We start from the raw sequence: 56,545 nt of genomic DNA, 5'->3' as shown, positions 1-56,545 counted from the left end.
GCTACGACTTCGGTGACTGGACCAGCCCGCGCCCCGGCGCCATCGCCGAGGTACGGGCGCGGATCGACCGCGACGGGAGGATGTCGCCCGGCGCGGTCGCGGCGAAGCTCGGCCGGCCCAGGCGCGGGTTCGGCGCCTACCAGACCTTCGGCGACCTCTGGCTGGACCTGACGCCGGACCTCGGCGCCCAGCCCGAGACCACCGGGTACCGCAGGGAACTGCGCCTGCGGGACGCCGTCGCCCGGGTCGGCTACACCGCCGGCGGCGTCACCTACACGCGCGAGTACTTCGCCAGCCACCCGGGCGGCGTCATCGTCGGACGCATCTCCGCCGACCGGCCGGGAAAGGTGTCGTTCACCCTGCGCACCTCCTCACCCAGGGACGACCGGCAGGTGAGCGTCAGGGACGGCAGGCTGACGATCAGGGGAGCGCTGGCCGACAACGGCATGGTGTTCGAGGGCCAGATCCAGGTGGTCGCGCACGGCGGCAGCCGTACCGACTGGAGCGACCGGATCACGGTCACCGGCGCCGACAGCGCCGTGTTCGTGCTCTCGGCGGGCACCGACTACGCCGACAGCTATCCGGCCTACCGGGGAGCGGACCCGCACGCCAAGGTGACCGAGGCCGTGGACAAGGCCGCGGGGCAGGACTTCGACACGCTGAAGCGGGCCCACCTCGCCGACCACCGCGCGCTGTTCGACCGGGTGCGGCTCGACATCGGGCAGGAGACGCCCACCGTCCCCACCGATCGGCTGCTCAAGGCGTACACGGGCGGGGCCTCGGCCGCCGACCGGGCGCTGGAGGCGCTGTTCTTCGCCTACGGCCGCTATCTGCTGATCGCGTCATCGCGCGAAGGGTCGCTCCCGGCCAACCTGCAGGGCGTCTGGAACACCTCGACCAACCCGCCCTGGTCGGCCGACTACCACGTCAACATCAACCTGCAGATGAACTACTGGCTCGCCGAGCAGACCAACCTCGCCGAGACGACCAGGCCGTACGACGACTACGTCACGGCCATGGTCGCGCCCGGCACGAAGACCGCCAGGGAGATGTTCGGCTCGCGCGGCTGGGTCGTGCACAACGAGACCAACCCGTTCGGGTTCACCGGCGTCCACGACTGGGCCACCGCGTTCTGGTTCCCCGAGGCCGCCGCCTGGGTCACCCAGCAGATGTACGACCGCTACCGCTTCAGCCGCGACCTGGCCTACCTGCGTGAGACCGCCTATCCCGTGATGAAGGCCGCCGCGGAGTTCTGGGTGGACAACCTGCACACCGACCCGCGCGACGGGACGCTCGTCGTCTCGCCGAGCTACTCGCCCGAGCACGGCGACTTCTCCGCTGGCGCGTCGATGTCCCAGCAGATCGTCCACGACCTGTTCACGAACGTGCTGGAGGCGGCCGAGGCGCTCGGCACCGACGAGCCCGAGGTACGGCGGGCGCTGGCCACGCTCGATCCCGGCCTGCGCGTCGGCTCGTGGGGCCAGCTCCAGGAGTGGAAGAGCGACTGGGACGGCAGGACCGACGACCATCGGCACGTCTCGCACCTGTTCGCGCTGCACCCGGGCCGGCAGATCACCGCGGGCACCCCGCCGGCCGAGGCGGCCGAGGTCTCGCTGACCGCGCGCGGCGACGGCGGCACCGGCTGGTCCAAGGCATGGAAGATCAACTTCTGGGCGCGGCTGCTCGACGGCGACCACGCCCACACGATGCTGGGCGAGCAGCTCAGGACCTCCACGCTGGAGAACCTGTGGGACACCCATCCGCCGTTCCAGATCGACGGCAACTTCGGCGCCACCGCGGGCATCGCGGAGATGCTGCTGCAGAGCCGGCACTCCTCCGTCGACGTGCTGCCCGCGCTGCCCGCCGCCTGGCCGACCGGCTCGTACTCCGGGCTGCGGGCACGCGGAGACGTGACCGTCGACGCCTCGTGGAAGGACGGCGCCGTCACGGAGATCGTCCTGCGCACGGGTGCGGCGGGACCGCTGACCGTGCGCAACGCGATCTTCAGCGGTCCCTATCACCTGCTGGACGCCCAGGGACGCTCTGTGCGGCACACCCGTGACGGCGCGGCGGTCACCTTCACCGCGGCGGCGGGCGGCGCCTACACGGTGACCGGTGGAAGGATGCCCTAGGTCGTGGCGAGACAGGCGCGGATGGCGGCGGCGCCGGATTCAGTGAGCCAGTCGGCGAGGGTGCGCAGTCCGGGGTGGATGACGCGCAGCGCCTCGATGTCGGCGTGCCAGCGGTGACCGGCCTCCCAGCGCTTCTTGGTGTCGGCGATTTCATGGCCGAGCGCGGCGGCCTCGGCGTCGGTGATCTGCTCGTATCGGGTCGGAATGCCGGTGGCCTCAGTGATCGCGGCGGCGGCCTCGACAGGGGTCGGTTCGTCGCCGGCCAGTTCCAGGGTTCGTCCGGCGAACCGGGCCGGGTCCGCGAACGCGAGCGCGGCGAACTCGGCGATGTCCTCCAGAGCGATGATCTGCATGGGCTCGTGCGGAGGGAAGAGGTGCCGGTGTACGCCGTGGGAAATGCCGTCGATGCCGATCCCCCCGAGGCCGAGATAGTTGGTCATGAACCTGACCGGGCGCAGCACGGTGGGCAGTGCGATGTGGTCGCGCAGGTACTCCTCGATCAGCGCCTTCCCCTCCGAACCCCGTGACGCGGCCGATGTAGAGGCGATGGTGCTGAACACGACCTGCTCGATCCCCGCCGCGGCGGCGGCGTCGATCAGCGCTCGGCCGCGGGCCGCTTCGCGATCTGTTTCGAGTCCGGCCGGTCCGAAGGCCACGGGCGGTATGCCGAACACCGCGGCGGCGCCGTCAAACGCGGGCGGCAGGCTCGCCGGATCGTCGAGGTCGCCGCGCACGAGTCGGGCCCCCGCGGCGGCCAGCGCGGCAGCGGCGGGTGCGGTCAGGTCGCGCACCAGGGCTCGCACCTGCCAGCCTCCGGCAAGCAACCGCCGGGCGGTGACGCCGCCCTGCTTGCCGGTGGCGCCGGTGACGAGGATCGGGGAGCCGGGGTCGGCCGGTGTGGCGGTGGTCATGGTGTCCTTTCCGGAACTGCTGGAGGATACTGACGTAATCCGGAATGCTCCACCCGCTTCGACACCGCAGACAAGGATTTCGTGACATGAGAGCAGCACCGGCGCCGGCATCGGGTGTGGCGCCCGCCGGGCGCGCCGACGCCCGCCGCAACCGAGAGATCGTGCTACGCACGGCGACGCGCGTGTTCGCCGAGGAAGGGTTGGAGGTGTCACTCGGCCGGATCGCGCAGCGCGCCGGGGTCGGCGCGGGGACCGTCTACCGGCACTTCCCGAGCAAAGAGATCCTGGTCGAGGCGGTGCTCGCCGAACACGTCGAGGGTTTGGTGGCCGCCGCCGATCGATGGGCCGCCCGCGCGGCGCCCGGTGACGCGCTGTTCGGGTTCCTGCTCGAAGCGATCGAGACGTCGGCGGACCGCCGGCACTTCTGTGATGTGCTCACCGCTGACCAGAGCTGGCCGCGTGCCGTGCTGGCCGCCGCCGTGCAGCGGTTCCACGAGGCGTTGGAGCGCCTGCTGCGCGACGCGCGACAGGCTGACGCGATACGCGCCGACGTACGGGCCGACGATCTGTCCGCGCTGGCCGTCGGCGCTGTCGCACTGCGTTCGGCACACCGGGACCGGGCACGCGGCACACGACTGGTGCGGCTACTGCTGGACGGATTGCGTACCCGAGCCGTCACGAAAGCTGAAACATTCCGTGACTCGGACTCCCTTCCGCGTCACGAAACCACCGCCCTGAGGTACTGCGTGGAATGCGGCGCGCGGCTGCGTGTCCGTGCCACCGGACGGCCACCCCGCTACTGCGGTCCGACCTGCCGCCAGCGCGCCCACCGGCGTCGTCTCCCCGTTTAGCCGTTCGCCGGGTTCCGCCCAGCGCCCCGAGTGCTGTTCAGCGCTGGGTGGTGCCGCAGTTGGGCGCGCAGAGCCGCCGGGCGATCCCCTTGAGGAAGATGTTGCGGATCTCCAGGACGGTCTGCGGGAAGTACGCCGCGCCTCCCGTGGCCTTGGCGATCGCGGTCATCTGCGCCCGGTCCTCGTCCGTGTTGGTGTTGAACGAGATGATCAGGATGTTGACCGGCTGCTTGGGGTCGTAGGCGTCCTTCAGCCGCTTCAGGATCCCGGCGTTGGAGATCCCGCCGTTGGGGTCGTCGTTCCCGACGCCGTCGGTGAAGAGGATGATCGTGTTGACCTTGTCCGCCTCGTAGTCCTTGGTCATCTTCTGGTAGGCGGCCCACAGGGTGTCGTTCAGCCCGGTGTTGGCCGTCGGGATGGCCTGGACGTTCCGCATCGCCTGGGCGATGAGCTCCCGCCGGGTGACACCGTCGATCTGCTGCGCCAGCGGCCCGATCGGCACGACCTCCTTCCAGTCCACTCCCTGGCCGCGCATGTTCTCGGAGAAGGCCCAGGTGCCCACCTCGGCCTTGTCCGGGAACAGCTTCAGCCCCTCGATGGCGACGTTGCCGATGGCCCGCATCCGGCTGACGCCCGTGCTGTCGGCGGGCAGGGCCATGGTGCCCGAGACGTCGACCAGGGCGAGCAGCTTGGTGCCGAGCTTGATCTGGTGCCACGCCTGGCTCAGCTTGGTGACCGTCGCGCGGTCCGGGAGCGGCAGTTCGGCCGGGCTCTTGGCGTTGACGCCGTTCTCCGGTGCGAGCGCGTCGCCGCCCTTGCCCTGCGGCGTACGGAAGCCGTGGTCCTGGACGATCCTGCGGCCCGCCGCCGAGGTCAGCTCGGCGCTGAACGCCTTGGCCGCCTCACGCACCGCGGCGTCCTTGGACGTGATCACGATCGGGTAGTCGAGGCTGACCGTACCCTCCGCCGGATAGAGCGCGACGGCCGGGTTCGACGGGTGGGACGTCGTGTTGAACGCCCACACCGACTGCTCGGAGGCGACGCCGACCGGGATGCGCGCGGCGGCCTTGGTCAGCGTGGCGAACAGGCTGTCCGGCGAGGAGACCGTGGACTCGGAGAGCTGGCGCAGCACTCCCACGAGCAACTCCTCGTTGCCGCCCCCCGACTTCAGCACGGAGGAGCCCGCGAGCAGCGCGCCGAGCCCGGCGGCGTTCTGCGCCGGGTCGAGCGCGAGTACCCGGACCTTCTTCGCCAGCCCGTCGGGGTTGGCGGCGTTCGCCGCGCTCATCAGGCCGGTCCAGCTCGCCGGGCTGAACGCCGCCTGGAGCTTCTCCGCGCCCGTCTTGGACGTGGTGAGCACCACGGGGGAGTGCGCCGCGCTGCCCGACGCCTTCAGCTCCGCGCCGGACAACCACAGGCTGGAGTCGGGAACCCAGACATCCGGGTCGATCTTCCCGGAGGTGGCGCCGCCGCCGGACAGCGTGCCCGCGACCCCGGCCGACTGCGCCGCCTTCACCGAGACGGTGACGCATCTGCCGCCGACCGCCCGGCCCGCCTGGCCGAACTTCTCGGCCACCTTGGTGACCGCCGGTTCGATGTCGGGCGAGGCCACCACGGACAGCCCGATCTTGTCCCCGGTGCAGTCCTGGTCCTTGTTCACCACGACGTACGCGGCCACGCCGCACAGCACGGCGAGCGCGACCGCTCCCGCCAGGGGCGCGAACACCATGCCGCGGCTCGCGCGGCGGCGGCGCGACTCCTTGTACGGGTCGTGCCCGCCGTCGGTTTCGTCTGTGCGGTGGCGTCCGCCCACGGTGTCCTCTTTTCAGGGGAGATCCTGGGAATGCTTACGGAACACTACTGGGAAGTATTAAGGGGGCAAAACACTCATTTTGCTGCGTCGATCACCGTAGGTGATCGACAATGGCCGGATGGCGTGGCGCGCGCCGTACCCTTGGCGGGTGGTCATTCCCGTCGAAGACATCGCGGATCCCCGCATCGCCGACTACGTACGGCTGCGCGATGTCGATCTGCGCAAGAGCCTCGAAGGCGGGCGGGGACTGTTCCTCGCCGAAGGAGAGAAGGTCATCCGCCGCGCGATAGCGGCCGGTCATCAGGTCCGCTCCATGCTGATGACGGCGAAGTGGCTGGACGGGCTCTCCGACCTCACCGGCGGCGACACGGGCGGCGTCACCGTCTACCTCGTCTCCGACGAGGTCATGGAGGGGATCACCGGCTTCCAGGTGCACCGCGGCGCGCTGGCCTCGATGGAGCGGCGGGAGCTGCCCTCGGTCGCCGAGGTGCTGCGCGGCGCCCGGCACGTCGTCGTGCTGGAGGATTTGGTGGATCACACCAATGTCGGGGCGATTTTCCGCTGCGCCGCCGCGCTCGGAGTGGACGCCATCGTCCTGTCGCCGCGCTGCGCCGACCCGCTCTACCGGCGCTCGGTCAAGGTGTCGATGGGCGCCGTCTTCTCCGTGCCGTACGCGCGGTTGACGGACTGGCACGACGGCCTGGAGGAGCTCCGCGACCACGGCTTCCGGTTGCTCGCGCTCACCCCGGCCGAGAACGCCGTCCCCATCGAGGGCGCGTTCACCGGCGGGCGGAACGCGCTGCTGCTCGGCTCGGAGGGCGACGGGTTGTCGTCACGCTGGCTGGCCGAGGCCGACCAGGCCGTGCGGATCCCGATGAGCAGGGAGATCGACTCGCTCAACGTCGCCGCCGCGGCCGCGATCGCCTGCTACCTCCTCACGGCCCCCGGTCACTAGCCGGCGGAGACCTCCTCGCCCGCCCAGTCGAGGAGCTTGCGCGCGGTGGCGAGGCGGCCGGCCTCGCTCGTCTCGCCCAGGATCACGCCGACGAACGTGTGGTCGTTGCGCACCGCGGCGAAGGTGAGGCAGAAACCGGCGGCCTGGGTGTATCCCGTCTTGAGCCCGATCGCGCCGTACCCGAGGAGGGTGTTGGTGTTGCGCCAGACGTGCGCGCGGTGGACCTTCGAGGCGGTCACCGCGTGCTTGCGCGCCTTCGCGATCACGGCGATCACCGGATCGTCCAGCGCGATCTTCGCGAGGGCCACCTGATCCCTGGCCGTGGAGTAGCCGCCCTTCGCCGGCAGGCCGTCAGGGTTGGCGTAGCGCGTGTTCCCCAGGCCGAGCCGCTTGGCGGCGGCGTTCATCTTGGCGACGAAGCGGCCGGTGCCGGGGCCGTACCGCTCGGCGAGCGCGTGCGAGGCGTCCGCGCCGGAGGGCAGCATGAGCGCGTAGAGCAGGTCGCGAACGGTCAGCCGCTCACCGGCCCGCAGGTTCCCGCTGGTCGCCCCGTTGGCGGTGGCGTGCCGGACGTCGGCCGCCTTGATCGTGATGACGTCGTCGAGCGACGCCTCCTGTCGTACGACGTAGGCCGTCATGACCTTGGTGAGGCTGGCCACCGGGACGCGGCGTGTGTCGCGCTTGGCGAACGGGACCGTTCCCGCCGTCGTGTCGACCAGGTAGGCCGAGCGGGCGGTCACCGCCGGCGTGTCCCGCGCGGTCGCGGCGGTGGCCGTCCCCACCAGTCCGGACGCCATGAAGGCGGCCACGAGCGCGCTGATCAGCCCGATACGCATCCCGACATGATGGCACGATCACGCGTCCGACTCCCGGCGATGCCGCCGACGACGCCACATGACGAGGGCGGCGAGCGCGGCGATCACCACGGCGGCGACGCCGATCGCGATCACGGGGGAGTCGGCCGCGATCCTGAGCCAGCCCCAGAGGACGGCGTAGAGTCCGAATGCCGTGATCGGCGCCCAGGTCAGACACCCCATTGCGCTGGCGACGGCATACCACCGGTAGTCGATCCTGAGCACCCCGGCGACCCAGGGGAGGGAGTGCCGTAGACCGGGCACCCAGAAGCAGCCGTAGACGGCGAGCGCGCCCCAGCGCCGCACGACGTTCTCGACCGCGAGGATGCGCTTCTGGCCGATCTTCCTGCCGACGCGCGACTCGTACAGCTTGGTGCCGAGGAAGCGGCCGATCCAGTAATAGGCCTGGAACACTCCGAACAGCGCCACGGCCCCGATCGCGACGACGAGCCAGAGGGGCAGGCCCAGGAACGAGGCGGACATAGGGTCAGACATTTCCACCTCACCCAGGACATCTCGCTTAGGACAGGCTTACCTTACAGGGCCGCTCGCGCCTCCGACACCCAGCGTTCCACGCCCACCCGCTCCGCGACAGCCAGCGCGTTCTCGTAGTGTTCGCGCGCGGGCAGGCCGAGCCGTACGGCGAGATCGCCCAGCGTCCTGGCCACCGGCCAGAGCGCCACGACGCCCGTTCCGGCTCCGGCGATCCTGTCCCGGAAGGGCACGAGCCGCTCGTACGCCTCCCGCATCCGGGCGGTGTCGGACAGGAGCATGCCCGCGAGGGCCCGCCAGATCAGGGCCAGCTCGTAGAGGAAGTCGGTCCTGACCGGCTCCCGGGACGTCGCTATCGCCCGCGCGTCCTTCAGGTGGCCGGCCGAGGCGAGGGCCAGGGCGTACGCGTCGAGGGTCCACTTGGCGCCGCGGAGATGCGCCTCGCCGAGCGGGTCGACCATCTCGTCCGCGCGTCCCTCGACGAGGTGCAGGCAGAACGTGGCGATCAGCGGGAGATCCTGGCGGCCCTCCAGCATCCCCGCCCGCGCGGTCAGCCTGGCCGCGTTCCGGTAGGCGCGCTCCGCGCCCGCGTAGTCACCCGTGATCATCAGCCGCTGTCCCGCGTACCAGGCGCCGACGGCGGCCGGAGCGGGCAGGTCGTACTGCCGTCCCAGCCGCTCGGCCTGCGCGAGATGGGAGTCCGCCTCGGCGAAGTCGCCGCGGGCCGCCGCGCACTCCAGCAGGACCAGGTGCGCCAGCGTGCGCACCGAGATCTGCCCCGACTCGGCCCCCACCTGCAGCAGTTCGCGGCCGATGGTCTCCCGCTCGTCCACCTGCGTCATGGTGTAGGACTGGCGGAGCCTGCCGCTGAGCGCCGTCGCGAGCAGCGAGGGATCCCCGCTGGACCGCGCCAGCTCCTCGGCCTCCAGCGACGCCTGGTAGCCGCGCTGCGTCGCCGACCCCTCGAGTTCGAGCGCCAGCGTGGCCAGCAGGCTCGCCCGCAGGGACTGCTCGCCCGCCGGGAGCTCGACCAGGGCCTTCTCGGTGACGTCGACGATCTCCCAGGCGGTGCGGGTGAAGTCGCGCGCGATGCCCTTGTGCGGAACGGCCAGCGCCGCCGCGACCCGCGCGGTCAGCTCCAGGTCGCCGAGCGGCAGGGCGACGTCCATCGCCTCCCGCCGGTGCGCCCGCGCGGCGGTCATGTCGCCGCTCAGCGCCAGCGCCCTGATCATCCTGAGCTGGAGTTCCAGACGTTCCCGGGGGCCGCCGGAGCGTGCCCGGTCGAACGCCGTGATGGCCCGCTGCCACAGCGACGCCGCCTCGCGGTGCGCGAACCGGCGCTCGGCCTGCTCCGCCGCCAGGCCGGCGTAGCGCTCCGCCTTCGCCGCCGTCTCCACGGTGCCCGCCGCGTCGTAGTGGTGGGCGAGCGCGGCGACGTCGGCGGGCGCGCGCCGCTCGATCACCGAGGCGACCGCGGCGTGCAGGCGCGACCTGCGCAGCCGGGAGGCGTCGGAGTAGATGGTGTCCCGCACCAGATCGTGGTCGAACCTGAGCAGCCCGGGACCCGGCTCGGTCACCAGGCCCGCCAGCAGGCCGGCCTCGACCGCGTCCACCACCGCGTCCTCGTCCCCGGACACGTCCACCAGCACGTCCACGTCCACGTCCCGGCCGATCACCGCGGCCTGCAGCAGGACCTGCTGCGCCCGCTCGGGCAGCCGGGCGATCCGCCGCCTGAGCACGTCGCGCACTCCGGAGGGCACCTGGGACAGATCCGCCTCCGCCTCGAACAGGCGCACCGTCTCCTTGACGAAGAACGGGTTGCCGCCGGTGCGCTCGACGATCGCGGTGACGACCTCCTCGTCCACGTCGCGCACGCACGTCGCCCGGACCAGCTCGGCGACCGACGCGTCGTCCAGCCCGTCCAGCCCGACGCGTACGGGGGCCAGCCGGGCGAGGGCGGCCAGCACGTCCTGCTGCCGGTCGTTCAGCTCGCCCTCGCGGCAGGTGACCACGAGCAGGACCCTGCTGGCGGCGAGCAGGCTGGGCAGGGCGCGCAGCAGCGCGAGCGTCTGCTCGTCGGCCCAGTGCAGGTCCTCAAGGGTGATCAGCAGCGGAGCCTCGCGGGCGACCGCGGAGAGATAGCCGCCGACCGCGCGGTGCAGCCGGAACCCGCCGGACGCCTCGTCGTCGGCGGTGTCCGGCGCGGCGTCGTCGAGCAGCGGCGCCAGGAGCGCGGCGTACTCGCCCGCGCCCCTCCTCGCGATCAGCGCGCGGAGCACCTCGACCCAGGCCCACCCCGGCGGGGTCGCGCTGCTGTCGGGGCAGCCGCCACCGGCGCTGACCCATCCGTCGAGCCGGCCGGCGAGCTGGCGGACCAGCGTGGTCTTGCCCGCGCCCGCGTCGCCGCCGATGAGCGCGACCGTGAACCTGCCCGCCTGCGCCCGGGGCGCGGCCGCGGCGAGCGTGGCCAGTTCGCCGTCGCGCCCCACGAACGGCTCGGGTTCGAGCGGGGGCAGGGTCCCCGCCTCGACCGGCCTCGGCGGCCACGACGAGGTCACCTCCTGCACCCGGCGCTGGGCCTGCGGCGCCAGGTCGAGGCCGGGATCCTGCGCGAGGATGTCGGCCTCCATCTTCCGCAGCGCGGGACCGGGGTCGATGCCCAGCTCGTCGGAGAGCACCGCCCGGGCCCGGCGGAGCGCGGCCAGCGCGTCCCCCTGCCTGCCGCAGCGGTACAGGGCCAGGGCGAGCAGCCGCCAGCCCTCCTCGCGGAGCGGGTTCTCCGCGGTCAGACCCTCCAGATCGGGGACCGTCTCGGCGTGCAGGCCCATCCGCAGCCCCGAGTCGGCGTACCGCTCGCGGGCCACCAGCCGCAGCTCGCTGAGCCGAGCGACCTCGGCCTCCGCCCATGGCTGCTCGGCGAAGTCGGAGTACGGCGTGCCCTGCCACAGGCCGAGCGCGGACTCCAGCCTGGCCCTGGCGGACTGCGGGTTCTCGTCCAGCCGCTCTCCCGCCGCCCGTACGGTCGCCTCGAAGCGGAGCGCGTCCACCTGCTCGGGCGCGGCGCGCAGGGCGTACCCGGACGCGACCGTCACGAGCAGCCGGGTCGGGCCGCCGCGCGGCCGGTTGGGCTCGATGACACGGCGCAGGCGGGAGATGTAGACCTGGAGGCCCGACTGCGCGCCACGCGCGTCGTCCCACAGGTCGAAGAGCAGTGTGTCGACCGGGACGACCTGGCCTCGGGCGACCAGCAGGCGGGCGAGGACCGCGCGTTGGCGCAGCCCGCCGAGATCGAGTTCCCGACCGTCGTCGTACGCTTCGACCGGTCCAAGAACCCGGAATGCCACTGTGGTCATGGTCGCCTGCGCCGGGGGGTCGCTCGCTGGCAACGGCCTCGTGTCGCGCCCCCTCACTCCCGCACGCGATGCCGCTTCTGGGCGCCACGTTATGCGGGGGAGAGAACACGCACAAGGCGTCGCCGAGCCCGGCTCCTCCGCGGACAAAGTATCGCGTTCGCGCGGAGGGCACGTTGCCACCGGCCTTTCAGGTCAGTCCACCTTGACCGGGTTCCGGTCGGCGGCGCGGCGGCGGAAGAGCGCCCACCCACCGAGGGCGAGACCGCCCCAGGGGATCTCGATCGTGTACGTCCAGAAACCGAACAGGATGGCGGCGGCGGTCGCGCCCGCCTCCGGCGCGCCGAACGCCACCAGGGCGAGAGCCGTACCGGCCTCCATGAAACCGGCCCCGCTCGGCGTCGCCAGGGCGCTGGTCAGCACCCGCGACAGCGCGAAGACGGCGATCGACTCGGCCAGGCCCGGATAGGAGCCGGTGCCGTGCAGGCAGAGCACCAGGATCAGCCACTGGAGGATCAGGAAGGCGATCATCCCGAGGGAGAGCGTCGCCCAGCGGCTGTGCACCACGTCGGTCGTATCCTTGCGCAGCCGGATGAGCGCGTCCGACGCCCAGTGCTCCGCGGGGCGGACTCGCCGCGGTGCGAGCCGGACGAGGCCGTCCAGGGCGCGGCCGAGCAGCTGGGCCGCGCGCTCCCAGTACAGCGCCGACGCGACCACGGCGACCAGCACGAGGATCGAGATCGCCCCCGCCCAGCCGGCGTTGGCGACCGCCGGGCTCAGCGCCCGCCCGGACAGCAGTAGCGCGAGGATGCCGGCCGCGGGCAGGATGAACCGGAACAGCGTGTTCCAGATGCCGCTGACCAGGGTCAGCACCACGATCGAGCGGGTGGCGAACCCCCAGCCGCGTGTCATGCCGAAGGTCAGCGCCACACCCGCCGCGCCGCCGAACGGCAGCAGGTTGCTGACGGCGCTGCCCGCCGCGTTCAACGTGAGCGCCTGGGCGTGCGTCAGGCCGGGCAGCGAGCCGGTGAGCACGAACGTGTACGCAAGCAGGCTGGCCAGCCAGACGGCCGTCATCAGGGCGATCATCTGCCAGCTCAGCGTGCCGAACAGGCGGCCGATCTCGGACCAGGACACCTTCGCCCCGGTCATCGTGCCGACGATCTGCGGGAGGAAGACGATCAGAGTCGCCGCGAGTCCGAGCGAGGCGATCGACATCGCGACCCGCAACCACTTGCTCATCCTTCAACTCCCCAACACGTCGGCGACCGCGTACCAGTCTGGTGGCAATGCCGAGTGGTGGGACTCCTTCTTTGGGAGGAGCGTCCCCCTAAGGGGTGGATCAGTGGAAGGGGTGCCGCAGCCGGGTCCCCTGCGGGACGTCCCGCCGGACGTACCACTCCGTGCCGAAGATCAGCCGGTACGCCCAGAACGGGATCTTCAGCAGGACGCCGAGGGTGCGGTCGCCGTCCCCGCCGGTCGTCTGGCTGGCGTGGGCGGCCATCGAGGCCCGTTTCGCCCGAGCGTACCTGCGGACGTTCACCCGGTGGGTGATCACGTGGCTCGGCGAGTAGGCACTCTCGAAACTTCTCACATCGATCTTGGGATAGAGGCGGGCCGCCAGCCGTACACCCTTGAGGAGCGGGTCGCGGTTGACCGTGGCCTCGAGCACGATGGGAGTCCCGGCGATCTCGGCCGCACGGGTGCCGACGCGGTACACCTGGACGTGGTCGGGGTGGCCGTACCCCCCGGCCGGGTCGTAGATGGTCAGCAGATCGGCGGTCTCCTCCTTGAGCACCGCCGCGAGCCGCTGCGCCGCCTCCTCCGTGTCCGCGTCGATGAACGCGTCGTCCGGGCGGTCCTCCGCCACGCCGCCGTCGATGGCCAGCCCGGAGTCGCCGTATCCGAGCAGGACGACCCGGGCGCAGCCGAGCGCCGCCGCCGACGTGTGCAACTCGTCCATGCGGGCCCTGGCGAGCTCCTCGCCGTGGGGCAGATCGGCGAGGCCCCGCTCCCCGGCGGTCGCGACCACCAGCACCACCCGATGGCCCTCCGCGGCCAGCATCGCCATCGTCCCGGCAGTCAGCAGCGCCTCGTCGTCAGGATGAGCGTGAAAGAAGACCGCGGTTCTCGACACAGCGCAATGATTCCACGCCGCGGGACCGACGGTTTGATGGTGGTCCCGGCCTCTGCCAGTCTGGTTTGGTGAGGATCCTTCACATCAGTGACTGTTACCTCCCGCGACTCGGGGGCATCGAGGTGCAGGTCGCCGACCTCGTCGGGATGCAGCGAGAGGCGGGTCACACCGTCGAGGTGGCCACCGCGACTCCCGGGGAGCCTCTTCCGGGAGTGCGCCGCCTCGCGGCCGGGCTCCCGTTCGACCTCCCCGTGCACCCCCGCGGCACCGTGCACCTGATCCGGTTGATGACCGGCTGGCGGCCCGACGTCGTGCACGTCCACGCGGGCGCCGTCTCGCCGTTCGCCTGGCAGGGCGTGCGCGCCGCCGTACGGGCCGGGGTGCCGGTCGTGGTGACCGTGCACAGCATGTGGGATCCCGTCACCTCCGGCGTCTACCTCGGCCTGCAGGCCGCCTTCGAATGGCGGCGCTGGGGCATCGCCGTCACGGCGGTGAGCGAGGCGGCGGCCCAGCCCATCCGCGCCGTGGCCGGCGCCGGCGTCCCGGTGCACGTCGTCTCCAACGGCCTGGACGTCGCCGCCTGGCGACCCGCGACCGGCGGTGCCGTGCGCGGGGGCGGGGAGCCGGGCGCGGACGGCGTGCACGTGGTGGCGGTGGGGCGGCTCGCGCCGCGCAAGCAGCCGGTGCGCCTGCTCAAACTGCTCAAGGCGGCCCGCGCGAAGGTGCCCGCCTCGATCGCGATGCGCGCGACGATCGTGGGCGAGGGGCCGGCCCGCGCCTCGATGGAGCGTTACCTGCGGTCCCAGGGGATGGGCTGGGTGTCGTTGCCGGGCCGCTTCAGCCGGGACCAGATCAAGGAACTGCTCGGCTCGGCCGACGTGTTCGTCGCCCCCGCGCCGCGCGAGTCCTTCGGGCTGGCGGCGCTGGAGGCCAGGGCGGCCGGGGTGCCCGTGGTCGCGCGTTCCCAGAGCGGGGTCGCCGACTTCGTCCGGCCGGGCAAGGAGGGCCTGCTCGGCCGCACCTTCGACGAGCTCGCCGCGTCGGTCGCGCGTCTGGTGCGCGACGAGCGGCTGCGGACCTCGATCGCCGCGCACAACCGCGAGGTGGAGCCGGTCGCCTGTTCCTGGCCGGCCGTGCTCGACGGTTTCGAGCGCTGTTACGACCTGGTCCGCGGCACGCACCCGTGAGTCGGCACACCGGATCGGACCACGACGAAATCAAGCAGCGAGCACAGTGGGGTCAGAAGGGAAGGACGCGCCCGGAAGGGGTGCGCAGGTCGATGGGCTGGGGTCGCCTCGGCGGCCGAGGCCGCGAGGTGATCTGGACTCTCTTCATTCCGGCCCTCCTTTTGGTTTCATGATTCCCAACTACGCGTCAGGATCACCCGCTCCTGGTCACTAGTAGGTATCGCATTCCGTACGGAAGCGTCAGGGGCTGACGGCTCCCGGGAGGGCGGGAGACGGCCTCGGAGGACGACCGCGGGGCGAGAAAGGGTGCGGCCCGCGTCGAGATTCGCCCAGGCGACGCCCCCGGTTGGCGTGGCGGATGGACCCGCCGCCGCGCGGTCGTCGATTCTTGCGCGAGCGGATCTCTTCCTGCGAACTCCGAGACTCCGAAAGGATCGCCATGGGGATCACTCGTGCCGTGTCCGCCCCTGTCGGCCGAGCCGGCTTCGTCGCTCTCGGCGTGACCATGCTCCTCGCCGGTTGCGGCTCCGGGGGAGCGCAGGGGCGGCAGACCGGCGCCGCGGCGAGTCCCGTGTCGGCAACCGCGACGAATCCCGTGCCGAGCCCCGTACCGAGTCCCGTGTCGAGTGTCCAGCCGTCGGCGCCCGGCTCCTACCGCGCCACCGGGAGTCCGCGGGGCGCGTCCCACGCGACCGGCCCCGCTGCGTGCCGGGACGCGGACTGCGAAGTACAGGTCCGGCCGGGTGACCGGCTGAAGATCGACAGCCGGTTCGGCCTCGACGCGATCACCGTCGAATCCGTGAGCGCCGGAGAGGTGCGGCTGGGAATCACCGGCTCGTCGGGCGGGCTGAACGTCGACGGCGACAACGTCAGCGTCACGGGGAGCTGCACCAACGGACGCTGTCACGATCAGGGACAGATGTCGTTGACCACGAGCAGGCCGGGTCGCATCAACGACATCCGGCTACGCCTGGTGAAAGCGGACTCCTCGCGCGCGGTCCTGGTGCTCACGCCGGAATAGGGGCCGGGGGCGGGAGGGGCTCAGCCCCCCATGTTCCCGCCGTTCCCACCCTGCTTCACGTTGAGGATGTCGATGGAGACGCTTATCCTCCCCGCGTTGTCGCTCAGGCAGAAGTCGCCGTCGTTGATCCGCAGCGACAACCACCCGGAGTAGGACGCCGCGTATCTGGCGGACGTGTCGACCGCGAAGGGCGTGCCACCCCGGTGGGCGATGAGCGTGCCGTACGGCGCGGTCGTCACGATCTTGCAGCCGTGGACGATGGCGGCGTCGACCCGGTTCGGATAGCCGGTCGGGCCGACCCTGCCGTACCTGGCCTGGTCGACGGTCCACGATCCGCTCAGGTAGGTGACGCGGTACGTCTGGCCCTTGCGGATGTAGACGCCGGTGTTCTGCCAGCCCCAGGCGGCGTTGACCCGGACGACATGGTCGGACGCCGCCTCGGCGGTTCGCGGGGGTACCAGGATCAGGGCGGACAGGCCGGCCAGCGCGGCGGCGGCCGTACGCATGACGGGTCGGGACATGGCTCTCTCCTCGCGGGGGGACGGGACCGACGGAGCGCTGTCGTGCGGCAGCGGAAGAGCACGTGTGCCCCGAACATATGACGCGGTTCCGTGCGTATCCAGTGCCTATCCGGTGCCCATCCCGATGGTGTGCCGGTAGCCCCCCGCGGGGCTGGAGGATTGGCTACGGGATAAGTGCTGATTCGCGGCGATTTTGGAGTGCGCGGTCGATCTGCCGTTCCATGATCATTGATCTTTCGTGATCGCCTTCGGTCGCGGCGAGATTCCGCGCGACGCGGAGTACGGCTCTCGCGACGTCGTGGAGGCGCGTTTCCCTCGGCCGGTCGTCGGCGAGCGGGTCGAGTCCGAGGACATTCAGCATCGCGCGCACCGACCGGCATTTCCCCGCGGCGCTTTCCTGGTCGCCGGAATTGAGCGCCGCATGGCCCTCGGCGACCGTCGCGTGCGCGACCGACAGCGCCCGCGGCACGTTGAGATCGCCGTCCATGGCGTCGCTGAACTGGGCGGGAAGGTCGGAGCCCGCGGCCGCGCCGACGCGGAGCACGAACCGCTCCATCCGCCGGTAGGCGGTGGCCGCCTCCTCGACCGCCGCCACGGAGAATTCCATCGGCGACCGGTAGTGGGCGGCCGCGAGGTAATAGCGGAGTTCCATCGGGCGTACGCGGTCGAGCAGGGCGTGCACGGCGAGTGGATTGAGCGCGTGCTTTCTTATCTTCTCGCCCCGGTGGGTGACCGGCCCGTTGTGCACCCAGAACCGCGCGAAAGAATCCCCGGCCGCCCGGGACTGGGCGAGTTCGTTCTCATGGTGCGGAAATATCAGGTTCGCACCGCCGCCGTGGATGTCGAATTCGTGACCGAGATACTTCCGGGCCATCGCCGAACATTCCAGATGCCATCCGGGGCGGCCGTCGCCCCATGGGGCGTGCCAGATCGGCTCGCCCGGCTTCGCCCGCTTCCACAATGCGAAATCGCGCGGATCACGCTTTCCGCGCTCGTTCTCCTCGGTTATCCGGATTTTCTCCGGCCGTTGCCGGGAAAGTGATCCGTAGTCCGGGAACGAGTCGACCTCGAAATAGACGTTCCCCTCGGACTCGTAGGCGTGACCCGCCGCGAGAAGCTGCTCCACGAGCTCGATCATCTCGGGGATGTGGCCGGTGGCCCGGGGCTCCACGCTGGGCGGAAGGCACCCGAGCGTGGTGTAGGCCCGGTCGAAGGACCGGTAGACGGGATCGGTTATCCGCCACCACTGGATGCCCTCGGAAAGGGACCTGCCGATTATCTTGTCCTCGATGTCGGTGACGTTCCGGCAGAAAAGCACCCGGTACCCGCTGTGGCGCAGCCAGCGGTGCAGGATGTCGAAATTCACCTGAGATCTGATCTGACCGATATGCGGCGGCACGACCACGGTGGGGCCACAAAGATAAATCGATGCCATTCCCGGAATTCTCGGGATGAAATCGCGGACCGTGCGGCGGTGCGTATCGTAAAGGCGAAGACCCACCTAGCCCAGGGTAAGCGACTAATCCGCTCGCTGTCGACAGCATGCCATAGTCTCCGGTCCGCACATCCTGAAATGCGGATTGTGAGGCCGGGCGAAGGGGGAATAGCGGGTGCCGCGACCGTGCTATCGGCGGATCACGTGCAGTACGCTGGCGATGCGCTCGGCGGCGGTGACGACGTCGGAGGCGTGCCCGATCCGACCGGCCCACGACAGCCAGTACCACCACTCGCCGTCGTTGGTGTCCGACGCCAGCACGTCTTCGGCCATGGTCGGCTCCATGGGGTTGACCACGCGCAGGCGTGGATAGAGCCCGGCCGGCGCGGTCAGGCGGACCTGGAAGGAGTGGGCTTCGAGCTGGGCGGCCAGCCGCTCAAGGTGGTCCATCGCCTCGCTGCGATCTGCCTTCATGGGGGTCTCTCCGGGGACGTCGGGACCTTTCTCCGAAAAGCGTGAACTCCCGCGGACCTACCGGCAATCCACCCCAATCCGCGAAACCGTGCAATAACCAGGGAACTCACCGGCATTCCGTGGAACACCCTCGGATCCCGGGCCACGAACCCATAACGGTACGGGGGGTTGCGTGCGTGCCGGTTAACCTGTGGGAAATATCCGTAACCAGGCGACACACTCCAGCAGCGAAGGGCAGGACCATGGCCCGAGGAGAGCATTCCCCCGCGTGCGCTCGTCGCTGGCGCGAGCAGGCCGAGGTTCGGCAGTGGACACCGTGGCAGACGGTGCAGGCCATCCACGGATGTTGCGGCGTGAGCATGCTGAAGGCGCATCGGCTCGCGCGGGGGTGGTCGGCCCGGCAGGCGATCGAGGAGCTCGAATACCTCTGCGAGCAGCACGCGCTGGGACTGCCGAGGGCCAGCATCGACCTGCTGAACGCCTGGGAGAACAACCGGGCCAGGCCGCGCCCCCAGACCATCGACCTGCTGGCCCGGCTCTACAAGGCCAACGCCGTACGGCTCGGCATGGCGGCGGACTACTGCGAGGACACGGGCGGGCAGAAGGTCGTCGTGGTCGCGGCGGGTCAGCCCGACGAGCCGGTGCGCGTCGACGACGCGGGGGACGACACCGAGCGGCGGGCGCACTTCCACCACGCCGCGCTCATGGGCACGCCGAACGGCCGGTTCTTCGCGGAGGTCGAGGGGACGAGGCACGACCTCGACCGGGCGCTCGCCACCGGCACCGTCACCGAGGACCAGCTCGACCGGCTGGACGAGCAGGTGCTGCGCTACCGCAGGGAGTACATGACGACTCCGCCGATGCCCATGCTCTGCCGGGTGATGCTGGAGATCGCCGACGTGCGCAAGCTGACCGTGATGCGGCAGCCGTCCTCCGCGCAGCGCCGCCTGCTCACCGCGACCACGATGCTCGCCCTCCTGTCCGCGGACGCGCTGATGAAGCTCGGCGACACGCGGCAGGCCCACGCCTGGTACGGCACGGCCAGGGCGGCGTCCGACGACGTCGGGGACCTGCGGCTGCGTGCTCTGGTCCGGGCGCAGCAGACGATGCTGCTCTACTACTACGGCGACCTCAACGAGACCGTACGGCTGGCGCGCGAGGCGCGGATGCTGGCCGGGTCGGCGCCGAGCTCGCCGGCGGCCCTCGCGGCGGCGGCCGAGGCCCGCGCCCTGGCCCGGATGGGGAACGGCAAGGCCGCCAGGGTGGCCCTCGCCGAGGCCGAGCAGATCTTCGCCAGGATGCGGGGCCTGAGCCAGGACGACCTGGCGTTCGTCTTCACCGAGAAGCGGATGCTGTTCTACCGGACCGGGACGCTGATCGAGCTGGGCGACGCGCAGCCGATGCAGGCGATCGACGCCTTCCCGCCCGGTTTCCAGACGATCGATCCCGCGCTGATCCTGCTGGACCAGGCGTCCCATCTGGCCAGGCACGGCGACCAGGAGGAGGCGTGCCGGATCGCCGCCGAGGCGCTGACCCAGGTCCCCGCCGAGCACCGCACCTCGATCGTGGTGACCCGGGCCAAGGCGCTGCTGACCGACGTGGATCCACGGACGCCCGCCGTACGGCATCTGAACCGGGTGCTCGCCGAGTCGTCGGCGCGGCTCGCCCTATGAACCTTTCCGCGAACCTGTCACCCGGCATATCGTCGAACACGTCGTCGAACACGTCGTCGAGCGAGTCGTCACTGTCCGACGAGGCGTACACCGTGCTGCGGGACGTGTGCCGCCAGATCGGGGTGGACGCCGGGGGAGCGCAGCTCATGCGGCTGCGCAGCAACGCCGTGTTCAAGCTGCGCGGCGACATGGTCGTGCGAATCGCCACGGCCCCGGACGCGCTGACCCGGCTGCCCGTGGTCCTGGCCGTCGCCCGCTGGCTCGCCGACCGCGGCTTCCCGACCGTCCGGCCGGTGGACGAGATCCCGGGCCAGCCGATCGTCCACGCGGGGCGTGCGGTCACCTTCTGGCGGTACGTCCGGTCGCGGGGCCGCCCGACCACGCGCGAGCTCGGCCGGGTGCTGCGCAACCTGCACAAGGAGCCGGTGCCGCCGATGGCGCTGCGCCGTCTCACCGACCCGCTGGCCGAGGTGCGGCACGCGGTCGAGCATCGCGCCGAGGTGCTGACGCCGGGTCAGCGGGCCTGGCTGAGCGACCGGATCGAGCACCTCACCTGGGGCTGGCAGGCACTGGAGACCGGGCCGCCCGTGCTGCTGCACGGCGACGCGTGGATCGACAACCTGCTGCGCTGCCAGGACGGCCACGTCGTGCTGTGCGACTGGGACGGCGTCGCCGTGGGGCCCCGCGAATGGGACCTCGTGCACACCTATCACGGGCAGCGCCGGTTCGGCCTGACCGCGGCCGAGGTGGACGCGTTCGCCCACGCGTACGGCTCGGATCTGCGGCACTGGCCCGGATACAGCACCCTGATGGAGGTCAGGGACATGTACGCCGTCGGCATCCACATCCGCAACGCCTCCGGCGATCCCTTCTCCAGGCAGGAGCTGCCCAGACGGCTCGACTCGCTGACGCGGGGGGACGGTCACGCCCGGTGGTACATGGCCGCCACGAGCTAGGCGCGGCCTGAACCCGGAGGACCGACCCGGACATCCCTAGGGGGAGAGTCGGGGACGCGTCCGGCCGATCTCCGATGGGAGGAAGACGATCTCCTGGCCACAGTGATGAGTCATGGGCATCGTGTTGGGATATGCGGCGATTATCACTGGTGCGGCGGGGATGGTGCTTCTGCACCTCCTCTCCGGACTCAACCCCCTCCAGGACATGATCAGTGACTACGTGTTCACGCCGCACGGCTGGCTGCTGCCCGCGTCGCTGTCGCTGCTCGCGCTGGGAGCCGCCGCCCACGCCGTACGGCTCGCGCGCCTGGAGCACAGGGCGGCGCTGCTGGTAGGCGGATGGGCCGGCTGCATGCTGCTGGTCGCGGGCTTCCCCACCGACCGGCCGGGTGAGTCCCTCTCGATGTCCGGCGAGATCCATCGCTGCGCCGCGTTCGTGGCGTTCGTCTGCATGCCGCTGGCGGGCCTGCTCGTGGCCAGGCGGACCGGATCGCGCCTCGTCCACGCCCTCAGCCTGATCGGGATCGGGTCGCTCGTCCTCGTGATGGTGCCGTACGCGGTGCGGGCGGTGGGGCTCGACCCGGGAGCGGTGCCCGCGGGTCTCACCCAGCGTCTGACGGTCGTATCCGAGGTGGTCGCGCTGTTCGCGATGGCGCTGCTCGCGGGGGCGTCGTCAACCGCCGCAGGCCGCGAAGGTGTACGCGTCCTTCGGCAGCGAGTAGGTGTCCCTGACCTTGCCGGCCCCGGTCTCGGTGTCGAACTCCCCGATCCACATGCTCTTCCCCCGGTCGATGTGCACGGTGACCTCGTGCTCGCCGGTCCAGTCGACCATGTAGGGCGCGGTCTTGCCGGGCAGCTTGACGCGGAGGCTCCGGACGAGCTGGTCGGTGGCCATGTCGTACAGCTTGAGACTCGATCCGGCGAAGACGGCGACGGTACGGCCGTCGGACGACAGCGCGCGCGGCGAGTTGTTCACGACGACCTGCGGCGGCTCGATCCGGGCCAGCTCGGTCCCCGAGCTGTCGTAGGCGACCAGCGCGGTGGTGTTGTCCTCGGTGCCGAGCTCGGCGAGGACGCTCTCGCCGTCACCGCTGAAGCTCGCGTTGACGGCGGCCGCGGGCAGGGCCGTGCCCTGGCCCGGGTCTGACACGTCGTACACGCGGCTCGGCTGCCGGTCGTCCTTGGCGTCGTAGTAGTCGAGCAGCAGGTGCCCGCCGTCCTGCGACAGGCTGATCCCGGCCGACACCATGCTCAGGCCCTTGATCCTGGGCATCACGTGGACCGCGCCGCCCACCTCGCGCACGACGAGCCGGCGGTCGCTCTTGCGGAAGTACGCCACGGAGCGGCCGTCGCCGCTGACCGCGATGGGCGCCGCCATGTACGTGACGCTCTTGCCCTTGGCGTCACGCGGCCAGACGAGCGCGTCGGACAGCGGCATGACCTTCCCGCTGTGCATGCTGAGCCGCCACGAGCCACAGGGCGTGTTGCCGTACTCCTTGTCGAGACATCCCTTGACGGAGGCGTACCTGATCATGTCGTGCGCGCCTGCCCGCGCCTGCGCCTGCGCCTGCGCCTGCGCCTGCGTCTGTGCCTGTGCCTGGGCCGCCGTGGCCGGCGCTCCCACGGCCCCCAGCGTTCCCAGGGCCAGCGCGGCGATCGCGAGGCGGGCCGGCACCCGTGCGGCCGGCCGGGTCATCGTGTTCATGAGCTTCCCCTCTCTCCCCATGGATTAGATCGGCGGCTCGCCCGTTCGGTTGATCACAACTCCGCATCAACGTTCAACTCCTTCTCACATACATGGCAAATGGTGTCAATGACGTGAATCGCCGCGAGGCGCTACGAATGATCTGTCCCCGTCATGAGGAGATCCTTCGTGCCCAGTGTCAAGCGCGCCTCCGCGGCCCTGCTCGCGGCGGCGCTCGTCTCCGTGCCCGCCTCCGTCGCGGTCCTCACGGCCGTCCCCGCCGCCGCGGCGTCGGCCGCCGTCGTCATCAGTCAGGTCTACGGCGGCGGAGGGAACGTCGGCGCGACCTACAGGAACGACTTCATCGAGCTCTACAACGCGAGTGCCGACCCCGTGGACGTCGACGGCTGGAGCGTCCAGTACGCGTCCGCGATGGGCACCTCGTGGCAGGTCACGCGGCTCAAGGGCGTGATCGGCCCCGGCAGGCACTACCTGGTGCAGGAGGCGGCCGGCACCGGCGGAACCGTCGACCTGCCCGACGTGAACGTCTTCGGCACCATCCCCATGGCCGGAGCCAACGGCAAGGTCGCCCTCGTCTCCGGCGCCGCCGAGCTGACCTGCGGCGCCGACTGCGACAAGGCCCCCGGCGTCGTCGACTTCGTCGGGTACGGCAACGCGAACGACTTCGAGACCAAGGCGACGCCCGCCCTGTCGAACACCACGGCCGCCGTGCGCGGCGGCGCCGACACGGACGACAACTCGGCCGACTTCACCGTGGCCGCCCCCAACCCGCGCGGTTCAGGAAAGGCGGGACCCCCGCCGACCACGATCCACGAGATCCAGGGCGCCGGCCACGTCTCGCTGCACGAGGGCCGGACCGTCAAGGACATCACCGGCATCGTCACCGCGGTCGGGCCGAAGGGCTTCTACTTCCAGGAGCCCGACGACGAGGCCGACGCCGACCCGGCCACCAGCGAGGGCATCTACGTCTTCACCGACGACAAGCCCGCGGGCGTCGCGGTCGGGGACGCCGTACGGGTCGGGGGGACGGTCACCGAATACCGGTCGAGTGGCTCCCAGCTCTCGCTCACCGAGCTGAACGCTCCCACGGTGACCGTGGTCGGGCACGGCAACCCGCTGCCGTCCACGGTCCTGATCGGCCCCGGCGGCAAGGTCGCCCCCGACCTCGCCCGCACCGACGAGCCCGGCGACGTCGAGGCCGCGAGCGCCTTCGACCCCACGGCGAACGCCCTCGACTTCTACGAGGCGCTGGAGGGGATGCTGGTCCGGGTCGCCGACTCCGAGGTCGTCGGGCCGACCAACTCCTTCAACGAGATCACGGTCCTGCCCGGCGGGCAGGGAGGGCTGCGCAGCCCGCGCGGGGGCGTCCTCTACGGCGGCTACGCCGACCAGAACGGCAAGCGGATCATCCTCGACGACGACCTGGCCCCGATGCCCGTGGCCAACGTGGGCGACCGCGTCCCCGGCGCGGTCGACGGCGTGATGAGCTCGGGCTTCGGCAACTACCGGATCCAGGCGCTGCGCACTCCCGCCGTGACGAGCGGCGGCATCACCCCCGAGGTGACCCGCGCCGACCGCAACGGCGAGCTGTCGATCGCGACGTACAACGTGGAGAACCTCGACCCGTCGGACCCGGACGAGAAGTTCGCCCGGCTGGCCAAGGGCATCGTCACGAACCTGTCCTCGCCGGACATCGTGGCCGTCGAGGAGATCCAGGACAACAGCGGCGGCACGAACGACGGCGTGGTCGCCGCCGACCAGACGTACGGCAAGCTGATCGCGGCCATCGCCGCCGCGGGCGGTCCGACGTACGACTACCGGCAGATCGACCCCGTCGACGGCACCAACGGCGGCGAGAAGGGCGGCAACATCCGGGTCGGCTTCCTGTTCAACGAGGGCAAGGGGCTGAAGTTCAACGACCGGGGAGCGGGCGACGCCACGACGGCGACCGGCGTCAGGCGGCACGGCAACCGCGCCGAGCTCACGCTCTCCCCGGGCCTGATCGACCCGGCCAACGCGGCGTTCGCGGGCTCGCGCAAGCCACTCGCCGGTGAGTTCACCTACCGGGGCAAGCGGATCATCGTGATCGCCAACCACTTCGCCAGCAAGGGCGAGGACCAGCCGCTGATGGGCCGCTACCAGCCACCGGCCCGGCTGAGCGAGGTCCAGCGGCACGCCCAGGCGACCGCCGTCCGCGGCTTCGTGGACGAGATCAAGAAGATCGACCGGGACGCCGGAGTGGTCGTGCTCGGAGACCTGAACGACTTCGAGTTCTCCACCACGACGGACATCCTCGTGGGCGCGGACGGCTGGCTCGTCGACCTGCCGCGCACTCTCGCGCCCGCCGAGCGGTACACCTACGTGTACCAGGGCAACTCGCAGGCGATCGACCACATCCTGGTCTCCCGGTCGCTGAGCGCCCGCGTGGACTACGACATCGTCCACGTCAACGCGGAGTTCGCGGACCAGGCCAGCGACCACGACCCCCAGGTCGTACGGATCAGGCACTGACCGCGTCCCGCGCCTGAGGCGCTGACCGCGAGACGGGAAGACCCCCGCCGATGTGTCGTGACACGCCGGCGGGGGTCGATTCCCCTAGATGAGGCCGAGCTCCTTGACCGCGTCGCGCTCCTCGACGAGCTCGCGGACCGAGGCGTCGATGCGCTCGCGGGAGAACGCGTCGATCTCCAGGCCCTGGACGATCTCCCACTTGCCGTCCTTCGAGACGACCGGGAAGGAGGAGATGATGCCCTCGGGCACGCCGTACGAGCCGTCGGACGGGATCGCGGCCGAGGTCCAGTCGCCCTCCGGGGTGCCGTTGACCCAGTCGTACACGTGGTCGATGGCGGCGTTGGCGGCGGACGCGGCGCTGGACGCGCCCCGGGCCTCGATGATCGCGGCGCCGCGCTTGGCCACGGTCGGGATGAACGTGTCGCGCAGCCACGCCTCCTCGACCTGCTCGGCGGCGACCTTGCCGCCGACCTCGGCGTGGTAGAGGTCGGGGTACTGCGTGGCGGAGTGGTTGCCCCAGATCGTCATCTTCTTGATGTCGGTGACCGGGACACCCAGCTTGGTGGCGAGCTGCGAGAGCGCGCGGTTGTGGTCCAGGCGGGTCATCGCGGTGAAACGCTCGGCCGGGACGTCGGGCGCGGCCGACTGCGCGATGAGGGCGTTGGTGTTGGCCGGGTTGCCCACGACGAGCACGCGGATGTCGTCCGCCGCGTGGTCGTTGATGGCCTTGCCCTGCGGGCCGAAGATGCCGCCGTTGGCCTGGAGGAGGTCGCCGCGCTCCATGCCCGCGGTGCGGGGGCGGGCGCCGACGAGCAGCGCCACGCTGGCGCCGTCGAAGGCCTTGTTGGGGTCATCGGAGATCTCGATGCCGCGCAGCAGCGGGAACGCGCAGTCGTCCAGCTCCATCGCGGTGCCCTCGGCGGCCTTCAGCGCGGGAGTGATCTCCAGCAGGCTCAGCTTCACCGGGGTGTCCGCGCCCAGGAGCTGGCCCGAGGCGATGCGGAAGAGCAGCGCGTAACCGATCTGGCCGGCCGCGCCGGTGACGGTCACTTTGACGGTCATGACGATCCCCATTCGCGATAGGTGTGACCTCCGGATGCTACTCGCCCGCCCCCATAGGGGCCGCGAGCAGGTCGGCCTTCGTCTTCCTTCCATCTTCCGACAACCTCGCGTCGGCCATCGTGAGGACCCTGTCCACGAGCGGCAGCGTGCCGAGGTCGTGCGTGACCATCACGGTGGCCAGGCCGTTCTCCCTGGTGAGGCCGGCGAGCAGCGAGACGATCCGGATGCCGCGCTCGTGGTCGAGCGCGCTGGTGGGCTCGTCCACCAGCAGCACCTCGGGCCGGTTCATGAGCGCGCGGGCGATGTTGACGCGCTGCCGCTCGCCGCCGGAGAGCTGGTGCGGCCGCTTGTGCTCCTTGTCCGCCAGGTCGACGGCGATGAGCAGCTCCCGGGCCCGTACGGCCGCCGCGCGCGGCGAGGCGCCGGAGATGTGCGCCATGACCAGGAGTTGTTCGAGCGCGGTCAGCGAGGAGAGCAGGTTCGACTGCTGGAACACCACGCCGACGTGGTCGCGGCGGATCCGGGTCCTGGCGGCCGGTGACGCTCCGGACACGTCGTGCCCGGCCACGGTCACCCGCCCGGAGTCGGGCGTGAGGAGCATGGCGGCGACGGCCAGCAGGCTGGACTTGCCCGAGCCGGAGGGGCCGACCACGGCGGTGAACTCGCCGCGTGCGACGTCCAGGTCGACGTGGTCGAGTGCGGTCAGGGTCCGGTCGCCGTCGGGGTAGGTGAGGACGACGTCGTCGATCCGGAGGGTCATCGGGAGGCTCCAAGCGCGGTCAGAGGGTCGACTGAAGTGATCTTGCGGATGGCCAGCGCGGCGCCGGCCGCGCCGAGCAGGATCATCACGGCCACCGGAACGGCGGTGGTTGCGGCGGACAGGACGAACGGGACCGCGTCCCCGGCCAGGGCGCCGGCTCCCGCGCCGAGCGCCCCGCCGATCCCCGCGCCCAGCAGCAGCACGACGACGGCCTGGGCGAGCGCGTCCCGCAGCAGGTAGCCCGTGCTCGCGCCGAGCGCCTTCAGAACGGCCACGTCGCCGCGGCGCTGGATCGTCCACACGGTGAAGAACGCGCCGATGACCAGCGCGGAGATCGCGAACAGGAACCCCCGCATGAGCTGCAGGGAGCCGTTCTCCGACGAGAACGAGCCGATGGCGGCGGGCGCGTCGTCCCGGTCCACGGTCACGGTGCCCAGGCGCGTGTCGGCGGCGGCGAGATCGGGATCCCCCGAGGTGCGCAGCGTGATCACGGTGGCGACGGCGTCCTGCCCGGCGGTCCGCTGCCAGTCGCCGATGCTGATCCAGGCCACGGGGGCATGGCTGTACGAGGCGGCCCCCGCGGTAGCGGAGACGGTGAAGTCCTGCCCGGAGATCCGCACCGTGGTGTGCTTCCCACCCGGTTCCCCGCCCAGTTCCTCGGCCAGGCCGGAGGAGAGGACCACCTCGCCGTCCCGGACGTTCTCGACGCCGAAGACGGCGGCGCCCGTGCCGCGCTCGCCGGAGGCGACCCGGCCCATGGTGATCCCCAGCCGCTCGGCGGTGGAGACGCCGGGGACCCGCTGCCATTCCCGCCACATCGTGTCGGTGACGCGGCTGTCGGAGAACGAGGGCGCGGAGTCCCCGGAGGCGGCGAAGACGACGCGGTCCGCGGGCAGCTCCGTGATGGCGGAGATGTTCTCCCGGGCGAGCCCGGCGGTCAGGCCGGACAACATCGTCACGAGCAGGGTGATGAGCAGGACGACGGCCCCCATCAGGGCGAATCGTCCCTTGGCGAAGCGTAGATCTCTCAGTGCCACGAACACGGCGTGTGTCTCCCCGGCGGTGGTTTGGTGGTTCGGTCTCTCGGTCGGTGTCCAGCCTGGGACGGGGAGCGGGTCCGGCACATCGTGAGGACGAGCGGCCGCGGGTCGTCCCTTGGGGCACGCCGGAATACACCTTTCGGACGATGCGGAAGATACGGAACCGGATCCGGCGTGACCTACGCTGAGTGAGACATGATTGACTTTCCGTTCCCTCCGGCGTTGCGGCTGCTCAGGTGGGCCATCCACGGCACCTTCGCGGTGCTGCTCGTGCTCGCCGTCCTCGCCGTCGTGCAGGAGGGCCGTACGGCCGTGGCGGCCGGAGGCGTCCTGCTGGGCGTCTTCTACGGGACGGCGATCTTCGTCGAGTCGCGGCTGCCCGACTTCGGAGGGCGTACGCACCTGATCCTCGGCCGGATCTGGCTGGTGGTGGTGACGCTCGCGTGGGCGGCGCTCGCACTGGCCGCGCCGAGTTTCGTCTGGCTGGCCTTCCCGTTGTTCTTCGCCTACCTCCACCTGCTGCGCCTGCCGGCGGCCATCCCCGGGGTCGTCGTGCTGACCGGGGCCGCCGTCGCGGCGGCGAGCTGGCACGCGGGCGGGCTGACCCCGCCCCAGGTCATCGGCCCGGTGATCGGCGCGGCCGTGGCGACCCTCATGGCGCTCGTCTACAAGGCGCTCTATCACGAGAGCGAGCAGCGGCGGCTCCTGATCGACGACCTGGTCCGTACGCGCGAGAGGCTGGTCCGCGCCGAAGGCGACGCCGCCAGGCTGGCCGAGCGGGAGCGACTGGCCGGCGAGATCCACGACACCCTCGCCCAGGGCATGTCGAGCATCGTCCTGCTGCTCCGGGCCGCCCGCCGTGACCTCGGCACCCGGCCGGAGATCGCGGAGGAACGGGTGATCGAGGCCGAGCGCGCGGCGGCGGAGAACCTGGAGGAGGCGCGCAACTTCGTCCGCGCCCTCGCGCCGCCCGCGCTGCAGCACTCGTCGCTGGCCGCCGCGCTGCGCAGGATCAGCGACTCGGCCGCGGCGCGGACGCCGACGAGGGTGCGCTTCGAGGTGTCCGGCGACCCGGTGGAGCTGCCTCCCGCCTACGACCTGACCCTGCTGCGGGTCGCCCAGGGAGCGCTCGGCAACGTCAGCCGCCACTCGGGCGCGGACAACGCGGGGGTGACCCTCAGCTATCTGGGCGACGTCGTCGTGCTGGACGTCTTCGACGACGGCCGGGGATTCGACCCCACGCGCACGCCCGCGGACGGCCCCGGCACCGGGTACGGCCTGCGCGTCATGCGCGACCGCGCCGCCGCGCTCGGCGGCACCCTCACCGTGGAGTCCACGCCGGGCGAGGGCACGGCGGTGGCGATGACGCTGCCGCTGCCGCTTCCGGGGGGTCACCGATGAGTACGACGATCAGAATCCTGTTGGTGGACGACCATCCCGTGGTCCGTTCCGGCATCAGGGCCATGCTGCTCGGCCAGCCGGACTTCGAGCTGGTCGGGGAGGCCGCCGACGGCGAGGAGGGCGTCGCCGAGGCGGCGCGGTTGCGGCCGGACGTCGTGCTGATGGACCTGCGGCTCGGCCCCGGCATCCACGGCAGCGAGGCCACCCGGCGGATCGTCACGGGCGACGGCACCCCCAGGGTCCTGGTGCTCACCACGTTCGACACCGACGCCGACATCCTCGCGGCCATCGAGGCGGGCGCGACCGGCTACCTGCTCAAGGACGCCCCTTCCGAGGAACTGCACGCGGCGATCAGGTCCGCCGCGACCGGGGCCAGCGCGCTCGCGCCGAGCGTCGCCTCCCGGCTGCTCGGCCGCGTACGCGCTCCCGAGGGCACGCTGAGCCCGAGAGAGCTGGAGGTGCTCGGCCACGTGGCGGAGGGGTTGTCCAACCGGCAGATCAGCAAGCGGATGTTCCTCAGCGAGACGACCGTCAAGACGCATCTCGTGCACATCTACGCCAAGCTCGGCGTCGACTCCCGTACGGCGGCCGTGGCGGTCGCCACGCGTCGCGGCCTCATCCGCCCCTCCTGATCCCACCCTCGTGGCGGGTTCCGGTACCGGCCGTGCGCTCGGTTGAAACTTTCAGGAAACAAAGAGCCCGTCTCCGGGCGTGTTCCGGTGGTGGATGCGCTGCTCGGAGGCATGCCGCCGGCGTGGGGGACCCCGGGCTGAGGGCGCCCCCGCGGACGGCTCCCTGTACGGGCGGAAGGGGCATGCCTATGTTCTGTGGGAGCGCTCCCAAAGCGCAGTGACCATGTCGCCAGGAGGACCCCCGCAATGAGATTCACTCCCCGATCCGGAGCGGCGCGCTCCCTGGTACGGCGCGGCCTCGTCGCCGTGTCCGTGCTCGCGCTCGGCTCCACGATGGCCGTGGCCGCCGCCACGTCGGCGAGCGCCGCCGTCGCGTGCAGCGTCACGTACTCGACCAACGAATGGACGTCGAGCCCCGGCAACGGCGGATTCACGGCCAACATCACGGTCAAGAACGTGGGCGACGCGGTCAACGGCTGGACCCTCGCCTTCACGTTCCCCAACTCCGGCCAGAAGGTCACCCTGCCCGGCTGGAGCGCTAACTTCGCGCAGAGCGGGTCGAACGTCACCGCCACCAACCTGGACTGGAACAAGAGCCTGGCGAGCGGTGCCTCGACCAGCATCGGCTTCAACGGCACATGGTCGGGGAGCAACCCCACGCCCACCTCGTTCTCGCTCAACGGCGTGACCTGTAACGGCACCTCGTCGCCGAGCCCGAGCGCCTCGCCGTCCGCGTCTCCCTCGGCCTCGCCGTCCGCCTCGCCGTCCGCGTCTCCCTCGGCGTCTCCGTCGCCCTCGCCGAGCGCGTCGCCCAGCGTCCCGCCCGGCACCCACGTGGACAACCCGTACGCCGACGCGACCGGGTACGTGAACCCGGACTGGTCCGCGAAGGCCGCCTCCGAGACGGGCGGTTCCAAGGTCTCCAAGGTCTCGACCGCCATCTGGCTCGACCGGATCGCCGCGATCACCTCGGGGTCCGCGGGTGACAACCACATGGGCCTGCGCGACCACCTGGACGAGGCGGTACGCCAGGACGCCGCGAACGGCAGCGCGCCGCTGACGATCCAGGTCGTCATCTACAACCTGCCGAACCGCGACTGCTCGGCGCTCGCCTCCAACGGTGAGCTGCTGATCGCGGAGAACGGGCTGAACAGGTACAAGACCGAGTACATCGACCCGATCGCGGCCATCATGGCGGATCCGAAGTACTCGAACCTGCGGATCGTGGCGATCGTCGAGATCGACTCTCTGCCGAACCTGATCACCAACCTCAACCTGGCGAAGTGTTCTGAGGCCAAGTCGACCGGCGCGTACGTCCAGGGTGTCCAGTACGCCCTGAACAAGCTGCACGCCATCCCGAACGTCTACAACTACGTCGACGCCGGGCACCACGGCTGGCTGGGCTGGGACACGAACCTCGGCCCGTCCGCCGACCTGTTCGCCCAGACCGCCAGCGGCACCACCGCCGGCTTCGCGAGCGTGGACGGCTTCATCACCAACACCGCGAACTACTCCGCGCTGACCGAGCCGTACTTCTCCATCGGCACCACGGTCAACGGCACCACGGTCCGCCAGTCCCGCTGGGTGGACTGGAACCAGTACGTGGACGAGCTGTCCTACGCCCAGGCGTTCCGGAACCTGCTGATCTCGAAGGGCTTCCCGTCCACGCTCGGCATGCTCATCGACACCTCGCGCAACGGCTGGGGAGGCACCGCCCGCCCGACCAAGGCGAGCACCTCCACCGACGTCAACACCTTCGTCAACGAGTCCCGCGTCGACCGCCGGATCCACGCCGGCAACTGGTGCAACCAGAGCGGCGCCGGCCTCGGCGAGCGTCCGCGGGCGAACCCCGCTCCGGGTCTCGACGCCTACGTCTGGGTGAAGCCTCCGGGTGAGTCCGACGGCTCCAGCACGGCGATCCCGAACAACGAGGGCAAGGGCTTCGACCGGATGTGCGACCCGACCTACACCGGTAACGAGCGCAACGGCAACAACCTGACCGGCGCTCTCGCGAACGCTCCCGTCTCGGGCCACTGGTTCTCGGCCCAGTTCCAGGAGCTGCTGAAGAACGCCTACCCGCCCCTCTCGTGAGCCGGATCAGCCTCGGCTGAACCGCGTCTCCTCCGCGGGCCCCGCCGGTACCGGCGGGGCCCGCCCCTTTTCCCGGGGCGGCAGCGGTCAGTGGCGGCGCGAACCGGTGCTCTTCATGATGAGCATCACGCCCAGCACGATCGCACCGATGATCAGGACCCACTTCAGCGCGCTGAAGACCAGGCCGATGACGGAGCCGAGGAGGAAGAGGCCGACCACGACGAGCGCGGCGATCAGAAGAATGCGTCCCATGTGTCGAACGCTATGCCGTCTCAGCTCGGATTTCGCCCGGCGGAAGGGAACCTCAGGGACAAGTCAGGGAATGGCCGGGGGCCGTCTCAGGGACGCCCCGAGACGCGCAGGAAGCGCCCGGACCCAGCCGCGGTCTCCCCGCAGGAACTCCGCCATCGCCAGGCCGGCCGCGTCGAGTTCGGCCGCGAGGAAGTCGTCGTCGAGACGCCTGCTCAGGAAGGTGTGGGTCCAGCGCCGGTCGCCGACCGTGTACTCCATGGTCGCGTCGATGAGGTGGGGTTCCGGCCGGTCGACCGCGGTCATCCGCACGACGTGGCCGTCTGCGGCGACCCGCTCGAAGGGCTCGACGGTGTCGTACCACTCGGGTAGCTTGCGCTGCAGGATCACGCATCCGTCGTCTGCGACGTGCTCCCGGCACGTACGAAGAAACGCCCGGCGCAGCTCGTCGTCGGGCGTCTCGATCACGAAGGACATGAGCAGGACGACGTCGAACCTCCTCCGAAGCGACAGCGACTGGATGGAGGAGCGGACGGTCTTCGCCCCCTCGATGTGGGCGAGCATCTCGGGGGACTCGTCCACGGCGACCACCTCGTGTCCGAGGGCCAGGAGGCGGTGGGTGACCCGGCCGGCGCCCGCGCCGAGTTCGAGGATCGAGGCGCCCTCGGGGATCGCCGCGTGGACGAGTTCGGGTTCGCCGTTAGGAGTGAGCATCGCGTAATAGTCCACGGCGCAGCCGTCCGGGGTGATCGTCCCGGGTCCGGTCCCGTGGTGCAGCCTTCGGGAACTCATGGTCACCATCCTGGACGACGGATCCCCGATCCGGCGGCGTGCCCCGGCACGCCGCCGGGGCACGAAGCCCGCGGATGCGAAGGTCAGTCGTTCGCGTGCAGGGCGGCGTTGAGCTCGATGCCGGTGCCCTTGCGGGGGACGGCCTCGACGGCGCCGGTGGTGGAGTTGCGGCGCAGCAGGATGCCGGAACGGCCGGACAGCTCCTTGGCCTTGACCGTCTCCCCGCCGGGAAGGGCGACCTTGGTCCCCGCGGTGACGTACAGGCCGGCCTCGACCACGCAGTCGTCGCCGAGGGAGATGCCGATGCCGGAGTTGGCGCCGAGCAGGCAGCGCTCGCCGACGGAGATGACCTCCTTGCCGCCGCCCGAGAGGGTGCCCATGATCGACGCGCCGCCGCCGACGTCGGACCCGTCGCCGACGACGACTCCGGCGGAGATGCGGCCCTCGACCATGGAGGCGCCCAGGGTGCCGGCGTTGAAGTTGACGAAGCCCTCGTGCATCACCGTGGTGCCCGCCGCCAGGTGGGCGCCGAGCCGTACCCGGTCGGCGTCGGCGACGCGCACACCCGAGGGAAGGACGTAGTCGACCATCCGCGGGAACTTGTCCACGCCGTGGACGGTCACCGGGCCGCGCGCCCGCAGCCGGAGCCGCGCGCTCTCGAAGTCCTCGACGGGGCACGGGCCGTGGTTGGTCCACACGACGTTGGCGAGCAGGCCGAAGAGACCGTCCAGGTTGAGCCCGTGCGGGCGGACCAGCCGGGCGGACAGCAGGTGCAGCCGCAGGTAGGCGTCGTGCGCGTCCACCGGCGGCTCGGACAGCTTGGCGATGCCGGTGCGGACCGCGACCACCTCGACGCCGCGCGCCGGGTCGGGGCCGACGAGCGCGGCGAGCTCGCCCGCCTCGGAGCCGGCCAGCCGCCGTGATCCCACGGACGTGGGGTCGCCCAGGGCGGGAGCGGGGAACCAGGTGTCGAGGACGGTGCCGTCCGGGGCGATCGTCGCCACGCCAATGCCGTGCGCACCCATGGTGCCGGGATCGATAGCTGTCATATCACCCAACGCTACCGGCATCGCCCGGACGGACGACCCCCGACTCGTACGCGTAGCGGACGGCCTGGGCGCGGTCGCGCAGGCCGAGCTTGGCGAGGAGCCGGTTGATGTGGCTGCTGACCGTGGCGTCGGAGATCACCAGCGTGGCGGCGATCTCCGCGTTGGACAGTCCGCGGGCGATGAGCAGGAGAACGTCGCGTTCACGCGGCGTGAGATCCGGCTCCGGGGCCGCGCTCTCCTCGGGCAGCCGGCCGTACCCTTCGATGACGCGCCGTGTCACGGCGGGGTCGAGCAGGGCCTCGCCCCTGGCGGCGGTGCGGATCGCGGCGAACAGCTGCTCGGGCGGCGACACCTTGAGCAGGAACCCGCGCACCCCGGCGCGCAGCGCCCGGTCCAGATTCTCGTCGGTGTCGTACGTGGTCAGCATGATCACCCCGGGCGGGTCGGGATCGTCGAGGATCCGCCGGGCCGCGGTCAGCCCGTCCATCTTGGGCATCGCGATGTCGAGCAGGACCACGTCGGGGCGGAGCCGCCGGGCCAGCTCGACGGCGGCCTGGCCGTCGGCGGCCTCGCCCGTCACCACGAGGTCGGGCTGGGTGCCGATCACCAGCCGCAGGCCCGCGCGGATCATCGCCTGGTCGTCCGCGATCAGGACGCCGATCGTCTCGGTCACAGCGGGATCACCGCCCGCACCGCGTAGCCCCGTCCGGCGGGGCCGGTGGCGAGCCGGCCGTGGAACAGCGCGACCCGTTCCCGCATGCCGATCAGGCCGTGGCCGCCCCGCCCCGGCGTGGTGCGGCCGTCGCGCGGTCCCTCGTCGGCGATGTCGAGGCGGAGCTCGCCGGGCGCGTAGCCGACGGTCACCGCGACCGCGGTCGGTCCGGCGTGTTTGAGCGTGTTCGTGAGCGCCTCCTGGACGATGCGGTACGCGGACAGGCCGAGACCGGCGGGCAGGGGGACCGGATCGCCGATGACCTCGACCGTCACGTCGAGGCCCGCCGCCCGCGACTGCTCCATCAGGTCGTCGAGGCGGTCGAGGGTGGGCTGCGGGGTCAGCCCGTCGCCGTCCGGGCCGCGCAGCAGGCCGAGCATGCGCCGCAGCTCGTCGACGGCCTCGCGGCCGGTGTCCTCGATCGTGGTCAGGATCTCGCGCTCCCGGTCCTGGTCCCGGCCGAGCATGAGCCGCACGCCCCCGGCCTGCATGGTCATGACGCTGACGCTGTGCGCGACGATGTCGTGCAGCTCGCGCGCGATCCGCGCGCGCTCCTCCGCGACGGCGGCCTGGGCGAGCAGCTCGCCGCGTTCCTGGGCCTGGAGGGCGAGCGTCCGGTGGCGGCGCACGGCGAGCCCGGACCCTCCGGCGAGCGCGGTCATGACCAGCGCCACCGCGACGTCGCCCCAGACCACGGTCGGGGACGAGGTCAGCATCGACACCAGGTACGCGCCCGTGGCGGCGAGGCCGACCCCCGCCTTCCAGCTCGTCGGCCGTATCTCGCTGAGCAGCGTGAACAGCAGCAGGAGCTGGGTGTAGAACTGCCAGGCCGCGGCCATCTCGCGTAGCAGCACGAAGCCGAGGACGTTGGCGGCCGAGTAGACGCACAGGACGGCGAAGGGGGCGCGCCGCCGATAGAGGACGAGGACGGCGGCCGCGACACCGGCCACGACCCACCACGCCGACGGCCGGCCTCCGGGGATGGCGTTTCTGCCGCTGAGCTCCTCGGCCACCGCGAACAGGCCGATGATGACCGCGATGAGCCAGTCGATCGGTGAGCGCATGGGGGCCTTTATACCGATAAATCATCCTTGCGGGGGATCGTGGATTCAAAGGGCGCCTTGACGACCCGAAGGGGTGCTGATTCCTACCGTCTGCCGCATGATTACCAACGCGGACAGGTTCCGCCGCACGGCGGCGGGCCTCAGCCTCATCCTCGCCCCGCTCTGCCTGCTCCTCGGCATGGCCGTCGATCCGACGGAGTCCGGGAGCGAGGATGTCCTCGCCTACGCGAACAATCCCGCGGCCACGGGGGTCAGCGCGACCCTCCTCCACTACGCCTGGGTCCTGTGGGTGCCCGGCGTCATCGGGCTGGTGCACCTGGTGCGCCGCAAGGGCGTCGTCCTCGCCAACCTGGCGGGCGCGGTGACCGTCCTCGGTCTGATCAACTTCTCGTCGCTGATGATCTCGGACTTCTTCGACATCACGGTGTTCCAGCAGTTGCCCGTCGCGCAGGCGGAGAAGATCATGCAGGACGCCGCGCAGCCCGCGATGATCGTCGCCTGGCAGATGCCCGGCATGATCGGCTCGTTCCTCGGGCTGGTCCTCGTGGCGGTCGCCTACGCCTGGTCGGGGCGGGTGGGCTGGTGGTTCCCCGCCGGCGTGCTCGCCGGGATCCTCGTCTGGCTCTTCGGCGCGAGCGCGTGGAACCTGTGGCTCGGGCTCTCCGGTCCGGTCATCCTGCTCGTGGTGTTCGGGATCGTCGGCGTCTCGCTGATCCGCATGGACAACCACGAATGGTCACCCGCCGCCTGACTCCCAAAGCAGGTCAAAGCCCACTTTCAACTACATGCGTTACATGTGAGTCAAAGCGGGGATGACTTGGGTCCCGTAGCTGGAGGGGCGATGACGGATGTTCAAGCTTTTGCACGGGGGTGCTTCCAGCGCACCGAAACGGACCGGGTGGGCGTAGAGCTGGAGTTCCTGGTGTTCGACGCGGAGACGCCGTCACGCCAGGTGCCCATCGCCCGCGTCGCCGACGCGCTTCCGCCGTTGCCCGGTGGGAGCCGCGTCACCTTCGAGCCCGGCGGGCAGCTCGAACTCGCCACGCCTCCGCTCCCGCTGTCGCAGGCCGTCGCGGGTCTCGTCTCCGACCTGGACGCCGTACGGCTCGCGTTCTCCGGAGCGGGACTGGTGCTCGGAGGTTTCGCGCTCGACCCGTTCCGGCCGCCCCGACGCCAGCTCCGCCTTCCCCGATACGACGCCATGGCGGCATTCCTGGGCGTGCCGTACGGGCGGCTGATGATGTGCTCGACGGCCTCCATCCAGGTGAACCTCGACTTCGGGGCGAACCCGCGTGTCCGCTGGGACCGGGCGCACCTGCTCGGCCCGGTGCTGGTCGCGGCCTTCGCCAACTCGCCGAGGGACGGCTGGATGTCCGGTCGCCAGGCCGTCTGGCACCACCTGGACCGGACCAGGACGGCCCCCGTCGCCATGGGAGGCGACCCGGTGGAGGAGTGGGCCGGCTACCTCCTCGACGCCCGTCTCATGCTGGTCCGGGACAGCGCGGGCGACGGCGCCGCCGGATGCCGGGTGGTCCTGGACGGCTCGCCGTACCGGGAGTTCGCCCGGGTCGCCGGGAGGCCGCCGACCGACGAGGACCTGGCCTACCACGCGACCACCCTCTTCCCGCCGGTACGGCCGCGCGGCTGGATGGAGACGCGCTACCTCGACGCCCAGGCGCTGGACGACTGGCCGGTCTGCGTGGCCGTGGTCCATGCGCTCGTCACGGACGACCGGGCGGGGGACGTCGCTCTCGACGCGGCGTGGCCGGTCCGCGGGGCCTGGGTGCGCGCCGCCCGGTTCGGCCTGGCGGAACCCCACCTGAGACGGACGGCCGAGGCCTGCTTCCGCGCCGCCGTCGAGGCGCTGCCCCGCCTGGGAGCGGAGCCGTGGCTGGTCGACCGGGTGGACCGGTTCGCCGCCCGGCACATCGAACCCGGCCGATCTCCGGCCCTCGACCTGGAGATGTGCGTATGAGAGAACGGCTTGCCCAGCGGGAACCGGACCCGCGACACGCGCCCAAGGAGCTGATCGCCGCCGAGTTGGCCGCCGCCCGCGACCGGTCCCTGGCGTACACGGACCTGGAGGACGACCTGCTGGTGCGCCAGCACTCGCCGCTGATGTCCCCGCTGGTGTGGGACCTCGCCCACGTCGGCAACTACGAGGAGCTGTGGGTGCTGCGCGAGGCCGGGGGGATCACCCCGCTGCGCCCCGAGATCGACGACATCTACGACGCGTTCAAGCATCCGCGCAAGAACCGGCCCGCGCTGCCCCTCCTGGGGCCCGCCGAGGCGCGGCGGTACATCTCCGGGGTCCGCGGCCGGGTCCTCGACGTGCTCGACGCCGTCGACCTGGAGGACCCCGACCCGTTGCGCGCGGGAGGTTTCGTGTTCGGCCTGGTCCTCCAGCACGAGCACCAGCACGACGAGACCATGCTCGCGACGTTGCAGCTCTCCAGGGAACCCGGGCTGATCAGGGACGGCGAGTCGCCCCCCGGCCGCGTCCCGTCCGCGGTGGGGGCAGGGGCGCCGTCCCGCGAGGTCTTCGTGCCCCCCGGCCCTTTCACGATGGGGACGGACACGCTGCCCTGGGCGTACGACAACGAGCGCCCCGCGCATCTGGTGAACCTGCCGGGTTACTGGCTCGACCGCTGGCCGGTGAGCAACGGCGACTACGCCGCCTTCGTCGCGGACGGCGGGTACGGCGACCGGCGCTGGTGGCGGCCGGAGGGCTGGGAGTGGGTCAGCGCGAAGGGGATCCATGCCCCGTTGTTCTGGACCCGGAACGGTGACGGCTGGTGGCGCGACCGCTTCGGCCGGATGGAGCCCGTGCCGCCGGACGAGCCGGTGCAGCACGTCTCCTGGTACGAGGCCGACGCCTACGCCCGGTGGGCGGGCAAGCGGCTGCCGACCGAGGCGGAATGGGAGAAGGCGTGCGGCGGCCGCACCTTCCCGTGGGGCGACGCGGAACCCCGGGCGGACCAGGCGGGCCTCGGCCATCGGGCGGCCAGACCCGCACCCGTCGGCGCGTACCCCGCGGGGGCCGGGCCGTACGGCGCGGAGCAACTGATCGGCGACGTGTGGGAATGGACCTCCTCCTGGTTCCAGCCGTATCCGGGTTTCCGGAGCTTCCCCTACGCCGAGTACAGCGAGGTGTTCTTCGGCGAGACCTACCGCGTGCTGCGCGGCGGATCGTGGGCCACCCATCCCACGGCCGCCCGTACGACGTTCCGGAACTGGGACTATCCGATCCGGCGGCAGATCTTCGCCGGGTTCCGGTGCGCCCGAGGGGCCGGGTGAGGGGCGCGTGTGCAGGCACGCGGCCTGGCTCGGGCCGTCCCGGCCCCTGTCGTCGCTGATCGGGGAGCCGGAGCACGGCCTGCTCCGGCAGGCGTACGCGCCCCGGCTGCAGCGGTACGGGACCGTCAACGCCGACGGGTTCGGCGTGGGCTGGTACGACGCCGCGCGGGCGGAGCCGGTCCGCTACCGCCGTTCGGTGCCCATCTGGGCGGACGCCAACCTGCCCGGGATCGCCGACGTGGCACGGTCGGGCTGCCTGCTGGCCGCCGTCCGGTCGGCGACCATCGGCATGCCGATCGAGGAGAGCGCGACCGCGCCCTTCTCCGACGGCCGGTGGCTGCTCAGCCACAACGGCCGGGTGGATCGCGTCGCGGTCGCGGGGAACGGCGTGGCGGTCGCGGGGAACGGCATGGACCCCGAGAGCCCGTGCGACTCGGCGTGGCTCGCCTCCGCCGTGTTCGCACGGCTCCGCGCCGGCATGCCGGTGGCCGACGCGGTGGCGCAGGTCGTCACCGAGACGGCGCGGGCGGACCCGGCGGCACGGCTCAACCTTCTCGTCTGCGGGGGATCCGAGATCGTCGCCACCGCGTGGGGCGACACCCTTTTCACCCACGTCCACGAGGGCGTGCTCCTGGCGAGCGAGCCCCTGGACGGCAGGCCGGGCTGGCGTGCCGTCGATGACCGGACGCTGGTTCTCGCCTCTCCCGACGGCGTGAGCGTGACACGTATCTGACCCGTCAGGCACGTCTGACACGTATCCGAGGAGCGGAAGTGATCAACCATCTCGACGGCGGTTATCTGCGCCAGGCACTCGAAAGCGACGTCCGCACCGGACTCACGGCGGAGCCGAAGTGGCTGCCGCCCAAGTGGTTCTACGACGCGGCGGGCAGCGAGCTGTTCTCCCGGATCACCCGGCTGGACGAGTACTACCCGACCCGGCGTGAGCTGGCCATCCTCCGGTCCCACGCCGCCGACATCGTGCGGCGGAGCGGCTCCGACACCCTGATCGAGCTGGGTTCCGGCACCAGCGAGAAGACCGGCCTGCTGCTTGCGGGCATGCGCGTCTACATGCCGGTGGACGTGGACGCGGTCACCCTCAGGGCCACCGCGCGGCGGCTGACCACGCGCTTCCCCGGCCTCTCCGTACGCCCGGTGTGCGCGGACTTCGAACATCACCTGTCCCTGCTGCCGCCGGGGATGGTGGCCTTCCTGGGCGGGACGATCGGCAACCTCGACCCCGAGGCCAGAGAGGTGTTCCTCAAGGAGCTGCGCTCCACCAGGAAACCCGGGGACGCCTTCCTGCTCGGCGTGGACCTGGTGAAGGACCGGGACCGCCTGGTCGCCGCGTACGACGACGGCCGGGGCGTGACGGCCGCGTTCAACCGCAACGTCCTGCATGTGATCAACCGGGAGCTGGGCGCCGACTTCGTCCCTGACGACTTCACGCACGTCGCCCGGTACGACGAGGAGAACGAGTGGATCGAGATGCGGCTGCGCGCCTCCCGTCCCATGCGGGTGCACGTACGCGATCTCGACCTGTCGGTCTACTTCATACGCGGGGAGGAGATGCGTACCGAGATCAGCGCCAAGTTCCGGCGTGAGGGCCTCGCGACCGAGCTGGCGCGGGCGGGCTTCGACCTGGACCGCTGGTACACCGATCCGGACGGTGACTTCGCCCTCGCGCTCAGCGTGGCGCGTTGAACCGTCCGGCCCGGCAATCGACGAGAACGCGGTCCCAGTCCCAGAGGAACCGCGGGAGGCCGTAGCGTGCCAGGGCCGCGGCCCTGGCCGCCTTCCCGTACTGGCGGGCCAGCTCGGGATCGGCCACGAACGCGGAGACGGCGGAGGTCAGCGTGGCCAGCCTGGTGGAGATCACCCCGGCCTCCGGCGGCACCGCCTCCACCGCCTCCGTGGTGGCCAGCGCGACGACGGGCAGGCCGAGCAGCATGGCCTCGATGAGGGCGAGGCCGAGCGAGGTCCACCGGTAGGGGTGCAGGTAGACGCGCCGTCGCGCCAGCTCGGCGTGCATCACGGCCTGCGGCAGGTCCTCGAACGTGCCGTACGGCAGGCCGTCGACCCGCATGCCGAACACGTCAAGGGGAACGTCGAAGGCGGGCAGCAGGTCCGTGCCCGCCACCCGCGTCCGCCGTACCGGCTCGTTGACCACGACCCCGGCGCGGGGCAGCTCGCCGGTGTACCGGTAGCCGGGGTCGATCACGCCGTGTTCGATCACCCGGGTCGGGGCGCGGCCGGAGTCCCAGAACAGCTCGTTGAAATGCGTGACGTGGATCAGCGGGATGTCGTCCCGGTCCGCGAGGGGATGCCGCGTCTTCGGCACCTCGCCCACCGGGGTGTTGTGCTCGACGTAGACGGCGGGCACGCGGCGCCCCAGCCAGTTCCCGGCCAGCTCGATCTCGTGCGGGCGTTGGAGGACGACGACGTCCACGTCCTCGGCGGCCAGCCGGTCCCACGGGACCTCCCGTACGGACGCGGGCCAAGGGTAGGTCCGGGCCCGCCCGCGCCCGTCCGGGCCGCGGTCGGGCGTGAGCGGCACGACATACTCGTGCGCGCCCTGCACGAACGACGTGGTCCACGAGCCGTGCACGTGCCAGAGCAGGATCTTCAACCGATCGTCCCTTCCCCCAGAAGTGCTCGCTCCACCGCCGCGGCGAGATCGGGCACGACCTCGCGGGCCGCCGCCACCTCGCCGGGGAGCGTCCGCGGAGTGGGCACGAGGATGCCGCGCGCCCCGGCCGCCAGTGCCGCCTCGACGTCGCCTCCGATGTCGCCGACCACCACGCAGTCGCGGGGGCTGACCCCGAGGAGCGCGGCGGCCCGCAGCACGAGGCCGGGCGCGGGCTTGCGGCACCCGCACCGGTCCGCCTCGCCGTGCGGGCAGACCGCCCACACGTGGAACGGGCCGAGGAGGTCCTCGACCCGTGCGTTGACCGCGTCCAGCGCGGCGCGGGTGATCAGGCCCCTGGCGACGCCGGACTGGTTGCTCACCACGCCGACCGGCACGCCCGCGCGCCTGAGCCGGTCCAGCGCCGCGCGGGCCCCCGCCACGGGTGACACCCGGTCCGGATCCGCGTTGTACGGGACGTCGTGGATCAAGGTCCCGTCACGATCGAAGAGCACGGCGGCGAGTGGACCCATGCCGGGCACTTACCCCCGAAATCGCTACTTAGCGTGACAATCGTCAAGAACCGCTTCCAGGTATCGCGTCCTACCCGCAAAGCCGCGTTTGAGAAGCGCTTCGCTCGGTAACAGCACCGAAACACTCCCAGCGGAGGTGCGCGCATGCGGTTCCTGGGGATAAATGCCATCTTCCATGATCCCGCCGCGGCCCTGGTGGTCGACGGCGAGATCGTGGCGGCGGCTGAGGAGGAGCGGTTCAGCAGGCGGAAGCACGGCAAGCGCCCGGTGCCGTTCTCCGCCTGGGAGCTGCCGGAACAGGCGGCCGCCTGGTGCCTGGAGCAGGCCGGCCTGCGCCCCGAGGACCTCGACGCCGTCGCGTACTCCTATGATCCCCGGCTGGTCCGGCCGGGCCTCGCCGGACTGGACGAGCGCTGGGAGGACCTGCGCACCACGTACGCGCGGCGGGCCCCGGCCTTCCTCGCCACTGCCGTGCCGGGACTGGACCCGGACCAGGTCAGATACGTGCCGCACCACATCGCGCACGCCGCCTCCGCCGGGCTGGCCGCGCCGTACAGGGAGGCGGCGGTGCTGGTCTGCGACGGGCGCGGGGAGGCGGTGTCCCACCTGGCCGGGCACTACCGCGACGGCGACCTCACCGTGCTGGCCAGTCAGGAGCTGCCGCACTCCCTCGGCCTGATGTACGAGGAGGTCACCGAGCACCTGGGCTTCCTCCGCTCAAGCGACGAGTACAAGGTCATGGCGCTCGCGGCCTACGGCGAGCCGCGCCACCTGCCCGAGCTGCGCGAGCTGATCTACGCGACCGGCGACGGCGGGTTCCGCGTCGAGCCGATCGACTGGGCCGTCTACGCCAAGCGCGGAGAGGGCGGGGACGACGGCGCGTGGGCCGCCGAGCACGCCGACCTGGCCGCCAGCGTGCAGGCCAGGCTGGAGGAGGTGCTGCTCGACCTCGCCCGATGGCTGCACGATCGCACCTCGGCCCGCTATCTGACCATGGCCGGGGGAGTGGCGCTGAACTGCGTCGCCAACACGCGCCTGCTGGCCGAGGGCCCGTTCGAGGACATCTGGGTCCAGCCCGCCGCGGGCGACTCGGGGACCGCGCTCGGCGGCGCCCTGCACCTCGCACGCGCGTACGGCGAGAGCGGCACCCCGATGCCAGGCGCCGACCTCGGGCGCGGCTGGCGGGACGAGGAGCTGGCCGCCTGGCTGGACGTCGCGCGGGTGGCCTACGACCGTCCCGAGGACCTCGCCGGGGCGGTCGCCGCCGAGCTGGCCGCCGACCGGATCGTGGCCTGGTTCCAGGGCAGGAGCGAGTACGGCCCCCGGGCGCTCGGCCGCCGCTCCCTGCTCGCCCACCCCGGCCGCGCGGCCAACACCGAGCGGCTGAACGCGGTCAAGGGGCGCGAGCGGTTCCGCCCCATCGCGCCCATGGTGCTCGCGGAGCGGGCGCAGGAGATCTTCACGCGGGGCCCCGCGTCCAGCCCGTACATGCTGTTCGTCCACGACGTGCGGCCCGAGTGGCGCGACCGGATCCCGGCCGTCGTCCACGTGGACGGGACGGCCCGGATCCAGACCGTGGAGCGTTCCCGCGACCCGCTGCTCGCCCGGACGCTGGAGGAGTTCGAGGTCCGTACGGGCCTCCCCGTGGTGGTCAACACCAGCCTCAACACGGCGGGACGGCCGATGGTGGACGATCCGAGGGACGCGCTCGAGTGCTTCGGCTCCGCGCCGGTGGACGTGCTGGTCCTCGGGCCGTTCGTGGTCCGCAGGAGGGCGGTGGTCGGCGCATGATCACCGTGGTCATCCCGACGATCGGCCGCCCGACGCTGAAGGCGACCGTCGCCGCGCTCGATCCGGGCACCGGACCGGGGTTCGACGTGATCGTGGTCGACGACCGGCCGGACGGCCGCTCTTGCGAACCGCTGGACGTGCCGGGAGACCAGGTGAAGGTGATCCGCTCGGGCGGCAGGGGACCCGCCGCGGCGCGGAACGCCGGGTGGCGCGCCGCCCGCACCCCGTGGGTGGCCTTCCTGGACGACGACGTCGTCCCGCTGCCCGGGTGGGCCGAGGCGCTCCGCGCCGACCTCTCCGGCCTGCCCGACCACGTCGCGGGCACCCAGGGACGGCTGGAGGTCCCGCTGCCGCCGGGCCGCAGGCCGACCGACGCCGAGCGCACCACCGCCGGGCTCGCCGGCGCCGTCTGGATCACCGCCGACATGGCGTACCGGCGCTCGGTCCTGGACCGGACGGGCGGGTTCGACGAGCGGTTCCCGCGCGCCTACCGCGAGGACAGCGACCTCGCGCTGCGGCTGCTCGGCGCCGGGTTCTCGCTCGTGCGCGGCGACCGGAGGACCCGCCATCCCGTACGCGACGACGGCTTCTGGGCGAGCGTGCGCGCGCAGCGGGGAAACGCCGACGACGCCCTCATGCGGCGGTTCCACGGCCCCGGCTGGCGAGCCGCGGCCGGGGCCGCGCGCGGCCGCCTGCGCCGCCACGTGCTGGTCACCGTGCTCGGCGCCGGTGCGGTCGCGGCCTTCCTGACGGGCCACCGGAGAACCGGGGCGGCACTCGCCGCCGGCTGGGCGGCGCTGAGCGCGGAGTTCGCCTGGGCGCGGATCGCGCCCGGCCCGCGTACGCGGGACGAGGTGCTCCGGATGGTCGTCACCAGCGTGGTCATCCCGCCCGTGGCCTGCGTCCACCGGCTGCGGGGCGAGGCGCGGAGGCGCCGGTGACGGGGCCCGGATTCCGCCAGGACGGGCAGGGGCGGCCGGTGGTCCTGGTGGCCCGCCCCGACAACGCGGGCGACGTCCTGCTGGCCGGTCCGGCGATCCGCGCGGTCGCCGCCGGCGCGCGGCGGGTCATCGTCCTCGCCGGTCCGTACGGCAGGGCCGCGGCGGAACTGCTGCCCGGCGTGGACGAGGTGCTGGAGTGGCGGACCCCGTGGATCGACCCCGGCCACGTGCCGATGACCGGCGCCCACGCGGCGCGGCTGATCGACGCGGCCCGGGCGGCCGCTCCCGACACGGCGCTGATCCTCACGTCCTTCCACCAGTCGCCGCTCCCGCTCGCGCTGCTGCTGCGGCTGGCGGGGACGCCGCGGATCGCGGCGATCAGCACGGACTACCCCGGCTCGCTGCTCGACGTGCGGCACGTCGTCGACGAGACCGTGGACGTGCCTGAGGCCGAGCGCATGCTCGGTCTCGCCCGCGTGGCCGGGTTCGACCTCCCGCCGGGTGACGACGGGCGGCTCGCGGTCCGGCGGCCGCTGCCGGACGTCACGCGTCTCACCGGCCCACCCGGATACGTGGTGGTGCATCCCGGCGCCACGGCGCCGGCCCGCGCCTGGCCGCCCGACGAGCACGCCAGGACGGTGAAGGAGCTGGCCGCGTGCGGCTTCCGGGTGGTCGTCACGGGCGTCGAGCGGGAGCTGACGGCGGAGGTGGCCGGCGCGCAGGCCGCCGACCTCGGCGGGGCCACGACGTTCGCCGAGCTCGCCGCGGTGCTCGCGGGGGCGTGCGTCGTCGTCGCGGGCAACACCGGCCCCGCCCACCTGGCCGCCGCCGTCGGCACCCCGGTCGTCAGCCTCTTCGCCCCCGTCGTCCCGGCCGCGCGCTGGGCGCCGTACGGCGTGCCCTCGGTGGTGCTCGGCGACCAGGACGCGCCGTGCAGGGGCAGCAGGGCGCGGACCTGTCCGGTGCCCGGCCATCCGTGCCTCATGTCGGTGACCGCCGAGCAGGTGGTCCGCTCGGTCAGGAGCCTGCGATGAGGATCGCCCTGGTATCGGAACACGCCGACCCTCTCGCGGCGATCGGCGGCGCCGACTCCGGCGGGCAGAACGTCCACGTCGCGGCGCTGGCCCTGGCCCTGGCCGAACGCGGGCACGAGGTCACCGTGCACACCAGGAGGACCGCTCCCGACCAGCCGCGGGTCGTGGACATGGGCCGCGGCGTGACCGTCGACCACGTGCCCGCGGGACCTCCGGCGCCGATCCCCAAGGACGAGCTGCCGCCGTACATGCCGGCGTTCGCGGACCACCTCGCGCGGCTGTGGTCGGCCCGGCCGCCCGACGTGGCGCACGCCCACTTCTGGATGAGCGGCCTGGCCGCGCTCGCCGCCGCCGAGCCGCTCGGCGTCCCCGTCGTGCAGACCTTCCACGCGCTCGGCACGGTGAAGCGGAGGTGGCAGGGCGCGGCCGACACCAGCCCGCCGGACCGGATCGCCGTCGAGCGTGACGTGGGACTGCGGGCCGCCGCCGTGCTCGCCACCTGCACCGACGAGGTGCGCGAGCTGCGCGCGATGGGCGTCCCCGAGGACCAGGTCACCGTCGTGCCGTGCGGCGTCGATCTGGAGCTGTTCACCCCGGAGGGCCCGGCCGCGGCGCGCGACGGGCGCCCCCGCGTCCTCTGCGTCGGCCGGATGGTGCCGCGCAAGGGCTACGACACGGTCATCCGGGCGCTGCGGGACGTGCCCGGCGCCGAGCTGGTGATCGTCGGCGACGAGCCGGCGGAGGTCGAGCGGCTCCGCGAGGTCGCCGCGGCCTGCCGGCTGGAGGACCGGGTACGGCTGGTCGGCGGGGTCGCCCACGGCGACGTGCCGGCCCTGATGAGGTCCGCCGACGTGCTGGTGACCGTCCCCTGGTACGAGCCGTTCGGCATGGTGCCGCTGGAGGCGCTCGCCTGCGGGGTGCCGGTGATCGCCTCGGCCGTCGGCGGCCACCTCGACACGGTGGCGGGATGCGGCGTGCTGGTGCCGCCGCGACGGCCGCTCGCCCTCGCCGACGCGCTCCGCGACCTGCTCGCCCGCCCCGGCCTGCGCGCCGCGCTCGGAGAGGCGGGCGCGCGGCGGGCCCGCACGAGGTACGGCTGGCCCGAGGTGGCCGCCAGGACCGAGTCCGTCTACCGGAGGGAGGTCGAGCCGTGCACCCTCATCTGCTCCGGCTGACCGAGGCGCTGTCGGCGGTCGACGCGGAACTGCCGACGATCCACGCCTGGGGTCTCAAACTGTCCGCCGTACTGATCGGCGGTGGACGGCTGCTCGCCTGCGGCAACGGCGGCTCCGCGGCCGAGGCCCAGCACCTGACCGCCGAGCTGGTCGGGCGGTTCCGCTCCGACCGGTGCCCGTACGCGGCGATCCCGCTGCACGCCGACACCTCGACGATCACCGCGATCGGCAACGACTTCGGCGCCGAGGAGGTGTACGCGCGCCAGGTGTGGGCACACGGACGGCCCGGCGACGTCCTGCTGTGCCTGTCCACCAGCGGCGCGAGCGGGAACGTGGCGGCGGCGGCCGTGGCCGGGCGCGAGCGCGGTCTCACGACCTGGGCGCTCACCGGCCGCGCCCCCAACCCGCTGGCCGCGCTGTGCGACGAGACGTTCGCGGTCCCCGCCGGCGACTGCGCGACTGTCCAGGAGGTGCATCTCGCCGTCATCCACATGTTGTGCGACGTGATCGAGGAGTTCCGCGAGTGACAGGAGGTCCGTGGTGACGAGGAGTTCGAGGAGTGAGGGCATGCTGGGAAACATCCTGATCACCGGAGGCGCCTCCGGGCTCGGCCGGGCCACGGTCGAGGCGGTCGCCAAGGCCGGAGGGCGCCCCCTGGTCGTCGACGTACGGCTGCCGGAGGGGGACGTCGACTTCGTCCAGGCCGATCTCGCCGACCGCGAGCAGGCGGAGCGGGCCGTGCGTGAGCTGGTCGAGCGCGCGGGCGGGCTGGGCGGCGTGGTGACCGCGGCCGGGATCGACGCCTGCGGCCGGCTGGAGGACGTGCCCGCGGCGGACTGGGACCGGGTTATCAAGGTCAACCTCCTCGGCACCGCCGCCGTCGTCCGCGCGGCCCTGCCGTACCTGGACGGGCGGGTGGTCACCGTCGCCTCGACGCTCGGGCTCCGGGCGGTGAGCGACGCGACGGCCTACTGCGCCGCCAAGTTCGGCGTGGTGGGATTCACCCGGGCGCTCGCGACCGAACTGGCCGGTCGGGTGGGGGTGACGCTGCTGGTGCCCGGCGGCATGCGTACGGCCTTCTTCGACGGGCGGGACGAGCGGTACAGACCAGGGCCGGACGCGCGGCTGAACCAGCCGGAGGACGTGGCCGCGACGATCGTCTTCGCGCTCGGCCAGCCGCCCGGCTGCGAGATCAGGGAACTGGTCGTCTGCCCGGCCACGGAGACGTCGTGGCCCTAGAGCGGGAGCGGGCGGAGCCGCCCGGGGACCCCGAGCCGCCGGCGCGCCCGGCGTTGCTCGTGCTGCGCGGGCTCGGCCTGGGGGACCTGCTCACCGCCGTGCCCGCGCTGCGGGCCCTGCGGCGCGCCTTCCCCGGTCACCGGCTCATGCTGGCCGCCCCCGCCCGCCTGGCCGAGCTGCTGCCGCTGATCGGCGGGGTGGACGACCTGCTCGACGTGCGCGGGCCCGGTCCTGTCGGGCTGCCCGCGCCGTACGGGGTGCCGGACGTGGCCGTCAACCTGCACGGGCGCGGGCCGCAGAGCACCGCCGCGCTGCGCCGTACGCGGCCGGGGGTGCTGCTCGCGCACGCGCCCGAGGAGGGCGGCCCGCCCTGGCGGGAACTGCACGAGGTGCGGCGATGGTGCGCCTTCCTGGAGTGGTACGGCATTCACGCCGACCCGGAGGACCTGGCGATCCGGGCGCCCGGTGGTTCCAGGGGCCCGGCGGAGGTGGTCGTGCACCCGGGCGCGGCCTCGCTCGCCAGGCGCTGGCCGCCGGAACGGTTCGCCCGGGTCGCCGCGGAGCTGCCCGGCGTGGTGATCACCGGGGTGGAGCGGGAGCTCGGACTGCGCGTCGCCGCGCTGGCCGGCCTGCCGGAGGAGCGGGTCCTGCGCACCGGGCTCCTGGAGCTGGCCGAGGTGGTCGCCGGAGCGCGGCTGGTGATCTGCGGCGACACGGGCATGGCGCATCTGGCCACCGCGCTCGGGACGCCGTCGGTCGTGCTGTTCGGCCCCATGTCGCCCGCTCTGTGGGGGCCGCCTCCAGGAGGCCGCCACGTCGCCCTGTGGAAGGGGCGGCGCGGTGATCCGCACGGGACGCGGCCCGATCCCGGCCTGCTGGAGATCGGCGTCCCGGACGTCCTCGACGCGGCCCTCGGGCTGCTGGAGGTGAGTGTGTGATGAGAGCCGTCGTGACCGGAGGCGCGGGCTTCCTCGGGTCGTACCTGTGCGAGCGTCTGCTGGGGCGGGGCGCCGAGGTGCTCTGCCTGGACAACTTCCTCACCGGCGCCCCGAGCAACGTCGAGCACCTGATGGGACGGCCGGGGTTCCGGCTGCTGGAGTGCGACCTGACCGGGTTCGTCCATGTACCCGGAGACGTGGACCTGGTGCTGCACTTCGCCTCCGCCGCGTCCCCGGCCGACTATCTGAGGCACCCGATCGAGACGCTCAAGGTCGGCAGCCTCGGCACGCTGCACGCGCTCGGCCTGGCCAAGGAGAAGGACGCCAGGTTCGTGCTCGCCTCGACCAGCGAGGTGTACGGCGATCCGCTCGAACACCCGCAGAAGGAGACCTACTGGGGCAACGTCAACCCGGTGGGACCGCGCAGCGTGTACGACGAGGCCAAGAGGTTCGCCGAGTCGCTCACCACCGCCTACCGCGACTCGCGGGGCACCGACACCGCGATCGTACGGATCTTCAACACGTACGGTCCCCGGATGCGCCCCCATGACGGCCGGGCCATCCCGACGTTCATCAGGCAGGCCATCATGGACGAGCCGATCACCGTGACCGGGGACGGGGAGCAGACGCGGTCCATCTGCTACGTGGACGACACGGTGGAGGGCATCATCGCGCTGGCCGGCAGCGACTTCGAGGGGCCGGTCAACATCGGCAACCCGGCCGAGCTGAGCATGATCGACCTGGCCGGGATGATCCGCGACCTGGCCGGGTCGTCGTCCCCGATCCGTTTCGTCCCCCGGCCGGTCGACGATCCGGCGGTCCGCCGGCCCGACGCCTCGCTCGCCGCCGAGCGGCTCGGGTGGCGGCCGCGGGTGGATCCCGTCACCGGGCTGCGCCGTACGATCGCGTGGTTCGAGCGGGAACTGGCCCGCGAGCCGTCCCCGACCGTCGCCTGAGCTTCGCGGTCTTCCTGATCATCGCCCTCTCGGTTACTTATCGGATCGGTGCGCCTACGGAACGTCGTTTAGTGCTGATGTCCGATGGGGACGTGCCATGACATGTCACCCGATGCCGTGATGAGCATGCTCGCCCTCGCAGCGGGCCCGGCCAGCCCGGCCGACATGCTCGCGGCACGGATGCAGATGGGGCTCTCGCTCGGATGGCACATCATCCTCGCCTGCCTCGGCGTCGGCATGCCCGGCCTGCTCCTCTTCGTGGAGTGGCGGGCCGTACGCACGGGCGACGCCGACCGCATGCTGCTGGCGCGGCGGTGGGCCAAGGCGATCGGCGTGCTCTTCGCGGTGGGCGCCGTGTCCGGCACGATCCTCAGCTTCGAGATGGGCCTGCTGTGGCCCGGCCTCATGGACGTGTACGGCCAGGTGATCGGGGTGCCGTTCGCCATGGAAGGCGTCGCCTTCTTCATCGAGGCGATCTTCCTCGGCATCTACCTGTACGCCTGGGACCGGCTGTCGCCGCGTACCCACCTGCTGAGCGGGGTGCCCATCGCGATCGCGGGCGTGTCGTCGGCGTTCTTCGTGGTGGCGGCCAACGCGTGGATGAACCAGCCGCGCGGGTTCGACCTAGAGAACGGCCGGGTGACCCGGGTCGACCCGTGGGCGGCCATGTTCAACCCCGCGACGCCGCCGCAGACCATCCACATGATCGTGGCGGCGTTCATGGTGACCGGCTTCGCCACCGCCGGGGTGTACGCGGTGGCCCTGCTGCGCGGGCGCCGGGACCGCTACCACCGCCTGGGGTTCCTGATCCCGTTCACGCTCGGCGCGGTGCTCTCGCCGATCCAGATCGTGGTCGGCGACTACGCGGCGAAGTTCCTCGCGGAGTACCAGCCGACCAAGCTCGCGGCGGCCGAGGGGCTCTTCGCCACCCGCTCCCACGCCCCGCTCAGCCTGGGCGGGATCGTGTACGACGACGCTCTGCACTACGCGGTCGAGATCCCGAGCGGTCTGTCGATGCTCGTCGGGTTCAGCCCCGCGACCGTCGTCCAGGGCCTGGACCGGGTCCCCTCGCGCGACCGGCCGCCGGTCAACCCCGTCCACCTGGGCTTCGACACGATGGTGGGGATCGGGTTCTTCCTGCTCCTGCTGTCCGCCTGGCTGGCGCTGAACTGGTGGCGGCGGCGGGACCTGCCCCGCTCCCCGTGGTTCCTGCGGCTCGCCGCCGTCGCGGGGGTGGCCGCCGTCGTCGCGGTCGAGGCGGGCTGGATCGTGACCGAGGTGGGCCGCCAGCCCTGGATCGCGTACGGCAGGATGCGCACGGTGGAGGCGGTGAACCCCGCGCCCGGCCTGTGGGCCGGGTTCCTCATCGTCGTCCTCGTCTACGTGGTCCTCACCGTGGCGACCGTCTACGTGCTGCGGCACATGACGAGGACCACGCCGGTCCCGGCGGTCGCCCCTCAGGAACGCGCCTGATGGACGCCGCGCAGATCCTGCTGGTCGTGATGTGGGTGGGAATCACCCTCTACGCGCTACTGGGCGGTGCCGACTTCGGAGGCGGCGTCTGGGACCTGCTCGCCGGACGCGAGCACACGAACAGGAAGCTCATCGAGCACGCGATCGGGCCGGTCTGGGAGGCCAACCACGTATGGCTGATCTTCGTGCTCGTCGTCCTGTGGACCGGGTTTCCGCCGGTGTTCGCGGCCGTCATGTCCACGCTCTACATCCCTCTGACGCTGGCCGCTCTGGGGATCATCTTCCGGGGCTCGGCGTTCGTCTTCCGCAAGGCCAGCACCGAATGGTGGTCGCGACGCCTGTTCGGCGCGGCCTTCGCGATCTCCTCCCTGCTGACCCCGTTCTTCCTCGGCACCGTCGCCGGCGCGATCGCGTCGGGCCGCGTCCCGCCCGGCCTGGCCGCGGGAGACCTGGTGGCGAGCTGGGTGAACCCCACCTCGATGCTCGGCGGAGTGCTCGCGGTGGGCGTCTGCGCCTACCTGGCCGCCGTCTACCTGTGCGACGACGCCGTACGGGCCGGGCTCGACCCGGAGGGGTTCCGCCGGAGGGCGATCGGCACCGGCGTCGTGGTGGGGGTGGTCGCGCTCGCCGGCATCGCCGTACTGCGCTGGGACGCTCCCGCGCTCTTCGCCGGGCTCACCCACCGCGCGCTGCCCGCCGTCGTGGCCAGCGCCGTCATGGGTCTCGCGTCCCTCGGCCTGCTCTGGGCGCGCGGGTACGTGCTGGTCAGGGTCACGGCGGTCCTCGCGGTGACCGCGGTCATGTGGGGCTGGCCGCTGGCGCAGTATCCCGTGATGCTGCCGCCCGCGTTCACCTACCGGCAGGCGGCGGCGGGGCCGGAGGTGCTCGTCGTCACGCTGATCGTGCTCGGGGCGGGCGCGCTGCTGGTCCTGCCGGCCATCGGGTGGCTACTCGCCGTCCAGCGGCGGCTGCCGTACGACTCCGGCTGACCGGGAGTGAACCCCGTCAGCCGTCCGGCCGGCTTTCCTCTCTCGGACCTTTCTTCTCTCGGACCTCGCTGTTTGCATATTCCGGACATGTCACACGATTTGGCGTGCCATGGCGATGATCTCCTCCAGGCGGCCGCCGTGTGCGCCGTGCCAGTAGACGCGCCGGCAGGCACGGCAACGGGCGAACGTCTCGTAGGAGCGACGGGTCCCCGCGGGCAGCATCCGCTCCACCTCGGCCTTGCCCGCCGGAACCAGCGGCCCGTTGCACGCCGTACACCGCGTCCACGGATCGAGCGGCGGCGCGAACCTGGCCAGCACGTCCGCCAACTGCTCGTCCGGACGGGCGCCCCGGACATATCCCCCCAGCCACAACGCCTTTCGCCTCAGCAGGCCGCGATCCTGCGTCAGCAAGACACGCCGCTCCGCGTTCGCCTGCTCGATCAGCGCGTCATCGTCCAGATCGTTCCGGTACGCCGCGTCGACTCCGATGACGCGCAACCGCCGGGCCAGCGTGCCCAGGTGGACGTCGAGCACGAACCTGGGAGACGGGATCGGTTGCGGCCGCTCGACCGCTCGCACGCGTACCGTCTCGCCCGGCGTCGGCCGGTACGACGTGGGCACCCGGCGGCCGTTCACCGCCAGCGAGCCGACCTCCGTCAACGGCACGCCGATCGACTCGACCACATGCCCCAGCGACGACGTCCCGTCATACGGAACCCGAACCTCGATGCCCTCAGCCTCCCCGCCCCCCGCCCCGATGTCCCTGCTCCCTGCCTGTACGCCCTGGGCGGGTTCCGGCTCGCGGTACACGGGCGCGGCAGGTTCCGGCTCGCGGTACACGGGCGCGGCAGGTTCCGGTCGAGCCTGTACGGCCTCGGCAGGTTCGAGCCCAGTCTGTGCGGCTTGGGTGGTTTCCGGTCGGGCCGGTGGGGCTTGAGTGGGTTCCGGTCTGCCTTGTGCGGTCTCGGTGTTTGCTGACCAGATGTGCACTGGTCCGGCCATTTCTGGCGCAGCCTGTGTGTCCTCGGCGTTCTGTAGACGGGTAGGCACTTGTTCGGCATGGTTCGGCTCCGGACCTAGGTCGGTCCGTCCCGGTTCGGCATGTCCCGGTTCGGCATGTCTTGGCTCGGCGCGTCTCAGGCGAGCCGAGAGAAACAGCCGCAATTCGGGCGCGACAGTGACGGACAACTCCTGTCCAGTCATGTTTCCAGCATGCCAGCCGCCCTCAGCCCGTCAGTGTGCAGCCTGGCCGCCTTGCGAAGCGCATTCCTGGCGGGAGGGCCTGTCAATGTCATGGTGGGCGGCCAGATCAGGAGATGCCAGAGTTCGACGGCGATTCGATGCAGGCGTGCAGGCGTGCAGGCGTGGTCGTCGGTCACGGGCGACGTTCCCTCGGGCGGTGTAACTCCACGCTGACGCAGCAAGCCCGGACATGGGGCGAGCCATCGCGATAGGTCAGCGAGTTCCCGGCAAGGTTCTCGCGGAGGAAACCACACGATGGCTCTGGACCAGTCTGCCCTGCTCGACCTGTTGGAGTCTTCGAAAGCCGCCGACATCGCCGACGCCGACGACACCACGTCATCCGGCAGGCGGCTGATAGTCCGCCGTTGATCCAGATGACGTACGAGTGCTATGACAGGCAACGTTCGCCCCGTCGTTCAGGGATAGTAGGCGTCGTGGGTCCGCCGATATCCGCCACAATCGGCACATGCTGAGTATCGGATCCGTTGTGCTGGGAGTCTCGGATGTGCGGCGCGCGGCCGCATTCTGGATGGACGCTCTGGGATACGCCCCACGGGAGGAGATCGAAGACGACTGGGTAGTGCTGGTGCCGACGGTTGGGACCGGGGTCCAGCTCTCGCTCGGCCTCAGTGAGACGCCGGTCCAGGAGCATCCGCGGATCCATCTTGACCTGTACGTCGAGGACGCGGCCGAGCAGGTCGCCGAGGTGGAGCGGTTGGTGTCCCTGGGAGCCCAGCGCGTCGACTGGGACCGTTATCCGGACGATGCCGACTTCGTCGTGCTCGCCGATCCCGATGGCAACCGCTTCTGTGTCATCGACACCAGTCACGGCTGACGGGCGATCAGCGGCAACGGGCCGCGGTCGGCAGGGCAAGTGCTGTCCGACGAGGCGCTGCTAGGCGTGCTGCCCATGGGACTTCGGGGCGACGCGGCGTCCGAGCAGGTTGGTGACGCGGCTGATGGCGGCTGGCCTTTCAGCACAGTGAGATCGCGGCAGCACAGCGAGTTCGCGGGCGGCCCAGCCTCGCACCGGTGTACGCACCGGTCGCTGTGTCGTGGCGCTGCCGGGCAGTCGACCGACACGCCGCACGCGCGTCCCGTCCCGCTGGGCTGTCTCACCCCGCCGTACGCGGCGCTGGACTGCGGCCGGCCAGCCGACCGATCCGCCGTACGCACCTGACGTCCCGCTGGGGAGTCCCACCGCGCCGTACGCACCTGACGTCCCGCTGGGGAGTCCCACCGCGCCGTACGCACCTGACGTCCCGCTGGGGAGTCCCACCGCGCCGTACGCACCTGTGAGGTCCCGCTGGGGAGTCCCACCGCGCCGTACGCACCTGAGGTCCCGCTGGACGCTGCCACCCCGCCGTACGCGTCTGACGTCCGCTGGGGCACACACCCGCCGCACGTGCCTGCCGCTCCGCTACGGCGGGCAGTTGTTCCGGCGCGCCGTGATAGTCGCGGCCTGGTGAGCCGCATGCGCGGCGTTCGCGGGCGCGGTGGTTGCTGGCACGGTCCTACGCGCGCCTCCACAACCACCCGCACTCCGCTCCGCTCCCGCCGCCTCGCGCTCCTGGAGCTCCCCGTCACCTTGCCGCTCTCAGCTCCTGGGGCTTCATCTCGCCCTCTCGCATTCCTGCAGATCCTTGCCCGGCTGCTCTCCGCACCCCTGCAGATCCTCCTCACCCCGCCGCGCTTCGGTCCTGGAGCCCCTCTTGCCCTGCCGCTCTCACGCCTCTGGAGTTCCACCTCATCTGGCCGTCGGGCGGTTGCCGCCCTCTGCCTCGCCGCTGTCCGGGCTGGGGACCGCGAGGCCGCCGCCGGTCCGAGCTTGACACGGCCCGAGGTTGACACGGTCCGAGGTCGACGCCGCCGACCTGAGGTTGGCGCCGCCAGCCTGAGGTTGACACGCTCCGAGGTCGGCATCGGCCTGAGGTCGACTCCGGTCCGAGGTTGACTCCGGTCCGAGGTTGACTCCGGTCCGTGCTCTCGTCCCAGCCCCGTCCAAAGCCGCGCTCCCCGTCCCCGCTTCCGAGGCACAGGCGCAAGCAAGTCAGGGCATCGGCCCTCGCCACTGGCCACGGCCTCGCCACTCGCCACGGCCTCGCCACGGCCCTCGCCACGAGGATCCCCTCACCCCCACCCCCACCAACCCCCTATCGCCGTTCACCTCCCCGGCCCGGATCGCGGGCTGCCCGTGATACCGCTCGCCACCAACCCGCCCTTCCCCTCACCCCCATGACGGAGCCCGATCTCCGCCATGAGCCACCCTCAATAGAGGTAGGAAAAATACGGCGATCAATACACTCCGCGAGGGGCGGAATCTGTGATTCCAGGTGAATGTGTCGAGTGTTTTTCCGGAGGCTGTCTGGGCGGCGTTTTTGTCGGTGGCGGTTGTTAGCGTTGCGGTGTGAATATCGAACGGCAGCCGATCCCCGACGGCCTGGGCGACATGCCCCCGGGCGTGGGATTGGCCGCCGTGCTGGA

Annotated in this window: 48 protein-coding genes and 2 pseudogenes (1 of these 50 cut by a window edge); 28 read left to right on the top strand and 22 right to left on the bottom strand. The window is 71.7% G+C overall.

Annotated features, from left to right (window positions below; translation table 11 throughout):
- On the top strand, positions 1-2,132 hold the 3' portion of the coding sequence (locus AB0I59_RS31140) for a glycoside hydrolase family 95 protein (protein WP_358138551.1). Its footprint begins 169 nt before the window's first position; the window shows 2,132 of its 2,301 coding nt (coding positions 170-2,301); its start codon lies off the left edge, out of view; its stop codon occupies positions 2,130-2,132.
- Here the strand turns inward: AB0I59_RS31140 and AB0I59_RS31135 are convergent.
- Positions 2,129-3,043: an NmrA family NAD(P)-binding protein gene (locus AB0I59_RS31135; protein WP_082777292.1), complete on the bottom strand. Its 915-nt coding sequence runs from the start codon at positions 3,041-3,043 to the stop codon at positions 2,129-2,131. The genes AB0I59_RS31140 and AB0I59_RS31135 overlap by 4 nt on opposite strands.
- An 86-nt stretch (positions 3,044-3,129) precedes the next feature.
- Between AB0I59_RS31135 and AB0I59_RS31130 the strand changes: the two genes are divergently transcribed.
- A complete protein-coding gene (locus tag AB0I59_RS31130) occupies positions 3,130-3,894 on the top strand; it encodes a TetR/AcrR family transcriptional regulator (RefSeq protein ID WP_358138549.1) in 765 nt (254 codons plus the stop codon).
- Positions 3,895-3,931: 37 nt separating this feature from the next.
- Here AB0I59_RS31130 and AB0I59_RS31125 read toward each other — a convergent pair whose 3' ends face one another.
- On the bottom strand, positions 3,932-5,707 hold the full coding sequence (locus AB0I59_RS31125) for a substrate-binding domain-containing protein (protein ID WP_061258706.1): 1,776 nt from the start codon (positions 5,705-5,707) through the stop codon (positions 3,932-3,934).
- Between the two features lie 118 nt (positions 5,708-5,825).
- Between AB0I59_RS31125 and AB0I59_RS31120 the strand changes: the two genes are divergently transcribed.
- A complete protein-coding gene (locus AB0I59_RS31120) occupies positions 5,826-6,662 on the top strand; it encodes a TrmH family RNA methyltransferase (protein ID WP_061258705.1) in 837 nt (278 codons plus the stop codon).
- Here AB0I59_RS31120 and AB0I59_RS31115 read toward each other — a convergent pair.
- The 5 genes from AB0I59_RS31115 to AB0I59_RS31095 form a co-directional block, all read right to left on the bottom strand.
- Positions 6,659-7,498 (bottom strand): D-alanyl-D-alanine carboxypeptidase family protein, encoded by an 840-nt coding sequence (locus tag AB0I59_RS31115; protein ID WP_061258704.1) that lies wholly within the window; start codon positions 7,496-7,498, stop codon positions 6,659-6,661. The two genes, AB0I59_RS31120 and AB0I59_RS31115, sit on opposite strands and share 4 nt — an antisense overlap.
- Positions 7,499-7,516: 18 nt before the next feature.
- Positions 7,517-8,011 carry a DedA family protein gene (locus tag AB0I59_RS31110; protein ID WP_061258703.1) on the bottom strand — a complete coding sequence of 165 codons (495 nt, stop codon included), beginning with the start codon at positions 8,009-8,011 and terminating at the stop codon, positions 7,517-7,519.
- A gap of 41 nt (positions 8,012-8,052) precedes the next feature.
- Positions 8,053-11,361, bottom strand: coding sequence for an ATP-binding protein (locus tag AB0I59_RS31105; RefSeq protein WP_358138545.1), 3,309 nt, complete (start codon positions 11,359-11,361; stop codon positions 8,053-8,055).
- A 192-nt stretch (positions 11,362-11,553) separates the two neighbouring features.
- Positions 11,554-12,600, bottom strand: coding sequence for a lysylphosphatidylglycerol synthase domain-containing protein (locus AB0I59_RS31100; RefSeq protein WP_061258701.1), 1,047 nt, complete (start codon positions 12,598-12,600; stop codon positions 11,554-11,556).
- Between the two features lie 100 nt (positions 12,601-12,700).
- Positions 12,701-13,495 (bottom strand): PIG-L deacetylase family protein, encoded by a 795-nt coding sequence (locus AB0I59_RS31095; RefSeq protein ID WP_061258700.1) that lies wholly within the window; start codon positions 13,493-13,495, stop codon positions 12,701-12,703.
- A 68-nt stretch (positions 13,496-13,563) separates the two neighbouring features.
- On the opposite strand from AB0I59_RS31095, the gene AB0I59_RS31090 reads away from it, so the two are divergent.
- On the top strand, positions 13,564-14,682 hold the full coding sequence (locus AB0I59_RS31090; RefSeq protein WP_358138542.1) for a glycosyltransferase family 4 protein: 1,119 nt from the start codon (positions 13,564-13,566) through the stop codon (positions 14,680-14,682).
- 439 nt (positions 14,683-15,121) lie between these two features.
- A complete protein-coding gene (locus tag AB0I59_RS31085) occupies positions 15,122-15,703 on the top strand; it encodes a hypothetical protein (protein ID WP_061258698.1) in 582 nt (193 codons plus the stop codon).
- 20 nt (positions 15,704-15,723) lie between these two features.
- Here the strand turns inward: AB0I59_RS31085 and AB0I59_RS31080 are convergent, their stop codons facing one another.
- From AB0I59_RS31080 to AB0I59_RS31070, 3 genes and pseudogenes are all read right to left on the bottom strand, one after another.
- A complete protein-coding gene (locus AB0I59_RS31080) occupies positions 15,724-16,224 on the bottom strand; it encodes a hypothetical protein (RefSeq protein ID WP_358138540.1) in 501 nt (166 codons plus the stop codon).
- A 182-nt stretch (positions 16,225-16,406) separates the two neighbouring features.
- Positions 16,407-17,725: pseudogene (cysS, locus tag AB0I59_RS31075) on the bottom strand (cysteine--tRNA ligase); the annotation flags it as partial.
- Between the two features lie 123 nt (positions 17,726-17,848).
- Positions 17,849-18,133 carry a hypothetical protein gene (locus tag AB0I59_RS31070; RefSeq protein WP_061258695.1) on the bottom strand — a complete coding sequence of 95 codons (285 nt, stop codon included), beginning with the start codon at positions 18,131-18,133 and terminating at the stop codon, positions 17,849-17,851.
- 359 nt (positions 18,134-18,492) lie between these two features.
- On the opposite strand from AB0I59_RS31070, the gene AB0I59_RS31065 reads away from it, so the two are divergent.
- From AB0I59_RS31065 to AB0I59_RS31055, 3 genes and pseudogenes are all read left to right on the top strand, one after another.
- Positions 18,493-19,806: a helix-turn-helix domain-containing protein gene (locus tag AB0I59_RS31065; protein WP_228646771.1), complete on the top strand. Its 1,314-nt coding sequence runs from the start codon at positions 18,493-18,495 to the stop codon at positions 19,804-19,806.
- Positions 19,803-20,762, top strand: coding sequence for a phosphotransferase enzyme family protein (locus AB0I59_RS31060; protein WP_358138536.1), 960 nt, complete (start codon positions 19,803-19,805; stop codon positions 20,760-20,762). Before AB0I59_RS31065 ends, AB0I59_RS31060 begins: the two co-directional genes overlap by 4 nt.
- Positions 20,763-20,874: 112 nt before the next feature.
- A pseudogene (locus tag AB0I59_RS31055) lies at positions 20,875-21,360 on the top strand (DUF998 domain-containing protein); the annotation flags it as partial.
- 75 nt (positions 21,361-21,435) lie between these two features.
- On the opposite strand, the gene AB0I59_RS31050 reads toward AB0I59_RS31055, so the two are convergent.
- Positions 21,436-22,467, bottom strand: coding sequence for a WD40 repeat domain-containing protein (locus AB0I59_RS31050; RefSeq protein WP_358138744.1), 1,032 nt, complete (start codon positions 22,465-22,467; stop codon positions 21,436-21,438).
- Positions 22,468-22,635: 168 nt separating this feature from the next.
- Between AB0I59_RS31050 and AB0I59_RS31045 the strand changes: the two genes are divergently transcribed.
- Positions 22,636-24,978 carry a DUF8508 domain-containing protein gene (locus tag AB0I59_RS31045; RefSeq protein WP_358138534.1) on the top strand — a complete coding sequence of 781 codons (2,343 nt, stop codon included), beginning with the start codon at positions 22,636-22,638 and terminating at the stop codon, positions 24,976-24,978.
- 84 nt (positions 24,979-25,062) lie between these two features.
- Here AB0I59_RS31045 and AB0I59_RS31040 read toward each other — a convergent pair whose 3' ends face one another.
- From AB0I59_RS31040 to AB0I59_RS31030, 3 genes are read right to left on the bottom strand one after another with little or no spacing between them, the layout of a single operon-like run.
- Entirely contained in the window at positions 25,063-26,040 is a 978-nt protein-coding gene (locus tag AB0I59_RS31040) for a malate dehydrogenase (RefSeq protein ID WP_061258828.1), read from the bottom strand.
- A 37-nt stretch (positions 26,041-26,077) separates the two neighbouring features.
- Positions 26,078-26,800 carry an ABC transporter ATP-binding protein gene (locus AB0I59_RS31035; protein ID WP_061258689.1) on the bottom strand — a complete coding sequence of 241 codons (723 nt, stop codon included), beginning with the start codon at positions 26,798-26,800 and terminating at the stop codon, positions 26,078-26,080.
- Entirely contained in the window at positions 26,797-27,843 is a 1,047-nt protein-coding gene (locus AB0I59_RS31030; RefSeq protein ID WP_061258688.1) for an ABC transporter permease, read from the bottom strand. Before AB0I59_RS31030 ends, AB0I59_RS31035 begins: the two co-directional genes overlap by 4 nt.
- Before the next feature lie 192 nt (positions 27,844-28,035).
- On the opposite strand from AB0I59_RS31030, the gene AB0I59_RS31025 reads away from it, so the two are divergent.
- From AB0I59_RS31025 to AB0I59_RS31015, 3 genes are all read left to right on the top strand, one after another.
- Complete coding sequence (locus AB0I59_RS31025) at positions 28,036-29,241, top strand: sensor histidine kinase (protein ID WP_061258687.1); 1,206 nt, start codon at positions 28,036-28,038, stop codon at positions 29,239-29,241.
- Positions 29,238-29,873, top strand: a complete 636-nt coding sequence (locus AB0I59_RS31020) for a response regulator (RefSeq protein WP_061258686.1) — start codon at positions 29,238-29,240, stop codon at positions 29,871-29,873. The genes AB0I59_RS31025 and AB0I59_RS31020 overlap by 4 nt, the downstream gene beginning before the upstream one ends.
- 246 nt (positions 29,874-30,119) lie before the next feature.
- Positions 30,120-31,964, top strand: a complete 1,845-nt coding sequence (locus AB0I59_RS31015) for a glycoside hydrolase family 6 protein (protein WP_358138531.1) — start codon at positions 30,120-30,122, stop codon at positions 31,962-31,964.
- An 87-nt stretch (positions 31,965-32,051) separates the two neighbouring features.
- Here AB0I59_RS31015 and AB0I59_RS31010 read toward each other — a convergent pair whose 3' ends face one another.
- The 5 genes from AB0I59_RS31010 to AB0I59_RS30990 form a co-directional block, all read right to left on the bottom strand.
- Entirely contained in the window at positions 32,052-32,216 is a 165-nt protein-coding gene (locus AB0I59_RS31010) for a hypothetical protein (protein WP_228646754.1), read from the bottom strand.
- A gap of 63 nt (positions 32,217-32,279) precedes the next feature.
- Entirely contained in the window at positions 32,280-33,005 is a 726-nt protein-coding gene (locus AB0I59_RS31005; protein ID WP_061258684.1) for a class I SAM-dependent methyltransferase, read from the bottom strand.
- A gap of 83 nt (positions 33,006-33,088) precedes the next feature.
- The gene (dapD, locus tag AB0I59_RS31000; protein ID WP_061258683.1) at positions 33,089-34,054 is read right to left on the bottom strand and encodes a 2,3,4,5-tetrahydropyridine-2,6-dicarboxylate N-succinyltransferase; all 966 of its coding nucleotides are present in this window, start codon (positions 34,052-34,054) and stop codon (positions 33,089-33,091) included.
- Between the two features lies 1 nt (position 34,055).
- On the bottom strand, positions 34,056-34,727 hold the full coding sequence (locus tag AB0I59_RS30995) for a response regulator (protein WP_358138528.1): 672 nt from the start codon (positions 34,725-34,727) through the stop codon (positions 34,056-34,058).
- Positions 34,724-35,830 carry a sensor histidine kinase gene (locus AB0I59_RS30990; protein WP_061258682.1) on the bottom strand — a complete coding sequence of 369 codons (1,107 nt, stop codon included), beginning with the start codon at positions 35,828-35,830 and terminating at the stop codon, positions 34,724-34,726. The genes AB0I59_RS30995 and AB0I59_RS30990 overlap by 4 nt, the downstream gene beginning before the upstream one ends.
- Positions 35,831-35,927: 97 nt before the next feature.
- Here AB0I59_RS30990 and AB0I59_RS30985 point away from each other — a divergent pair, with 97 nt between their 5' ends.
- The 5 genes from AB0I59_RS30985 (at position 35,928) to egtD (ending at position 40,828) form a co-directional block, all read left to right on the top strand.
- The gene (locus tag AB0I59_RS30985; RefSeq protein WP_061258681.1) at positions 35,928-36,581 is read left to right on the top strand and encodes a hypothetical protein; all 654 of its coding nucleotides are present in this window, start codon (positions 35,928-35,930) and stop codon (positions 36,579-36,581) included.
- Between the two features lie 147 nt (positions 36,582-36,728).
- Complete coding sequence (locus AB0I59_RS30980; protein WP_358138525.1) at positions 36,729-37,805, top strand: glutamate-cysteine ligase family protein; 1,077 nt, start codon at positions 36,729-36,731, stop codon at positions 37,803-37,805.
- Positions 37,802-39,127: an ergothioneine biosynthesis protein EgtB gene (gene egtB / locus AB0I59_RS30975; RefSeq protein WP_061258679.1), complete on the top strand. Its 1,326-nt coding sequence runs from the start codon at positions 37,802-37,804 to the stop codon at positions 39,125-39,127. Before AB0I59_RS30980 ends, egtB begins: the two co-directional genes overlap by 4 nt.
- A 7-nt stretch (positions 39,128-39,134) precedes the next feature.
- Positions 39,135-39,860, top strand: a complete 726-nt coding sequence (egtC, locus tag AB0I59_RS30970) for an ergothioneine biosynthesis protein EgtC (RefSeq protein ID WP_358138523.1) — start codon at positions 39,135-39,137, stop codon at positions 39,858-39,860.
- A 38-nt stretch (positions 39,861-39,898) separates the two neighbouring features.
- Entirely contained in the window at positions 39,899-40,828 is a 930-nt protein-coding gene (egtD, locus tag AB0I59_RS30965; RefSeq protein ID WP_358138521.1) for an L-histidine N(alpha)-methyltransferase, read from the top strand.
- On the opposite strand, the gene AB0I59_RS30960 is transcribed toward egtD, so the two are convergent.
- Both AB0I59_RS30960 and AB0I59_RS30955 read right to left on the bottom strand, forming a co-directional pair.
- Entirely contained in the window at positions 40,812-41,753 is a 942-nt protein-coding gene (locus AB0I59_RS30960) for a glycosyltransferase (protein WP_358138519.1), read from the bottom strand. The two genes, egtD and AB0I59_RS30960, sit on opposite strands and share 17 nt — an antisense overlap.
- Positions 41,750-42,283: a D-glycero-alpha-D-manno-heptose-1,7-bisphosphate 7-phosphatase gene (locus tag AB0I59_RS30955; RefSeq protein WP_061258675.1), complete on the bottom strand. Its 534-nt coding sequence runs from the start codon at positions 42,281-42,283 to the stop codon at positions 41,750-41,752. The genes AB0I59_RS30960 and AB0I59_RS30955 overlap by 4 nt, the downstream gene beginning before the upstream one ends.
- Before the next feature lie 144 nt (positions 42,284-42,427).
- Between AB0I59_RS30955 and AB0I59_RS30950 the strand changes: the two genes are divergently transcribed.
- The 10 genes from AB0I59_RS30950 to AB0I59_RS30905 all read left to right on the top strand — a co-directional run bounded on the left by AB0I59_RS30950 (position 42,428) and on the right by AB0I59_RS30905 (position 52,819).
- Positions 42,428-44,074 carry a carbamoyltransferase family protein gene (locus AB0I59_RS30950; protein WP_358138517.1) on the top strand — a complete coding sequence of 549 codons (1,647 nt, stop codon included), beginning with the start codon at positions 42,428-42,430 and terminating at the stop codon, positions 44,072-44,074.
- The gene (locus AB0I59_RS30945; RefSeq protein ID WP_358138515.1) at positions 44,071-45,015 is read left to right on the top strand and encodes a glycosyltransferase family 2 protein; all 945 of its coding nucleotides are present in this window, start codon (positions 44,071-44,073) and stop codon (positions 45,013-45,015) included. The genes AB0I59_RS30950 and AB0I59_RS30945 overlap by 4 nt, the downstream gene beginning before the upstream one ends.
- Complete coding sequence (locus tag AB0I59_RS30940) at positions 45,012-46,049, top strand: glycosyltransferase family 9 protein (protein WP_358138513.1); 1,038 nt, start codon at positions 45,012-45,014, stop codon at positions 46,047-46,049. Before AB0I59_RS30945 ends, AB0I59_RS30940 begins: the two co-directional genes overlap by 4 nt.
- Positions 46,046-47,224 carry a glycosyltransferase gene (locus AB0I59_RS30935; protein WP_358138511.1) on the top strand — a complete coding sequence of 393 codons (1,179 nt, stop codon included), beginning with the start codon at positions 46,046-46,048 and terminating at the stop codon, positions 47,222-47,224. The genes AB0I59_RS30940 and AB0I59_RS30935 overlap by 4 nt, the downstream gene beginning before the upstream one ends.
- Positions 47,200-47,751, top strand: coding sequence for a D-sedoheptulose-7-phosphate isomerase (locus tag AB0I59_RS30930; protein WP_358138509.1), 552 nt, complete (start codon positions 47,200-47,202; stop codon positions 47,749-47,751). Before AB0I59_RS30935 ends, AB0I59_RS30930 begins: the two co-directional genes overlap by 25 nt.
- Positions 47,752-47,791: 40 nt before the next feature.
- On the top strand, positions 47,792-48,463 hold the full coding sequence (locus AB0I59_RS30925) for an SDR family oxidoreductase (protein WP_358138507.1): 672 nt from the start codon (positions 47,792-47,794) through the stop codon (positions 48,461-48,463).
- Positions 48,454-49,401, top strand: coding sequence for a glycosyltransferase family 9 protein (locus AB0I59_RS30920; RefSeq protein ID WP_358138505.1), 948 nt, complete (start codon positions 48,454-48,456; stop codon positions 49,399-49,401). The genes AB0I59_RS30925 and AB0I59_RS30920 overlap by 10 nt, the downstream gene beginning before the upstream one ends.
- Complete coding sequence (locus AB0I59_RS30915; protein WP_358138503.1) at positions 49,401-50,357, top strand: UDP-glucuronic acid decarboxylase family protein; 957 nt, start codon at positions 49,401-49,403, stop codon at positions 50,355-50,357. The genes AB0I59_RS30920 and AB0I59_RS30915 overlap by 1 nt, the downstream gene beginning before the upstream one ends.
- Before the next feature lie 126 nt (positions 50,358-50,483).
- On the top strand, positions 50,484-51,830 hold the full coding sequence (locus AB0I59_RS30910; protein WP_358138501.1) for a cytochrome ubiquinol oxidase subunit I: 1,347 nt from the start codon (positions 50,484-50,486) through the stop codon (positions 51,828-51,830).
- Positions 51,830-52,819: a cytochrome d ubiquinol oxidase subunit II gene (locus AB0I59_RS30905; RefSeq protein WP_061258667.1), complete on the top strand. Its 990-nt coding sequence runs from the start codon at positions 51,830-51,832 to the stop codon at positions 52,817-52,819. The genes AB0I59_RS30910 and AB0I59_RS30905 overlap by 1 nt, the downstream gene beginning before the upstream one ends.
- Before the next feature lie 90 nt (positions 52,820-52,909).
- On the opposite strand, the gene AB0I59_RS30900 is transcribed toward AB0I59_RS30905, so the two are convergent.
- Positions 52,910-53,578 carry a Mut7-C RNAse domain-containing protein gene (locus tag AB0I59_RS30900; RefSeq protein ID WP_358138733.1) on the bottom strand — a complete coding sequence of 223 codons (669 nt, stop codon included), beginning with the start codon at positions 53,576-53,578 and terminating at the stop codon, positions 52,910-52,912.
- A gap of 949 nt (positions 53,579-54,527) precedes the next feature.
- On the opposite strand from AB0I59_RS30900, the gene AB0I59_RS30895 reads away from it, so the two are divergent.
- A complete protein-coding gene (locus tag AB0I59_RS30895; protein ID WP_061258666.1) occupies positions 54,528-54,896 on the top strand; it encodes a VOC family protein in 369 nt (122 codons plus the stop codon).
- Positions 54,897-56,545: the final 1,649 nt, after the last annotated feature.

Origin of the sequence: Microtetraspora glauca, from assembly GCF_040656155.1 — a bacterium.
Taxonomy (GTDB): Bacteria; Actinomycetota; Actinomycetes; order Streptosporangiales; family Streptosporangiaceae; genus Microtetraspora; species Microtetraspora glauca.
Note: the sequence above shows the minus strand (reverse complement) of the source record. Positions and strands in the feature narration are given on the sequence as shown.

What these genes read in the sequence shown, in the direction of transcription:
- AB0I59_RS31135 (WP_082777292.1), bottom strand. Translation starts at nt 3,043, where the DNA reads ATGACCACCGCCACACCGGCCGACCCCGGCTCCCCGATCCTCGTCACC.
- AB0I59_RS31130 (WP_358138549.1), top strand. Translation starts at nt 3,130, where the DNA reads ATGAGAGCAGCACCGGCGCCGGCATCGGGTGTGGCGCCCGCCGGGCGC.
- AB0I59_RS31120 (WP_061258705.1), top strand. Translation starts at nt 5,826, where the DNA reads ATGGCGTGGCGCGCGCCGTACCCTTGGCGGGTGGTCATTCCCGTCGAA.
- AB0I59_RS31115 (WP_061258704.1), bottom strand. Translation starts at nt 7,498, where the DNA reads ATGCGTATCGGGCTGATCAGCGCGCTCGTGGCCGCCTTCATGGCGTCC.
- AB0I59_RS31110 (WP_061258703.1), bottom strand. Translation starts at nt 8,011, where the DNA reads ATGTCTGACCCTATGTCCGCCTCGTTCCTGGGCCTGCCCCTCTGGCTC.
- AB0I59_RS31105 (WP_358138545.1), bottom strand. Translation starts at nt 11,361, where the DNA reads ATGACCACAGTGGCATTCCGGGTTCTTGGACCGGTCGAAGCGTACGAC.
- AB0I59_RS31100 (WP_061258701.1), bottom strand. Translation starts at nt 12,600, where the DNA reads ATGAGCAAGTGGTTGCGGGTCGCGATGTCGATCGCCTCGCTCGGACTC.
- AB0I59_RS31085 (WP_061258698.1), top strand. Translation starts at nt 15,122, where the DNA reads ATGGGGATCACTCGTGCCGTGTCCGCCCCTGTCGGCCGAGCCGGCTTC.
- AB0I59_RS31080 (WP_358138540.1), bottom strand. Translation starts at nt 16,224, where the DNA reads ATGTCCCGACCCGTCATGCGTACGGCCGCCGCCGCGCTGGCCGGCCTG.
- AB0I59_RS31070 (WP_061258695.1), bottom strand. Translation starts at nt 18,133, where the DNA reads ATGAAGGCAGATCGCAGCGAGGCGATGGACCACCTTGAGCGGCTGGCC.
- AB0I59_RS31065 (WP_228646771.1), top strand. Translation starts at nt 18,493, where the DNA reads ATGCTGAAGGCGCATCGGCTCGCGCGGGGGTGGTCGGCCCGGCAGGCG.
- AB0I59_RS31060 (WP_358138536.1), top strand. Translation starts at nt 19,803, where the DNA reads ATGAACCTTTCCGCGAACCTGTCACCCGGCATATCGTCGAACACGTCG.
- AB0I59_RS31050 (WP_358138744.1), bottom strand. Translation starts at nt 22,467, where the DNA reads ATGAACACGATGACCCGGCCGGCCGCACGGGTGCCGGCCCGCCTCGCG.
- AB0I59_RS31040 (WP_061258828.1), bottom strand. Translation starts at nt 26,040, where the DNA reads ATGACCGTCAAAGTGACCGTCACCGGCGCGGCCGGCCAGATCGGTTAC.
- AB0I59_RS31035 (WP_061258689.1), bottom strand. Translation starts at nt 26,800, where the DNA reads ATGACCCTCCGGATCGACGACGTCGTCCTCACCTACCCCGACGGCGAC.
- AB0I59_RS31025 (WP_061258687.1), top strand. Translation starts at nt 28,036, where the DNA reads ATGATTGACTTTCCGTTCCCTCCGGCGTTGCGGCTGCTCAGGTGGGCC.
- AB0I59_RS31020 (WP_061258686.1), top strand. Translation starts at nt 29,238, where the DNA reads ATGAGTACGACGATCAGAATCCTGTTGGTGGACGACCATCCCGTGGTC.
- AB0I59_RS31015 (WP_358138531.1), top strand. Translation starts at nt 30,120, where the DNA reads ATGAGATTCACTCCCCGATCCGGAGCGGCGCGCTCCCTGGTACGGCGC.
- AB0I59_RS31010 (WP_228646754.1), bottom strand. Translation starts at nt 32,216, where the DNA reads ATGGGACGCATTCTTCTGATCGCCGCGCTCGTCGTGGTCGGCCTCTTC.
- AB0I59_RS31005 (WP_061258684.1), bottom strand. Translation starts at nt 33,005, where the DNA reads ATGAGTTCCCGAAGGCTGCACCACGGGACCGGACCCGGGACGATCACC.
- dapD (WP_061258683.1), bottom strand. Translation starts at nt 34,054, where the DNA reads ATGACAGCTATCGATCCCGGCACCATGGGTGCGCACGGCATTGGCGTG.
- AB0I59_RS30990 (WP_061258682.1), bottom strand. Translation starts at nt 35,830, where the DNA reads ATGCGCTCACCGATCGACTGGCTCATCGCGGTCATCATCGGCCTGTTC.
- AB0I59_RS30985 (WP_061258681.1), top strand. Translation starts at nt 35,928, where the DNA reads ATGATTACCAACGCGGACAGGTTCCGCCGCACGGCGGCGGGCCTCAGC.
- egtB (WP_061258679.1), top strand. Translation starts at nt 37,802, where the DNA reads ATGAGAGAACGGCTTGCCCAGCGGGAACCGGACCCGCGACACGCGCCC.
- AB0I59_RS30955 (WP_061258675.1), bottom strand. Translation starts at nt 42,283, where the DNA reads ATGGGTCCACTCGCCGCCGTGCTCTTCGATCGTGACGGGACCTTGATC.
- AB0I59_RS30950 (WP_358138517.1), top strand. Translation starts at nt 42,428, where the DNA reads ATGCGGTTCCTGGGGATAAATGCCATCTTCCATGATCCCGCCGCGGCC.
- AB0I59_RS30945 (WP_358138515.1), top strand. Translation starts at nt 44,071, where the DNA reads ATGATCACCGTGGTCATCCCGACGATCGGCCGCCCGACGCTGAAGGCG.
- AB0I59_RS30935 (WP_358138511.1), top strand. Translation starts at nt 46,046, where the DNA reads ATGAGGATCGCCCTGGTATCGGAACACGCCGACCCTCTCGCGGCGATC.
- AB0I59_RS30925 (WP_358138507.1), top strand. Translation starts at nt 47,792, where the DNA reads ATGCTGGGAAACATCCTGATCACCGGAGGCGCCTCCGGGCTCGGCCGG.
- AB0I59_RS30915 (WP_358138503.1), top strand. Translation starts at nt 49,401, where the DNA reads ATGAGAGCCGTCGTGACCGGAGGCGCGGGCTTCCTCGGGTCGTACCTG.
- AB0I59_RS30910 (WP_358138501.1), top strand. Translation starts at nt 50,484, where the DNA reads ATGCTCGCCCTCGCAGCGGGCCCGGCCAGCCCGGCCGACATGCTCGCG.
- AB0I59_RS30905 (WP_061258667.1), top strand. Translation starts at nt 51,830, where the DNA reads ATGGACGCCGCGCAGATCCTGCTGGTCGTGATGTGGGTGGGAATCACC.
- AB0I59_RS30895 (WP_061258666.1), top strand. Translation starts at nt 54,528, where the DNA reads ATGCTGAGTATCGGATCCGTTGTGCTGGGAGTCTCGGATGTGCGGCGC.